The sequence below is a fragment of the Pseudomonas moorei genome, assembly GCF_042846945.1.
In the GTDB taxonomy this organism is placed as follows: Bacteria; Pseudomonadota; Gammaproteobacteria; order Pseudomonadales; family Pseudomonadaceae; genus Aquipseudomonas; species Aquipseudomonas moorei.
The window spans coordinates 4,323,775-4,379,559 of sequence record NZ_AP035776.1 but is presented as its reverse complement, the minus strand read 5'-3'; the positions used below and the strand labels follow the sequence as shown (position 1 = coordinate 4,379,559).

Annotated in this window: 57 protein-coding genes and 1 riboswitch (1 of these 58 only partly in view); of the genes, 35 read left to right on the top strand and 22 right to left on the bottom strand. The window is 59.9% G+C overall.

Going from position 1 to position 55,785, the window contains the following annotated elements:
- Positions 1–462, top strand: the 3' portion of a protein-coding gene (locus ACGJAX_RS20795; RefSeq protein WP_390959943.1) for a sigma-70 family RNA polymerase sigma factor. Its footprint begins 24 nt before the window's first position; only the last 462 of its 486 coding nucleotides appear in the window; its start codon lies beyond the left edge, outside the window; it ends in the stop codon at positions 460–462.
- Entirely contained in the window at positions 459–1,220 is a 762-nt protein-coding gene (locus ACGJAX_RS20790; protein WP_390955963.1) for an anti-sigma factor family protein, read from the top strand. The genes ACGJAX_RS20795 and ACGJAX_RS20790 overlap by 4 nt, the downstream gene beginning before the upstream one ends.
- Positions 1,221–1,416: 196 nt before the next feature.
- Here the strand turns inward: ACGJAX_RS20790 and ACGJAX_RS20785 are convergent, their stop codons facing one another.
- Both ACGJAX_RS20785 and ACGJAX_RS20780 read right to left on the bottom strand, forming a co-directional pair.
- A complete protein-coding gene (locus ACGJAX_RS20785; RefSeq protein WP_090322180.1) occupies positions 1,417–2,715 on the bottom strand; it encodes an ATP-binding protein in 1,299 nt (432 codons plus the stop codon).
- A gap of 4 nt (positions 2,716–2,719) precedes the next feature.
- Positions 2,720–3,421, bottom strand: coding sequence for a response regulator transcription factor (locus tag ACGJAX_RS20780; RefSeq protein WP_090322183.1), 702 nt, complete (start codon positions 3,419–3,421; stop codon positions 2,720–2,722).
- A gap of 294 nt (positions 3,422–3,715) precedes the next feature.
- On the opposite strand from ACGJAX_RS20780, the gene ACGJAX_RS20775 reads away from it, so the two are divergent.
- The 10 genes from ACGJAX_RS20775 (at position 3,716) to ACGJAX_RS20730 (ending at position 15,819) form a co-directional block, all read left to right on the top strand.
- Positions 3,716–4,873: an efflux RND transporter periplasmic adaptor subunit gene (locus ACGJAX_RS20775; protein WP_390955962.1), complete on the top strand. Its 1,158-nt coding sequence runs from the start codon at positions 3,716–3,718 to the stop codon at positions 4,871–4,873.
- 15 nt (positions 4,874–4,888) lie between these two features.
- Positions 4,889–7,987 carry a multidrug efflux RND transporter permease subunit gene (locus ACGJAX_RS20770; protein ID WP_390955961.1) on the top strand — a complete coding sequence of 1,033 codons (3,099 nt, stop codon included), beginning with the start codon at positions 4,889–4,891 and terminating at the stop codon, positions 7,985–7,987.
- 125 nt (positions 7,988–8,112) lie between these two features.
- A complete protein-coding gene (locus ACGJAX_RS20765; protein ID WP_247255698.1) occupies positions 8,113–8,754 on the top strand; it encodes a DUF1345 domain-containing protein in 642 nt (213 codons plus the stop codon).
- A gap of 76 nt (positions 8,755–8,830) precedes the next feature.
- A complete protein-coding gene (locus ACGJAX_RS20760; protein WP_390955960.1) occupies positions 8,831–9,670 on the top strand; it encodes an AraC family ligand binding domain-containing protein in 840 nt (279 codons plus the stop codon).
- A gap of 52 nt (positions 9,671–9,722) precedes the next feature.
- Positions 9,723–10,331, top strand: a complete 609-nt coding sequence (locus ACGJAX_RS20755; RefSeq protein ID WP_390955959.1) for a LysE family transporter — start codon at positions 9,723–9,725, stop codon at positions 10,329–10,331.
- A 139-nt stretch (positions 10,332–10,470) separates the two neighbouring features.
- On the top strand, positions 10,471–11,496 hold the full coding sequence (locus tag ACGJAX_RS20750) for a substrate-binding domain-containing protein (protein ID WP_390955958.1): 1,026 nt from the start codon (positions 10,471–10,473) through the stop codon (positions 11,494–11,496).
- A gap of 165 nt (positions 11,497–11,661) precedes the next feature.
- Entirely contained in the window at positions 11,662–12,444 is a 783-nt protein-coding gene (locus ACGJAX_RS20745) for a TIM barrel protein (protein ID WP_390955957.1), read from the top strand.
- Positions 12,437–13,423 carry a PfkB family carbohydrate kinase gene (locus tag ACGJAX_RS20740; protein ID WP_390955956.1) on the top strand — a complete coding sequence of 329 codons (987 nt, stop codon included), beginning with the start codon at positions 12,437–12,439 and terminating at the stop codon, positions 13,421–13,423. Before ACGJAX_RS20745 ends, ACGJAX_RS20740 begins: the two co-directional genes overlap by 8 nt.
- A gap of 101 nt (positions 13,424–13,524) precedes the next feature.
- A complete protein-coding gene (locus ACGJAX_RS20735) occupies positions 13,525–14,823 on the top strand; it encodes an MFS transporter (protein WP_247255703.1) in 1,299 nt (432 codons plus the stop codon).
- Between the two features lie 21 nt (positions 14,824–14,844).
- A complete protein-coding gene (locus ACGJAX_RS20730) occupies positions 14,845–15,819 on the top strand; it encodes an NAD(P)-dependent oxidoreductase (RefSeq protein ID WP_390955955.1) in 975 nt (324 codons plus the stop codon).
- Here the strand turns inward: ACGJAX_RS20730 and ACGJAX_RS20725 are convergent.
- The 5 genes from ACGJAX_RS20725 to ACGJAX_RS20705 form a co-directional block, all read right to left on the bottom strand.
- Complete coding sequence (locus ACGJAX_RS20725; RefSeq protein ID WP_390955954.1) at positions 15,816–18,008, bottom strand: fibronectin type III domain-containing protein; 2,193 nt, start codon at positions 18,006–18,008, stop codon at positions 15,816–15,818. The genes ACGJAX_RS20730 and ACGJAX_RS20725 overlap by 4 nt on opposite strands.
- Positions 18,009–18,157: 149 nt before the next feature.
- A complete protein-coding gene (locus ACGJAX_RS20720; protein ID WP_390955953.1) occupies positions 18,158–19,351 on the bottom strand; it encodes an aminotransferase class I/II-fold pyridoxal phosphate-dependent enzyme in 1,194 nt (397 codons plus the stop codon).
- Between the two features lie 367 nt (positions 19,352–19,718).
- Positions 19,719–20,915 (bottom strand): pertactin-like passenger domain-containing protein, encoded by a 1,197-nt coding sequence (locus ACGJAX_RS20715; protein ID WP_390955952.1) that lies wholly within the window; start codon positions 20,913–20,915, stop codon positions 19,719–19,721.
- 355 nt (positions 20,916–21,270) lie between these two features.
- Positions 21,271–23,235, bottom strand: coding sequence for a hypothetical protein (locus ACGJAX_RS20710; protein WP_390955951.1), 1,965 nt, complete (start codon positions 23,233–23,235; stop codon positions 21,271–21,273).
- Positions 23,236–23,458: 223 nt separating this feature from the next.
- Positions 23,459–24,601, bottom strand: a complete 1,143-nt coding sequence (locus tag ACGJAX_RS20705) for a glycerate kinase (protein ID WP_390955950.1) — start codon at positions 24,599–24,601, stop codon at positions 23,459–23,461.
- Positions 24,602–24,861: 260 nt separating this feature from the next.
- Between ACGJAX_RS20705 and ACGJAX_RS20700 the strand changes: the two genes are divergently transcribed.
- On the top strand, positions 24,862–25,875 hold the full coding sequence (locus tag ACGJAX_RS20700) for an aldo/keto reductase (protein ID WP_390955949.1): 1,014 nt from the start codon (positions 24,862–24,864) through the stop codon (positions 25,873–25,875).
- Positions 25,876–26,029: 154 nt separating this feature from the next.
- Positions 26,030–26,911: an EamA family transporter RarD gene (gene rarD / locus ACGJAX_RS20695; protein WP_390955948.1), complete on the top strand. Its 882-nt coding sequence runs from the start codon at positions 26,030–26,032 to the stop codon at positions 26,909–26,911.
- Positions 26,912–27,037: 126 nt separating this feature from the next.
- Here the strand turns inward: rarD and hppD are convergent, their stop codons facing one another.
- On the bottom strand, positions 27,038–28,114 hold the full coding sequence (hppD, locus tag ACGJAX_RS20690) for a 4-hydroxyphenylpyruvate dioxygenase (RefSeq protein WP_090322241.1): 1,077 nt from the start codon (positions 28,112–28,114) through the stop codon (positions 27,038–27,040).
- A 249-nt stretch (positions 28,115–28,363) separates the two neighbouring features.
- Positions 28,364–29,308 (bottom strand): EamA family transporter, encoded by a 945-nt coding sequence (locus tag ACGJAX_RS20685; RefSeq protein ID WP_390955947.1) that lies wholly within the window; start codon positions 29,306–29,308, stop codon positions 28,364–28,366.
- 76 nt (positions 29,309–29,384) lie between these two features.
- Here ACGJAX_RS20685 and ACGJAX_RS20680 point away from each other — a divergent pair, with 76 nt between their 5' ends.
- From ACGJAX_RS20680 to ACGJAX_RS20670, 3 genes are all read left to right on the top strand, one after another.
- Positions 29,385–30,254 (top strand): LysR substrate-binding domain-containing protein, encoded by an 870-nt coding sequence (locus ACGJAX_RS20680; RefSeq protein WP_390955946.1) that lies wholly within the window; start codon positions 29,385–29,387, stop codon positions 30,252–30,254.
- Positions 30,255–30,369: 115 nt separating this feature from the next.
- The gene (locus tag ACGJAX_RS20675; RefSeq protein WP_390955945.1) at positions 30,370–31,902 is read left to right on the top strand and encodes an EAL domain-containing protein; all 1,533 of its coding nucleotides are present in this window, start codon (positions 30,370–30,372) and stop codon (positions 31,900–31,902) included.
- A 231-nt stretch (positions 31,903–32,133) separates the two neighbouring features.
- Positions 32,134–32,499: a histone-like nucleoid-structuring protein, MvaT/MvaU family gene (locus ACGJAX_RS20670; protein ID WP_090322251.1), complete on the top strand. Its 366-nt coding sequence runs from the start codon at positions 32,134–32,136 to the stop codon at positions 32,497–32,499.
- Positions 32,500–32,677: 178 nt separating this feature from the next.
- On the opposite strand, the gene ACGJAX_RS20665 is transcribed toward ACGJAX_RS20670, so the two are convergent.
- The gene (locus ACGJAX_RS20665; RefSeq protein WP_248916286.1) at positions 32,678–33,202 is read right to left on the bottom strand and encodes a DUF4946 domain-containing protein; all 525 of its coding nucleotides are present in this window, start codon (positions 33,200–33,202) and stop codon (positions 32,678–32,680) included.
- A gap of 145 nt (positions 33,203–33,347) precedes the next feature.
- Here ACGJAX_RS20665 and gloA point away from each other — a divergent pair, with 145 nt between their 5' ends.
- Complete coding sequence (gloA, locus tag ACGJAX_RS20660; protein WP_390955944.1) at positions 33,348–33,869, top strand: lactoylglutathione lyase; 522 nt, start codon at positions 33,348–33,350, stop codon at positions 33,867–33,869.
- Between the two features lie 59 nt (positions 33,870–33,928).
- Here the strand turns inward: gloA and ahpF are convergent, their stop codons facing one another.
- The 3 genes from ahpF to ACGJAX_RS20645 all read right to left on the bottom strand — a co-directional run bounded on the left by ahpF (position 33,929) and on the right by ACGJAX_RS20645 (position 37,261).
- Positions 33,929–35,491, bottom strand: coding sequence for an alkyl hydroperoxide reductase subunit F (gene ahpF, locus ACGJAX_RS20655; RefSeq protein WP_390955943.1), 1,563 nt, complete (start codon positions 35,489–35,491; stop codon positions 33,929–33,931).
- Positions 35,492–35,620: 129 nt separating this feature from the next.
- Entirely contained in the window at positions 35,621–36,184 is a 564-nt protein-coding gene (ahpC, locus tag ACGJAX_RS20650; RefSeq protein WP_008155117.1) for an alkyl hydroperoxide reductase subunit C, read from the bottom strand.
- Between the two features lie 138 nt (positions 36,185–36,322).
- Entirely contained in the window at positions 36,323–37,261 is a 939-nt protein-coding gene (locus ACGJAX_RS20645; RefSeq protein ID WP_390955942.1) for a tyrosine-type recombinase/integrase, read from the bottom strand.
- A gap of 178 nt (positions 37,262–37,439) precedes the next feature.
- Here ACGJAX_RS20645 and ACGJAX_RS20640 point away from each other — a divergent pair, with 178 nt between their 5' ends.
- Complete coding sequence (locus ACGJAX_RS20640; protein WP_390955941.1) at positions 37,440–38,453, top strand: DNA-binding protein; 1,014 nt, start codon at positions 37,440–37,442, stop codon at positions 38,451–38,453.
- On the opposite strand, the gene gorA is transcribed toward ACGJAX_RS20640, so the two are convergent.
- Together gorA and galU are read right to left on the bottom strand one after the other, a co-directional pair.
- Positions 38,450–39,808: a glutathione-disulfide reductase gene (gene gorA / locus ACGJAX_RS20635; RefSeq protein ID WP_247255723.1), complete on the bottom strand. Its 1,359-nt coding sequence runs from the start codon at positions 39,806–39,808 to the stop codon at positions 38,450–38,452. The genes ACGJAX_RS20640 and gorA overlap by 4 nt on opposite strands.
- A 129-nt stretch (positions 39,809–39,937) precedes the next feature.
- Positions 39,938–40,777, bottom strand: a complete 840-nt coding sequence (gene galU / locus ACGJAX_RS20630) for a UTP--glucose-1-phosphate uridylyltransferase GalU (RefSeq protein ID WP_047529432.1) — start codon at positions 40,775–40,777, stop codon at positions 39,938–39,940.
- 291 nt (positions 40,778–41,068) lie between these two features.
- Here galU and ACGJAX_RS20625 point away from each other — a divergent pair, with 291 nt between their 5' ends.
- Together ACGJAX_RS20625 and ACGJAX_RS20620 are read left to right on the top strand one after the other, a co-directional pair.
- Positions 41,069–41,257, top strand: coding sequence for a hypothetical protein (locus tag ACGJAX_RS20625; protein WP_090322268.1), 189 nt, complete (start codon positions 41,069–41,071; stop codon positions 41,255–41,257).
- A 238-nt stretch (positions 41,258–41,495) separates the two neighbouring features.
- Positions 41,496–41,777, top strand: coding sequence for a hypothetical protein (locus ACGJAX_RS20620; RefSeq protein ID WP_090327335.1), 282 nt, complete (start codon positions 41,496–41,498; stop codon positions 41,775–41,777).
- Between the two features lie 11 nt (positions 41,778–41,788).
- Here the strand turns inward: ACGJAX_RS20620 and ACGJAX_RS20615 are convergent, their stop codons facing one another.
- Both ACGJAX_RS20615 and ACGJAX_RS20610 read right to left on the bottom strand, forming a co-directional pair.
- Positions 41,789–42,019, bottom strand: a complete 231-nt coding sequence (locus ACGJAX_RS20615) for a hypothetical protein (RefSeq protein ID WP_390955940.1) — start codon at positions 42,017–42,019, stop codon at positions 41,789–41,791.
- 72 nt (positions 42,020–42,091) lie between these two features.
- Complete coding sequence (locus tag ACGJAX_RS20610; protein WP_090322272.1) at positions 42,092–42,448, bottom strand: hypothetical protein; 357 nt, start codon at positions 42,446–42,448, stop codon at positions 42,092–42,094.
- Between the two features lie 212 nt (positions 42,449–42,660).
- On the opposite strand from ACGJAX_RS20610, the gene ACGJAX_RS20605 reads away from it, so the two are divergent.
- The 5 genes from ACGJAX_RS20605 (at position 42,661) to ada (ending at position 45,807) form a co-directional block, all read left to right on the top strand.
- Positions 42,661–42,963: a DUF1883 domain-containing protein gene (locus ACGJAX_RS20605; RefSeq protein WP_057400164.1), complete on the top strand. Its 303-nt coding sequence runs from the start codon at positions 42,661–42,663 to the stop codon at positions 42,961–42,963.
- Between the two features lie 33 nt (positions 42,964–42,996).
- Positions 42,997–43,167, top strand: coding sequence for a hypothetical protein (locus ACGJAX_RS20600; RefSeq protein WP_090327338.1), 171 nt, complete (start codon positions 42,997–42,999; stop codon positions 43,165–43,167).
- 127 nt (positions 43,168–43,294) lie between these two features.
- On the top strand, positions 43,295–43,981 hold the full coding sequence (locus tag ACGJAX_RS20595; RefSeq protein WP_390955939.1) for a 2OG-Fe(II) oxygenase: 687 nt from the start codon (positions 43,295–43,297) through the stop codon (positions 43,979–43,981).
- 5 nt (positions 43,982–43,986) lie between these two features.
- Positions 43,987–44,652 (top strand): DNA oxidative demethylase AlkB, encoded by a 666-nt coding sequence (gene alkB / locus ACGJAX_RS20590; RefSeq protein WP_390959941.1) that lies wholly within the window; start codon positions 43,987–43,989, stop codon positions 44,650–44,652.
- Between the two features lie 87 nt (positions 44,653–44,739).
- Positions 44,740–45,807: a bifunctional DNA-binding transcriptional regulator/O6-methylguanine-DNA methyltransferase Ada gene (ada, locus tag ACGJAX_RS20585; protein ID WP_390955938.1), complete on the top strand. Its 1,068-nt coding sequence runs from the start codon at positions 44,740–44,742 to the stop codon at positions 45,805–45,807.
- Here the strand turns inward: ada and ACGJAX_RS20580 are convergent.
- Together ACGJAX_RS20580 and ACGJAX_RS20575 are read right to left on the bottom strand one after the other, a co-directional pair.
- Positions 45,804–46,262, bottom strand: coding sequence for a GyrI-like domain-containing protein (locus ACGJAX_RS20580; protein ID WP_248916295.1), 459 nt, complete (start codon positions 46,260–46,262; stop codon positions 45,804–45,806). The genes ada and ACGJAX_RS20580 overlap by 4 nt on opposite strands.
- A 62-nt stretch (positions 46,263–46,324) precedes the next feature.
- Positions 46,325–47,308, bottom strand: a complete 984-nt coding sequence (locus ACGJAX_RS20575) for an MDR family oxidoreductase (RefSeq protein ID WP_090322281.1) — start codon at positions 47,306–47,308, stop codon at positions 46,325–46,327.
- A gap of 314 nt (positions 47,309–47,622) precedes the next feature.
- Here ACGJAX_RS20575 and ACGJAX_RS20570 point away from each other — a divergent pair, with 314 nt between their 5' ends.
- From ACGJAX_RS20570 to ACGJAX_RS20530, 9 genes are all read left to right on the top strand, one after another.
- The gene (locus ACGJAX_RS20570) at positions 47,623–48,687 is read left to right on the top strand and encodes a DUF561 domain-containing protein (RefSeq protein WP_390955937.1); all 1,065 of its coding nucleotides are present in this window, start codon (positions 47,623–47,625) and stop codon (positions 48,685–48,687) included.
- Positions 48,688–48,840: 153 nt separating this feature from the next.
- On the top strand, positions 48,841–49,608 hold the full coding sequence (gene modA / locus ACGJAX_RS20565) for a molybdate ABC transporter substrate-binding protein (protein WP_390955936.1): 768 nt from the start codon (positions 48,841–48,843) through the stop codon (positions 49,606–49,608).
- Positions 49,609–50,289 carry a molybdate ABC transporter permease subunit gene (modB, locus tag ACGJAX_RS20560; RefSeq protein ID WP_390955935.1) on the top strand — a complete coding sequence of 227 codons (681 nt, stop codon included), beginning with the start codon at positions 49,609–49,611 and terminating at the stop codon, positions 50,287–50,289. It begins immediately after the preceding gene.
- A 3-nt stretch (positions 50,290–50,292) separates the two neighbouring features.
- Positions 50,293–51,372: a molybdenum ABC transporter ATP-binding protein gene (gene modC / locus ACGJAX_RS20555; protein ID WP_390955934.1), complete on the top strand. Its 1,080-nt coding sequence runs from the start codon at positions 50,293–50,295 to the stop codon at positions 51,370–51,372.
- A gap of 76 nt (positions 51,373–51,448) precedes the next feature.
- Positions 51,449–52,468 carry a DNA topoisomerase IB gene (locus ACGJAX_RS20550; protein ID WP_390955933.1) on the top strand — a complete coding sequence of 340 codons (1,020 nt, stop codon included), beginning with the start codon at positions 51,449–51,451 and terminating at the stop codon, positions 52,466–52,468.
- 72 nt (positions 52,469–52,540) lie between these two features.
- Positions 52,541–52,762, top strand: coding sequence for a hypothetical protein (locus ACGJAX_RS20545; RefSeq protein ID WP_248916300.1), 222 nt, complete (start codon positions 52,541–52,543; stop codon positions 52,760–52,762).
- A 131-nt stretch (positions 52,763–52,893) separates the two neighbouring features.
- Positions 52,894–53,124, top strand: a complete 231-nt coding sequence (locus tag ACGJAX_RS20540; RefSeq protein WP_008055683.1) for a hypothetical protein — start codon at positions 52,894–52,896, stop codon at positions 53,122–53,124.
- A 208-nt stretch (positions 53,125–53,332) separates the two neighbouring features.
- Positions 53,333–53,617 carry a hypothetical protein gene (locus tag ACGJAX_RS20535; RefSeq protein ID WP_090322299.1) on the top strand — a complete coding sequence of 95 codons (285 nt, stop codon included), beginning with the start codon at positions 53,333–53,335 and terminating at the stop codon, positions 53,615–53,617.
- A gap of 236 nt (positions 53,618–53,853) precedes the next feature.
- Positions 53,854–54,060: a hypothetical protein gene (locus ACGJAX_RS20530; RefSeq protein ID WP_090322301.1), complete on the top strand. Its 207-nt coding sequence runs from the start codon at positions 53,854–53,856 to the stop codon at positions 54,058–54,060.
- Between the two features lie 139 nt (positions 54,061–54,199).
- Here the strand turns inward: ACGJAX_RS20530 and ACGJAX_RS20525 are convergent, their stop codons facing one another.
- The 3 genes from ACGJAX_RS20525 to crcB all read right to left on the bottom strand — a co-directional run bounded on the left by ACGJAX_RS20525 (position 54,200) and on the right by crcB (position 55,532).
- Positions 54,200–54,595, bottom strand: coding sequence for a hydrogenase (locus ACGJAX_RS20525; protein WP_390955932.1), 396 nt, complete (start codon positions 54,593–54,595; stop codon positions 54,200–54,202).
- A 195-nt stretch (positions 54,596–54,790) separates the two neighbouring features.
- Entirely contained in the window at positions 54,791–55,138 is a 348-nt protein-coding gene (locus tag ACGJAX_RS20520; protein WP_090322304.1) for a DUF190 domain-containing protein, read from the bottom strand.
- A gap of 10 nt (positions 55,139–55,148) precedes the next feature.
- A complete protein-coding gene (gene crcB, locus ACGJAX_RS20515; protein ID WP_090322306.1) occupies positions 55,149–55,532 on the bottom strand; it encodes a fluoride efflux transporter CrcB in 384 nt (127 codons plus the stop codon).
- A gap of 140 nt (positions 55,533–55,672) precedes the next feature.
- Positions 55,673–55,733: riboswitch (Fluoride riboswitch) on the bottom strand.
- Positions 55,734–55,785: the final 52 nt, after the last annotated feature.

Below are 55,785 nucleotides of genomic sequence, written 5' to 3'. Positions count from 1 at the left end.
CTGCTGTTGTCCCGACAAAGGCATGTCGCCGAAGACCTGGTGCAAGCCACTTGCGTGCGCGCACTGGAACGGGCCGGGCAATATGAACCGGGGACACGGATGGACCGCTGGCTGATGAGCATCCTGCATTCGATCTGGATCAACGAAGTGCGCGCGCGGCGGGTTCGTCAGGGACAGGGGACAGTCGATACCGACAATGCCTTGTCGTTTGACGGCGAGCACGTGGCGCAGACCCATGTACTGGCGTCGCAGGTCATTCGCCGTGTCGATGCGCTGCCCGAGGCCCAACGGGAAACGGTATTTCTGGCGTATGTCGAGGGCTTGTCCTATCGCGAAGTCGCCGAGGTCCTGCAAGTACCGATTGGCACCGTCATGAGTCGCCTCGCCGCGGCGCGGGTAAAACTGGCCGAGTACCCGCCATTGCAATCGGTGCCGAACCCTTCCAGCGGAGAACGTCGATGAACGCGAAACTCTCGGATGAGCAACTGGTGGCCTATCTGGATGACCAGCTCGATACCGAACAGCGGGCACGCATCGACGCGGCCATTGCCGAAGACCCGATGATCGGCCTGCGCCTGCAATGGCTGGATCGCAGCAGCCTGCCGTTCAAGGATGCGTTCAGTCAACTGAGTCGACAGGCCCCCGTGGATCGCCTGCAAGCCATGCTCGACACCCTGCCCTCACCGGCACGCCCACCGCTGAGCCGTCGCTGGTTCCTGGCGGCAGCCGCCGGGCTGGTGGCCGGTGGCGTGCTGGCGGACCGGCTGTTCCTGGGCTGGCAGGAAAGTCAGCAAACCAGCAACTGGCGCGGGCTGGTGGCTGACTATATGGCGCTCTACGTACCGCAGACTCTGGAGCACCTGCCCAGCGATGAAACCACTCAGCGTGCGCAGTTGCAGACGCTCGACGAGCATCTGAGCCTGAAACTCGCACCCGCGCAGTTGAGTTTGCCCCGGGTCGAATTCAAGCGTGCACAAATTCTTGAATACGATGACGTGCCGATCGCCCAGATCACTTACCTCGACCCGGTCCATGGCCCCCTGGCGCTGTGCATCACCCTTTCCAGCAGCGGCAGCCGACATGTCGCCCGGGAGCGTCGGCACGGCATGAACATTGTCTATTGGTCGGACATGCACCACGCCTGGATGCTGATCGGGCATAACCCGCCGACAGAACTGGAGGCGATGGCCACGACGCTGCGCAGTCGATTCAGCGCCTGATCTTCCGCTATGCACGAATCTCTGTGGCGAGGGAGCTTGCTCCCGCTCGGCGGCGCAGCCGTCGTAAATCCTGCTTACGCGGTCTATCTGAAAGAATGCCCGGGGCCGCTTCGCGCCCCAACGTCGGATCGCCGCCCGGAACCAACTCGCTCACCACAGGGCGGCGGCCTTCAGATCGTTTGCCAGGTATGCAGTGTCAGGCCGGCGTCGGCAACCACAACCGGAATCGCGCTCCACCCAGCGGCGATGCTTCGACGGTCAATGTACCGCCCTGCGCCTCCAGTGCACGACGACTGATCGCCAGCCCCAGGCCAAACCCGCCCGTGGCCCGATCACGACTTCGATCCAGCCGATAGAACGGCTCGAAAATCCGCTCACGCTGATCATCCGGAATGCCGATGCCGTCATCGTCCACCCAGATTTCGCAACCTTTGGGGCACACCTGCACGCCAATCTGAATGCGCTTTTCGCAGTAACGCATGGCGTTGCGCAGCAGGTTCTGCAGGGCGCGAGCGGTCAGGCGCGGGTCCAGGCTGAAGCGTTCGAGCTGACCATGGAGCAGCACGTCGATGACAATCTCCGGTGATTGTTCTTCATCCACACTGCCCAGAATGCTGTCGATGAATTCGTCCAGCGACACTTCGATCTGCTCCGGCACCCGCGCCGGGATCTGCAGGCGGCTGTAGGACAGCAGTTCTAGCACCAATTCATCGAGTTCACGGATGTGGTCGACCAGCCCTTGCAGGCGCTCGCGGCTGGTGGCCGGCAAGTCGTCGGACAGGGCCAGGGCCAGGCCGAAGTCCAGGCGCGTCAACGGCGTGCGCAGTTCATGAGACACCGCGTTGAGCAAATCACGCTGCTGATTCAGCAGGTTTTCGATATCGCCGGCCATGGTGTCGAAGACGTTCGCCAGGCTGCCGATGTTGGAACTGGGGGCAATCTGCGTGCGCTCGCTCAAGTGGCCCTTGCCGAAACGTTCAGCGGCACGTTTGAGCCGTTCCAGATCACGCCAGTGCGGACGCAGCCACAGTAACAGGCACGCGAGCATGGTCGCGCCGATCAGCACGTTGATGCTCCAGTACAGCAGGTTGACGTCCAGCGGGTCCGGCGGTACGACCATTTGCACCACGGTGCGCTCATTCAGCGGCGCCACCGCCAGGGTGCGCCAACCCCAGTCGCCGATGCGCACCACGTTTTCACCGCGTTGCAAACGTTGTTGTTCATCAACGGAAAAACTGGCGTCGTCATTACTGCTGAGCACAATGTGCAGCGGCCGGAAATCCTCGTCCATTTCGGCCGCCAGGGCTGGCCACTGCTCGACCGGAACCGCCTTGAACTGCTTGACCATGAGGGTTTGCAGCCCTCGGGAATAATCGAGGTTGTAGGTGACAAAACGCTCGTGGAAGACCTTGATCACCAGGTCCGGCACCAGGTAAATGGCGGCGCTGAACGAGACGATGGTCACCAGGTACAGGCGAAAGAGGATTCTGAACATCGGCTCAGCATTCCCACTCGGAACGGCTGAAGAGGTAGCCCTTGCCCCACACGGTCTTGATCTTGCGTGCTTCGCCGGCGTGATCGTCGAACTTGCGTCGCAGCTTGGAGATCGCCACGTCCACCGAACGGTCGGTGCCGTTGAACTCGATGCCGCGCAGGCGTTGCAGAATCTGGTCGCGGCTCAGCACTTCGCCGGCATGCCGGGCCAGCACCACGAGCAGGTTGTATTCACCGCTGGACAGTTCGACCAAGTGTCCGCGCCAGGTCACGGTCCGTTCGGACAGGTCGATGCACAGGTTGCCCATGAGGATGCGGTCGTTGGCGGTCTGCGGTTCACTGAGGCTGCTGCGTCGCAGCAAGGTGCGGACCCGGGCCAGCAATACGCGCGGTTCGCAAGGTTTGGTGACGTAATCGTCAGCACCCATTTCCAGGCCCAGCACCTGATCGTGGCTGTCGTCGCGGGCGGTGAGCATCAGGATCGGCAAGCTCGCCGAATCGGCGCGCAACAGGCGACACACTTGCAGGCCGTCCAGCCCCGGCAGCATCAGGTCGAGGATCACCAGGTCCGGCGGGTTGAGCCGCGCCCGCTCGCGCACATGATCACCACGGCTGATCACGCTGACGGAGTAGCCATTGCGTTCCAGGTAGCTGGCAATCAGCTCGGCGAGTGCGGTGTCGTCTTCGACCAGGAGGATGTTGGGCATGGGGGTGTTCCAGAAAGTGCTGTGGCGCCTGATAGACCGCTATCGCGAGCAGGCTCGCTCCCACAAGAGACCTCAAGTGGGCACAAGTTCTGTGAACACCACCGAACCACTGTGGGAGCGAGCCTGCTCGCGATAGCAGTCGACCAAGCGCAAATGAAATCAAGGCCTGCAGGATATACGCCCACACGCACACCTGAGTAAAACCCTTACACAATTTCACACAGCGCCTACAAAGCTTCACCGCTACCCTCGCCGGCGCCCAGTAGGATGCTGGGGTCATTATTGGGGTCATTCATGTCTAAAAATCCGCTTGCCAGGCTCAGTCTTGTAGCGCTGGCGTTGACGCTGAGCGCCTGCGACAAGTCCTCCAACGCCGAAGAACAGGCACCGTTGGCCACCGTTCGCATCGAAACCATCGAAGCCCGACCGCTGTCGATCAGCAGTGAACTGAGCGGACGGATCGTGGCGCCACGCATCGCTGAAGTGCGGGCCCGCGTGGCCGGCGTGGTGTTGCAGCGCACCTTCCGCGAAGGCAGCGACGTGAAGAAAGGCGATGTGCTGTTTCGCATCGACCCGGCCCCGTTCAAGGCCGACCTGGAAAGCGCCGAAGCGGCATTGCGCAAGGCCGAGGCCAATGCGTACCAAGCCAGACTGCAAGCGCAGCGCTACGCCCAGTTGATCAACGACAAGGCCATCAGCGGCCAGGACTACGACAACGCGCGCGCTGCCGTGCGACAAACGGCGGCCGACGTCGCCGCCAACAAGGCCGCGGTGGACCGGGCAACGCTCAACCTGGGGTACGCCACCGTTACCGCACCGATCTCCGGGCGCATCGGTCGCGCCCTGGTGACCGAAGGCGCGCTGGTGGGGCAGAACGAAACCACGCCGCTGGCGCTGATACAGCAACTGAACCCGATCCACGCCGACCTCACCCAGTCGACCCGCGAACTCAACGACCTGCGCCGGGCGTTCCGCTCCGGTCAGTTGAAAGCAGTCGGTCAAGGACAGGCCAGGGCCACGCTGATCCAGGACGACGGCAGCCTGTACCCGTTGCCGGGCAAGCTGCTGTTCACCGACATCACGGTCGATCCAGGCACCGGGCAGATCATCCTGCGCAGCGAATTCCCGAATCCGGACCTCGACCTGCTGCCGGGCAGTTTCGTGCGCGTGCGCCTGGAGCAGGCGGTCAATCAGCAAGGCATCAGCGTGCCGCAACGGGCCATCCAGCGTGACAGCGCCGGGGTGGCGCAGGTGCTGCTGCTCGATGACCAGCAGCGGGTCGGCCAGCAACCGGTTGAACTGGGCCCGGCGCAAAACGATCGCTGGGTCGTCACCGGTGGTCTCAAGCCCGGCGACCGCATTGTCGTCGAAGGCCTTCAACACGCCCGACCCGGTGAAAAAGTGCAGATCGACGACTCCCCTCTTCCACTCGCCCAGGTTTCTGACCAGTAAGCAGGACGCTTGTTTATGCCGCAGTTCTTTATCGACCGCCCGGTGTTTGCCTGGGTGGTGGCGTTGTTCATCCTGCTGGCCGGTGCCCTGGCCATACCGCAGTTGCCGGTGGCGCAGTACCCCGACGTCGCGCCGCCGCAGATCGAAATCTATGCCCTGTACCCCGGCGCCTCGGCGCAGACCGTGGACGAGAGCGTGGTCAGCCTGATCGAGGAAGAACTCAATGGCGCCGATCACCTGCTGTATTTCGAATCTCAAAGCAGTCTGGGCAGTGCCACGATCAAGGCGACCTTCCAGCCCGGCACCGATCCGGAAATGGCCCAGGTCGATGTGCAGAACCGCTTGAAGGTGGTGGAATCGCGCCTGCCGCAAGCGGTGACCCAGCAAGGCTTGCAGGTCGAGAAAGTCTCCGCCGGGTTCCTGCTGTTGATCACCCTGACCTCCAGCGACGGCAAGCTCGACGATGTGGCGCTCAGCGATTACCTGGCGCGCAACGTGATGAACGAGATCAAGCGTCTGGACGGCGTCGGCAAGGCACAGCTGTACGGCGCCGAACGGGCGATGCGCATCTGGATCGACCCGCAGAAATTGCTCGGTTTCAACCTGACGCCCGCCGATGTCAATGCCGCCATCGTGGCGCAAAACGCCCAGGTCTCGGCGGGCAGCATCGGCGACTTGCCGAGCCGCACCACCCAGGAAATCACCGCGACCATCCTGGTCAAGGGCCAGCTGTCGACGCCGGAGGAATTCGCCGACGTGGTGCTCAAGGCCAACCCCGATGGCTCCACCGTGCGCATCGGCGATGTCGCCAGGGTCGAGATCGGCAGCCAGGACTATCAGTTTTCCACGCGCCTTAACGGCAAGCCCTCGACCGCCGTCGGCGTGCAACTGTCGCCCGGCGCCAACGCCCTGAGCACCGCGACGCGGGTGCGGGCGAAGATGGATGAGCTGTCGCGCTACTTCCCGGCCGGGGTGCAATACAAGATCCCGTACGACACGTCGCCGTTTGTGAAAGTCTCAATCACCAAAGTGGTCTACACCCTAGGCGAAGCAATGCTGCTGGTGTTCGCGGTGATGTTTCTGTTCCTGCAGAACATCCGCTACACGCTGATCCCGACCCTGGTGGTGCCGGTGGCGCTGATGGGCACCTTTGCGACCATGCTCGCGCTGGGTTTCTCGATCAACGTACTGACCATGTTTGGCATGGTGCTGGCCATCGGCATTCTGGTGGACGACGCGATTGTAGTGGTGGAGAACGTCGAGCGAATCATGGCCACTGAAGGCCTGTCGCCCAAGGAAGCTACACGCAAGGCGATGAAGCAGATCACCGGCGCGATCATCGGCATCACCCTGGTGCTGGTGGCGGTGTTCATTCCGATGGCGTTCATGCAGGGCTCGGTCGGGGTGATTTACCGGCAGTTCTCGCTGTCGATGGCGACCTCGATCCTGTTCTCGGCGTTCCTTGCCCTGACCTTGACCCCGGCACTGTGCGCGACGCTGTTGCAGCCAATTGCCAAGGACGAGCATCACGAGAAAGGTGGATTCTTCGGCTGGTTCAACCGCCGTTTCGAACGACTCACCGAGTGTTATCAGGGTTGGGTCGCCTATGCACTCAAGCGTACCGGCCGCTATCTGTTGATCTACGGTGTGCTGCTGGTGGGTTTGGCTCTGTGCTTTGTGCGCCTGCCCTCCTCGTTTTTGCCGGTGGAAGACCAGGGCTATACCATCACCGACATTCAATTACCTCCGGGCGCGACCAAGAATCGTACGGTGCAAGTGGCTGAGCTGATCGAGGCGCACAATGCCGGCGAACCCGGTATCGGTGACAGTGTGGTGATTCTCGGTTTCAGCTTTTCCGGCAGTGGACAGAATGCTGCGCTGGCGTTCTCCACGCTCACGGACTGGTCGCAGCGAGGCAGCGACGACTCGGCGGGGTCGATTGCCGACCGCGCCAACATCGCCCTCAGCCAGATCAAGGACGCCATGGCCTTTGCGGTGCTGCCGCCACCGGTCGACGGCCTCGGCACCTCCAGCGGTTTCGAGTTCCGCCTGCAGGATCGCGGTGGCCTCGGTCACGCCACGCTGATGCGCGCCCGCACCGAGTTGCTGGCCGCCGCCGAGAAAAGCCCGATCCTGATGAACGTGCGCGAAAGCGCCCTGGCCGAAGCGCCACAAGTGCAACTGATCGTCGACCGCAAACAGGCGAATGCGCTGGGGGTGTCCTTTGCCGACATTGGTGGCGTGCTGTCCACCGCCGTTGGCTCGACCTACATCAACGACTTCCCCAATCAGGGGCGGATGCAGCGGGTGGTGGTGCAGGCCGAAGGCGATCAACGCAGTCAGGTCGAGGATGTGCTGAAGATTCACGTGCGCAACAACGCGGGCGACATGGTGCCACTGTCGGCGTTCGTCCAGGCCAGATGGACCCAGGGCCCGGCGCAATTGACCCGTTACAACGGTTACCCGGCGATCGCCATTTCCGGCGAACCGAAACCCGGTCACAGCACGGGCGAAGCCATGGCGGAGATCGAGCGACTGGTCGCGTTGGGCCCGGCGGGATTGGGCCAGGAATGGACCGGTTTGTCTTTGCAGGAACGCTTGTCCGGCAGCCAGGCACCTATCCTGCTCGGCTTGTCGCTGCTGATCGTTTTCCTGTGCCTGGCGGCGTTGTACGAGAGTTGGTCGATCCCGACCTCGGTGCTACTGGTGGTGCCATTGGGCGTGCTCGGCGCGGTACTGGCGGTGACCTTGCGCGGCATGCCCAACGATGTGTTCTTCAAGGTCGGGCTGATCACCATCATCGGTCTGTCGGCGAAGAACGCGATCCTGATCATCGAATTCGCCAAGAGCCTGTATGACGAAGGCCATGACCTGATCGATGCCACGTTGCAGGCCGCGCGCCTGCGGTTGCGGCCGATTGTCATGACTTCGTTGGCGTTCATCCTTGGCGTAGTGCCATTGGCGATTGCCACCGGCGCAAGCTCGGCAAGCCAGCAAGCCATCGGCACCGGGGTGATTGGCGGAATGATCACCGCGACCCTGGCGGTGGTGTTCGTGCCGGTGTTTTTTGTGGTGGTGATGAAGCTGGTGCGTAAACGCCACAAAAACATCTGATCAATACCACCGATGACTTGTGGGAGCCTGCTCGGTCCCACAAGGGCTTCATGGTGTGAGGATTGTGGTCACAACCGACCGCCCTGGGCTAAGGTGTTGGCACTACCCCGACCCATCGAGCGCTCATGCCCTTCCTCACCCACACCCACCCTCGCCTGTCCACCGCCCTGGCACTGGGCATCGCGGCGGGCATTCTGGTTCCGGCCGATTCGGTCATCAGCAAGATACTCATCGGCTGGAATGCCGGGGTCTGGACTTACCTGATCCTGATGTCCTGGCTAGTCGTGCGCTCCAAAGCGGCGGATGTCAAACGCATTGCCGACATCGAAGACGAAAACGCCGGGCTGGTGCTGTTCGTGGTGTGCATTGCGGCGATTGCCAGCCTGGCGACCATCACCTTCGAACTGGCCGGCAGCAAGGACCTGGAAACCACCCGCAAACTTCTGCATTACGGTTTCACCGCGTTGACGGTGATCGGTTCGTGGCTGTTGATCGGGGTGATTTTCAGCGTGCATTACGCGCGGCTGTATTACACCTGGCAAGGCAAGGAGCCGGCGCTGCGCTTTGCCGAGGGTTTGACCACCCCCAATTACTGGGACTTCCTGTACTTCTCCTTCACCATCGGCGTGGCGGTGCAGACGTCCGATGTGGGCGTGGCGACCCGTGAGATGCGCAAGATCGTGCTGGCGCAGTCGCTGATCGGGTTTTTGTTCAACACGGCCATTCTCGGGTTTTCGATCAACATCGCCGCCGGGCTGTTCAGCTGACAAGCTGCACAAACGTTCTAGGTTTCGAGGCTGGCGCGGGGTTAAATCGTTCGGCAATCCGCCCCACAGGTGCAGCATGACGTCTCACAACTGGATCGACCTGGCCCAGGATGCCGACACCGGCATCGAGACCCTGCGTGCGCATTTCGAAGGGCACGCCTACGACCCGCACTGGCATGACAGCTATCTGGTCGGCGTGACCGAGCAAGGTGTACAGCAATTCAACTGCCGGCGTACCAGGCACCAAAGCACACCGGGCAAGGTGTTCTTGATCGAGCCGGGAGACATTCACGACGGCGAAGCCCCGACCGATGACGGTTTCACCTACCGCATGCTGTACCTCGACCCACAGTGGTTGCAGCGCGAACTCGCCGCCGTGTTCGACAAGGCCCCCGACCACGGCCAATTGAGCTTCGCCAACACCCTGGCAACCGACGCACGCCTGGCTCAGGCCACCAGCCTGGCCTTCGAAACCCTGCATCGCGGCGAACTGAAAATCGTCCGGCAAACCGCCCTGGATGGTTTGCTCGAACGCCTGACCTGCCATTTGCACTGGCGCACCCGCTATGGCGAAGACCCACGCCTGCCCCGTGTGGCGCAGAAAGCCCGGGAATACCTGCACGCCAACGCCCAGTACGACATCGGCCTCGATCAACTGGCTGCGGCTACCGGCGTCGACCGTTTCCGCCTGACCCGTGCGTTCAAGGCCGCCTATGGCATCGCGCCCCACGCCTATCTCGTGCAATTGCGCCTGGCCAAGGCTCGGCGAATGCTGGCCCAGGGCGAACATCCGGCGGCGGTGGCCATGACGCTGGGCTTCGCCGACCAGAGTCATCTCGGCCGCTGGTTCGTCCGTGCCTACGGCCTGACACCGGCGCTGTACCGCAAGCGCTGCTCAAATCTTCCAGACAGGTAACGCCGGGATTGTGAAGATCGACTTCACAGATCTTCACCGGAGTTTGCCCGCGATGTTCGCCTCTTTTCCGACGTTACTGCCCTTCCTGCTGTTTGCCTTTGTCGCCGCGATCACGCCCGGCCCGACCAATATTCTGCTGCTGAGCAACAGTGCCCGGTTCGGCGTGGCGGCGGCCATTCCGATCATCCTCGGTGCCTGCGCCAGCGCTGCAGTCCTTGTGCTGCTGGTGGGTACCGGGGCCGGGTCTGCGTTGACGGCCTGGCCGTTCTTGCAAACCGTCATGCAATGGGTCGGTGCAGGGTGGCTGACCTATCTGGCCTGGCAGATTTTTAGCGCTCCGGCCCAAGCCATCAGCGCTCAAGCAACCGATGCACGCCTTGGACTGTGGGGCGCTGCCGGCCTGCAATGGATCAACCCGAAGACCTGGTTGATGGCGCTGGCGGTGGTCAGTGTGTTTGCCGGAGTAGACGAAAATCGACTGGTCCATGTGCTCTACCTTTCCCTGGCGTTCTTCGTGATTTCGGTGCCATGCCTGAGCGCGTGGGCGCTGCTCGGTGCCGTGTCCTCGCGCTGGTTGCGTTCGGCAACGGCCGTGCAACGCTTCAACCGTGGCATGGCCCTGTTGCTGCTGGGTTCGGCGTGGTGGAGCGTGCTGGGGTAAGCGCCTCTCGTCGCCGGCTGTCGGACAATTGTTCATCCGGGGCTTGACGGCGAATTGGCTTTTGGTGTCTTCTGAAACCGGTTTCAGAGGTGCAGTACACGCACCCGACCTGATAAATCCAATAAGAAGGTTTCAGACCGTGAACGATTTCTCCGCCGCCCAGCGCAGCCGCGTGACCATGCTCGACGTGGCCGAACACGCCAAGGTCTCCAAGGCCAGCGTTTCGCGGTTCATCGGCGACGACCGCGCCCTGCTCTCCGATGCCATCGCCCAGCGCATCGAACAAGCCATTGCCGAATTGGGTTATCGCCCGAACCAGATGGCCCGTGGTCTGAAACGCGGACGTACCCGCCTGATCGGCATGCTGGTGGCCGATATCCGCAACCCTTATTCAATTGCCGTGATGCACGGGGTGGAAACCGCCTGCCGTCAGCACGGCTACAGCCTGGTGGTGTGCAACACCGACCGCGACGACGAACAGGAACGCCAGCACCTGGCCCTGCTGCGCTCCTACAACATCGAAGGCCTGATCGTGAACACCCTCGGCCATCACCGTGACGAGTTGCTCGAACTGCACCGTGAAATGCCCCTGGTGCTGGTGGACCGCAAGGTCGAGCACCTGGAGAGCGATATGGTGGGCCTGGACAACCCCGCAGCGGTCGAGATGGCCCTCGCCCACCTTGAAGAACGCGGCTACCGCGATGTGTTGCTGGTGACCGAACCCTTTGACGGCACCAGTTCTCGCATCGAGCGGGTCGCCAGCTTCAAGGCGCACATCGAACAACGCCCGGCCCTGCGCGGCACGCTGGTCGAAACCGGCAGCGATCTGAGCGCACAACTCAAAGCCTTTCTCGACTCACCCGGACCGGGTCCCAAAGCGCTGTTCTGCGCCAACGGGATTGCGGCACTGGCCAGCACCCATGCGCTGCGTGAGCTCAAGTGCAACCTGTTTGAAGACGTGGGCCTGATCGCCCTGGATGATCTGGAGTGGTACCCGCTGGTGGGCAGCGGCATCACCGCCCTCGCCCAGCCGACCACGGAGATTGGCGCCAGTGCGTTCGAGTGTTTGCTCAAGCGGTTGCGCGGGGATGATGGGGCGGTGCGCACGCTGGATTTTCCGGCGCGGCTGATTGTCCGGGGTTCGACCCTTGGAGTTCTTCGGTGAATGTACCGGCCCTTTCGCGAGCAGGCTCGCTCCCACAAGGATTGGCGAACGCTGGCCCATTGTGGGAGCGAGCCTGCTCGCGATGAGGCCAGCAAGAACATTACAAAAATCAGCAGTGATATTTTTTTGAACAAAAATGAAACCGGTTTCAGAGGTAGAAAAACAATGAACAAACCCGCCGTTTCCATCAGCCTGTCCAGCTACGGTGCCGATCTGGTCCGTCAGCGCGGCCAGGGCAGTTTCATCGACGTCCTGGCCGCCGCTGGCGCCACGCACATTGAATGGCGCGAAGAATTGCTGACGGTCGAGGACCCGGTACAACTGGCCGAAGCGACGCGGACCCAAGGCCTCGAAAGCGTGTATTCCTCGCCCATGGAGCTGTGGTTGGCCGGGCAGTCCAAACCCAACCCGCAACTGATCATCGCCCTGCAGCGCGCCCACGCGTTCGGCGCCAAATGGCTGAAAGTCTCGCTCGGCTATTTCACCGATAACGGTGACCTGCAAGCCCTGACCCGGGTGCTCGGCGACAGCACCGTGCAGTTACTGGTGGAAAACGACCAGACCTTGCACGGGGGTCGAATCGAACCGTTCCAGCGCTTTTTCGCCCAAGTCGAGCAACACCGCCTTGCGATCAAAATGACCTTCGACATCGGCAACTGGCACTGGCAAGACCAGTCGGCCGCCAGCGCCGCACGGCTGCTCGGTCGCCACGTCGGTTACGTGCACTGCAAAGCGGTGACGCGTCGTGCCGACGGCAAGCAGGTGGCCATCCCCCCCACCGCCGTGGACTTGCAACAGTGGGAACACCTGCTGCGGCACATGGCCCAAGGGGTTATGCGAGCGGTTGAATACCCGCTGCAAGGCGACGACCTGGTGCAACTGACCCACGAACACGTCAGCGCCCTCGCCCGACTCGGCCAAGCGCAACTGGAGAACGCTCATGTCTGAGATCGATATTCTGTCGTTCGGCGAAACCATGGCGATGTTCGTCGCCGAGCAGGCCGGCGATCTGGCCAGCGTCAAAGCTTTCCACAAACGCATTGCCGGCGCCGACAGCAACGTCGCCATCGGTTTGTCGCGACTGGGCTTCAAGGTGGCCTGGCTGAGCCGGGTCGGCGCGGATTCACTGGGCCGATTCGTGATCGATACGCTGGAGAAAGAAGGCCTGGATTGCCGCCACGTCGATATCGACCCCGCGCACCCCACCGGTTTTCAGCTCAAGTCGCGCACTGACGATGGCAGCGACCCGGTGGTCGAATACTTCCGCCGTGGCTCGGCGGCCAGTCACTTGTCGGCGCATTCGATCGTGCCTGAACTGCTCAACGCCCGGCACCTGCACGCCACCGGCATTCCACCGGCGCTGTCGGAAACGGCGCGGCAGATGTCCTTCGAATTGATGACCCGCATGCGCGATGCCGGCCGTAGCGTGTCGTTCGACCCGAACCTGCGCCCCGGCCTGTGGGCCAGCGAGCGACTGATGATCAGCGAAATCAACCGCCTCGCTGCCCTCGCCCATTGGGTGCTGCCAGGGTTGAGCGAAGGACGCCTGCTCACCGGCTTCGAAGACCCGGCCGACATCGCAGCGTTCTACCTCGACCAGGGCGCCGAAGCGGTCGCCATCAAGCTCGGCCCTCACGGTGCTTATTACCGCACGCAACTGGATGCCGGATTTGTCGCCGGAGTGCCGGTGCAAACCGTGGTCGACACCGTGGGTGCCGGTGATGGTTTCGCCGTGGGCATGATCAGCGCACTCCTGGAAAACCACAGCTTTGCCGAGGCGGTAAAGCGTGCCAACTGGATTGGCAGCCGCGCGGTGCAGAGCCGCGGGGACATGGAGGGGTTGCCAAGCCGGGCCGAGATGGTCAGCGAATTTGAGGTCGCCATCGCGAGCAGGCTCGCTCCCACACTGGATCGTATTCCAACGTAGTTCCCTGTGGGAGCGAGCCTGCTCGCGATAAGGCCAGTACAGGCACTGAAGAACAATCCGTTACCTGCTGCGACAAAAACAACAAGCTCAGGAGCACCACCATGAAAACCGCAACGCTCGCCACCCGCCGCTGGTGGTACATCATGCCCATCGTGTTCATCACCTATAGCCTGGCGTACCTCGATCGCGCCAACTACGGGTTCGCCGCCGCCTCTGGCATGGCCGCGGACCTGATGATCACCCCGGGCCTGTCGTCGATGCTCGGCGCGCTGTTCTTCCTCGGTTACTTTTTCTTCCAGGTGCCGGGGGCGATCTACGCGCAGAAACACAGCGTGAAGAAACTGATTTTCGTCAGCCTGATCCTCTGGGGCGGCCTGGCGACCTTGACCGGGATTGTCTCCAATGCCTGGTGGCTGGTGGTCATCCGCTTCATGCTCGGCGTGGTCGAAGCCGCGGTGATGCCGGCGATGCTGATCTATCTATGCCATTGGTTCACCCGTGCCGAACGCTCGCGGGCCAACACCTTCCTGATCCTCGGCAACCCGGTGACCATGCTGTGGATGTCGGTGGTGTCGGGCTATCTGGTACAGCATTTCAGCTGGCGCTGGATGTTTATCATCGAAGGTTTGCCGGCGGTGCTCTGGGCCTTTATCTGGTGGCGTCTGGCCGATGATCGTCCCTCCCAGGCCAAGTGGCTCAACGACCAGGAAAAGCTCGATCTGGAAAGCGCCCTGGCGGCCGAGCAGGTCGGCATCAAAGCAGTGAAAAACTACGCTGAAGCGTTCCGCTCCGGCAAAGTCATCCTCCTGGCCCTGCAGTTTTTCTGCTGGAGCATCGGCGTATACGGCTTTGTGCTGTGGTTGCCGTCGATCCTCAAGGCCGGCGCGCAAATGGACATGATCGAAGCCGGCTGGCTCTCGGCCCTGCCTTACCTGGCGGCGGTGATCGGCATGCTGCTGGTGTCCTGGGGTTCGGACAAGCTGCAAAAACGCAAACGCTTCGTCTGGCCGCCGCTGCTGATTGCTTCCATCGCTTTCTACGGTTCCTACGCCCTGGGCGCCGAACATTTCTGGTGGTCGTACACCCTGCTGGTGATTGCCGGTGCCTGCATGTACGCGCCTTACGGCCCTTTCTTCGCGATCATTCCGGAAATCCTCCCGTCCAACGTCGCGGGCGGCGCCATGGCGCTGATCAACAGCATGGGCGCCTTGGGATCGTTCGGCGGCTCCTACCTGGTCGGCTACCTGAACAGTTCCACCGGCTCGCCCGGCGCATCTTATTTGCTGATGAGCGGCGCGCTGATGCTTTCGGTGGTGCTGACGATGTGCCTCAAGCCCGGCGCCAGCGACCGGGAGCGTCCCACGGTCGCGCTGACCCGTCGCACCGCCGCCCACCCATGATTTGATGTCGAGAGAACCCGGATGAAAAAGCAGGTCGTTCTATACAAGAAACTGTCGCCATCGCTGATGGCTCGCTTGCACGAGCAGGCTGAAGTGACACTGATCGAAAGCCTCGACGCCACAGGGCTGGCCAAGCTGCGCGACGCCCTGCCCCGTGCCCAGGGCTTGCTCGGCGCCAGCCTGAAGCTGGATGCCGAACTGCTCGACCTGGCGCCGAAACTTGAAGCCATCGCCAGCGTCTCGGTGGGCGTCGACAACTACGACATCGACTACCTGACCGAACGGCGCATCCTGCTCAGCAACACGCCGGATGTGCTGACCGAAACCACCGCCGACACCGGGTTCGCCCTGATCCTGGCCACCGCGCGGCGTGTGGTGGAACTGGCGAACATGGTTCGCGACGGCCAGTGGACCCGCAACATCGGCCCCGCGCATTTCGGCAGTGATGTGCACGGCAAGACCCTGGGCATCATCGGCATGGGGCGCATAGGCGAAGCCCTGGCCCAGCGCGGGCATTTCGGTTTCGGCATGCCGGTGATCTACCACAGCCACTCACCGAAACCAGCGGTCGAACAGCGGTTCAATGCCCGGTACCGCAGCCTCGACGAGCTCTTGCAGCAGGCCGACTTTGTCTGCCTGACCCTGCCGCTGACCGCTGAAACCGAAGGGCTGATCGGTGCGCGGCAGTTCGCGCTGATGCGTCCAGAGACCATCTTCATCAATATTTCACGGGGCAAAGTCGTGGATGAAGCGGCGCTGATCCAGGCCCTGAGCGAACGACAGATTCGCGCCGCCGGGCTGGACGTGTTCGAGCGCGAGCCGCTCAGTCACGACTCGCCTTTGCTGCAACTGGACAATGTGGTGGCCACGCCGCACATGGGCTCGGCCACCCATGAAACGCGGGAAGCCATGGCCCGGTGTGCGGTGGACAACCTGTTGGCGGCGCTGGCGGGTCAGCGGCCGGTTAATCTGGTCAATCCGCAGGCGTGGCGCTAGCCCTTGGGTATAACCGGCACATAGACCCACTCGGACAGCTCACCGTCGGCAAACCGGCAGCAGACAGCGATATTGAGCGGCAACAGGGGTATCAGGTTATACAGTGTGTGCACGGTCGCCGAGACGTCTGTCGAATTCGTCAGCACCTTGACTCGATAACCAATCGGAGCCTGCCCGGTGGGTGCCTCCCAAGCAATGGAAACCCTGCGGTTTCCATTGGCCGTCACCCGCAGATTGCGTGGCACATTCGATGCGTCACCGGTCGTGAAGGTAGCCGTCGCGGGTGAAGAAAGTCCGCCATTTACACTTCGAGTCCGGACCTCGACGTTGTAGGTCGATTCGGGCTGCAACGGCGTCAAGGCGTAATCCAGTCCGCGGCTCGTGCCGACCAACGTTCCATTGCAGGTAATCGAATAGTCAAACACGGTCGCGGTGCCGCCAGGCGCTGCCCACACCAGCGTTGCGCTGGTGCCGGTCACAGCGGTGACTTGTAGCGACACCGGTGTGCCCGGATGCGCACCGATCACGAACTCGGCTGGGTGCGAGATGTTGTTTGCGGGGCCACGTGCCCGTACCGAAAATCTGTATTCACGGTCGGCGTCGAGCCCGCGTATCTCGCACGGCGGTCGCGTCACATTGATGGAGGGGATGCCCGAAGCGGATATTTCATAGCCCACCGCATTAGGACACAGATTGCACATTGCATAGGGCTCGTCCCATGTGAGCACCGCTGTCGTGGCGGCGCGATGGCCGGTCAAATGGCCCGGCGAGCAAATGCGTTCTCCGCCATAAGCCGGTGTGGTGAACGGCTTCACGCTGTACGCCGAGAAGTAATCGCCCAGACCATAATTGCCGACGCCCTTGGCCCGTACCTTGAACTCGTATTGGGTGTTTTCATTCAGCCCGGTCGCCCGATAGCTTCGTTCGGCAATCGTCGTCAGACGCTCATTGTTCAGATAAACCTCGTATCGCGTATCGGCGGTGTAGTCAGCACCGGCGCGCCAACTCAAAAGCGCCGTATCGTCAGTGAGCTCATCAAGTGAAAGTTCCTGCGGCGCCTGAAATACTTTCGTTGAAGCGCTGGAGACAGAAGGCTCCGATTCGCCGCTGGCATTGATGGCCCGAACCTCAATGAAATATCGGGTGTCGGGACGAAGACGCTGGATGCGGTGATTCATGTATGGCGTCGGTTCGGTGACAAACACCTCACGCTGAGGGGTATCGATCCCCATACTGACATGATAATTGGCAGATTGCGGCGGCCCCCAGGTGACGGTAACAGCATCATGGGTGGTGATGACGTGCAGGCTGCCGGGTTTGGGAGGCAGCGCCGGGCCGTCGAGTGTCTTCTGGGTAATGCGCGCCGGAGATGACTCACCGTTACTATTGCGGGCACTGACCTCCACAAAATAAAGGGTATTTTGCATCAGGTTGGTCAGCGACTGTCGCGGTAGACCCGTCGTCAGCGTAGTCACCGCGCCACCAGGTTCGATGCCATGGCGAATGACATAATCGACGGCACCGGTGACCGCCGTCCATTCCACGTCCATCGCCGAGATCGCTGGCGTCGCCCTTAGCCCGGTCGGGGTTGCGGGCACTTGCAGCGTCTGTTTGACAATCCGCGCCGGCGACGAGTCGCCGACATTGTTCGATGAGCGAATGTCGAAGTAATAATTGGTGCCAGCGCTCAGGCCACTGAATGTATGGGCTCGTGTCGCAGAGGTCGCGGTGCCGATGACCGCTCCGCTGGGCGCAACCCCATAACTGAGTTTGTAGCTGGAGGCTTCGGCAGGCCCGGACCAGGTCAGTGCCATCGAGTCTTTACTTGGGGTCGCGGCAAGACTGGTCGGGGGTGCCGGCACGGCAGTACCCGGTTTGGTGGTGGCGTCCACGTCTTTGCTCGCAGGCGACACTTCGCTGCCCTTGAGCCCGAACGCCTGGATCTGATACCGGGTATCGGGACTCAGGCCATTGATCACATAGCGCAGGCCAATGATCGGCACGTCGAACTCGCCCACCGGCGTCCCTGCGGTGCTCCATTTCAAACGTGTGCCGGTATGCCCGCCACCCGCCATGTAGCCCCAGGTAACGGTGATGGATGACTCTGTTTGCGCGGTGGCGGAAATGGCGATCGGGGCCGCAACGTAAGTCGCTGGCGACATGCTTGATTCGTCTTGATGGATGCTCATTCAGAAGCCTGCGGCAATGGTTGTCATGCCTCCTATTAAAATGCCCTTCGCTTCAGTTGCACCACTGACAGAACTGATAGTGGCAGGCAGGCGGTTTCTATGCATGTGCCTGCCAGTGGGCGTAAACGTTGAGGGAATGGGCTTATCGTTTAGCCAAAAACCGCACGCGGTTGCATCAAGTCCGTCGCACACAGGGCAATTCGCCGGCATGCATCGGCCAGTTTCTGCTGGTCCACCACCAGGCCAAGGCGAATATGCCCCGCCGCACTCGGTCCGAACGCTTCGCCCGCCAGCACCGACACGCCATAACCTTCCAGCAATCGCTCGGCGAAGCGATGGGCACTCAACCCGGCCTGCCGCACATCAATCATCACGAACATTCCGCCATCGGGCCTGACCGCGCGAAGGCCCGGGCAATGGTTAAGGCTCGTGCATACCAGGTCACGACGCTGGCGATACTCCTCACGCATCAACGCCACCTCCGGCAGATCTTCATCAAGCGCCACCTGCGCAGCCTTCTGCACGAACTCCGGAATGCCAAACAGCATGCACAACGACAGATGCTCCAGATGGTCGTTCAGGGGTTTGGGCCCGATCACCCACCCCACCCGCCAACCGCTCATGGCATGGGATTTGGACAGGCTGTTGATGGTCACGGTGCGCTCTGCCATGCCCGGCAGACTCGCCGGACTGATGTGCTCGCCTTCGTAGAGCAACTCGCTGTAGACCTCATCGCTGATCAGCCATAAATCATGTCGGATGCACAGCAAAGCCAGTTCCTGCCAAACCATCAGCGGCAAACTGGCGCCCGAAGGATTGTTCGGACTGTTGAGCAAAATGGCACGGGTCCTTGTGGTGATCAGCGCCGCCACATCCGCCGGGTCGACCCGAAAGCCATTCTCCGGACGTACCGCCACCGGCACCACTTTGGCGCCACACGCCCCCATGACCCCTTCATAGGTGACGTACATCGGCTCGGCGACAATCACTTCATCGCCCGGATCGAGCAAGCATTGCGCCACTGAATACACCGCGCTCTGGGCACCGGGCAGTACCACCACATGCTCGGCGTCCACCACCTGGCCGCTGGTGCGCCGATGACGTCGGGCAATGCTGTCGCGCAATCCTCGACGGCCACGGACCTCAGAGTAATGGGTATCTCCGGCCAGCAGGCTGTCGATGGCCGCCTGCACCACAGGTCTGGGGGTATCGAAATCGGGATCGCCAACCGATAACAGCAGTACATCGGCACCCTGTTCGCGCAATTGCAGCGCTCGGTAATGAATCTGCCAGGCCGCCGCACCGTCACCGGCGATTCGATGGGTCAAGGCTGAATAGCGCATGTGGTTCTCCTGTCGCGCGGGTTCCAAGCCACAACCCTATCTCAAATCATGAGACACGCCAGTACCGCATTCCATTCGACGGACGGGCATTGCGCGACGAATCGAGAATCGGTCCGACCGCCGATGCCTTACGGTTCTGTTTTTTTGCCACTCGACAGTGACTCCCCGGATAAAAAACGCCTTTCCATTCAAGAATGTAGCGCTCGGTCTGTAGAACAAAAAAACACAACGACAACTCCTACAAACTCGAAGCACTTTCACTGACAGCCTTTTCCCCAATGCCTGATTAAAGTGCACCACCTGTAATTTGTGACAGGTTCCAAGCGATGGAAATCGCGCTATAAGAACCCCGTACCTCCAGCCCTTGTCAGGTGCCTGTGCTGAGTTCGCCATACCAGGCCGTCGGTGCCGCGTTGAACAGCGCAATCACCGATTGGGTACCGGGGCTGATGGTGCGCGTGAGGGTATTGAGGTACCAGTCGGTGGGGCTCTGTTGGACCAGGTCATAGGAGAAAGCCCCTAGGTCCACCGCGCCGCCGGCCAGCGCGAACGTCGCGTCACCGCCGCCGATGTGCACGACCGGAATGGCACCGGCACCCACGGGTTCCGAGCCACTGGAATCGATCGCCACGGTGTGATTGCCGGTGGCCGTACCGGTCACGGTCAGGGTATCGACCTGGCCGGTTGTGAAATCGGTGTGCATGAAGAACGTACCACCGGTGCCCGAAAGCGTGCCCACGTTCAACTTGAAGAACTCGCCGGGGTTGCCGAACTGGATGGCACCGCCATTCATGTTCAGGTTTTCGACCTGACCATCGCCGACCATGATCCAGCGCGCATCGCTGTTGACGCCCAGGTTCTGCACATTCTGCAGGCGACCGGTCAGGGTGGCGGCGTTTTCAAGCAGCACATTGGCGGTGCTGGTCTCGTCGGCAACGATATCGCCCACCAGATTGCTGCTACCGACCCGCAGATCCGCTGCGGAGCCTCTGCGCACATCCAGCAGGATGCCATTGCTGGCGGACAGGGTGGACCCGTTGAGGACCGCAATATTGGTCTGTGCAGGAACCCCTGTACTGGCGTCGACGACGATCGCCGAACCGTTGAGACCCACAACCTCGGTATGGTTCAGCGTTAGTTTGCTGGTGGCATTGAGACCGGGATCCGGGTTGATATCGATACCGTTTCGGCTGCCGGTGATCTGACTGTCAGTCGCCTCGACGGTACCACTGAACAGGCGCAGACCGGCAGCATTGGGACCGGTGCCGATGAGCTTCGATTGTGTCAGTGTCAGCAGGCTCAAGGCATTGACCGTGGCACCGTTGGTCACGCCAGTGATCGTGCTGTTGGCGCTGACCGTTGCCCTGGAACCCTGAGCACCCGCCGCATCGCGACTGACCACCAGACCGATCCGGTCGCTTGAAATGGTGGCACCTGCAATGTTGGCCGTACCGGCATTCAAATGCACGCCGTTGGCGCGTGTCCCGGTCACAGCGGTGCCATTGAGGTTCAGGGTCGAATTGTTGACCGCAATATCACGGGTCGCGCCGCCATTACTGTTCAAGGTCGAATTGCCATTCAACACGTAATTATCAACCGCGGTATTACCGTCAATGTCGAGAGTCTCTTCGGGGACCAAAACCCTTGCGTGCCCCATTTCACTGATCAACAAAAAAGGCGTGATGGAGAGCAGCTTTAATGCACAAGACAGCGGATGCAACCTGAACAATTGAACCGAGGACATGTAGGCACCTTTTTGTAGGAGAAAAGACAAAGTGGCGCAGGCTATAGAGCATCAGTCCGACTGTATGTAGGACTTATCCGAGAGAAATCCTACACAGCAAAAAATCCCACAGAAGAAAACGGCTGCCCGTGCGACATCCGTTTTCTTCCGTTCAAGCGACTCTCACGGGTGCACGTCAAGGCTTGTCGGGAATGTTGCAACTCCCTTCACCCTGGGACAGGACGACTCTCGTGTTGGTGGGAGTAGAGGCCGCAGGTTTACCTTTGATGGTGTAGGTCACTTCGCCTTTGCCCGTCTGCGCAGTACTGGACCAAATGGGCAACAAATGCGTGGCGTAAGGTTCGATGAGCCAGATAATTCCATCTCTGGCCTGCACCTCGGTGATATTGGTGAAGGTGTGTTTTTTCCCGGCGGCGGGTACCAATACGGGAGAGGCAAAGCTGGTATAGCCCTTCCACTCCACGTCGACGTCGTCGCCTGCCTTCAAGTGAGTGCTCGGCGGGATCAAGTACTCGATGCCATATGAAGTAGCCCCACTGTTCCAGCGCAGTGAATTGCAGGTCACGATGCCAGAAGGATTGACATGCTGCGCAACGGCTTCCGGCAACTCCAGGACCAGGAAGTCGATCTGCACCGCTGTACGAGGGTCAGGCTCTTGCGGGTTTGCATGGGCCGGGTTGGAGAGTTCGTACCAGACCGGCATCGCGGCACTGGGGCCTTCGCCACGGATCACGTCCCAATCGAGCGCGATCTTGATGATGTCTCCCGCTTTGTCATTGGCGACGTCGATGACATAGGGCACACCGATCGAAGTTCCGTTCCACTTGACCTCATAGGTGTCACCGTCTGCCAGCGGTGCGACGAGTTCTATTTCTGCACCAATGTCCTCGTCTTCATCGCTTTTGATGATGACGTTTTCGACGTTTGACTTGCCGAGAATCCTGACTTTCTTCAACGCAGGGTTGCCGGGGTTCGGATCGGGGTTGCCCGGCCCGGTGTTGGACAGGTTGCATATCAACGTTTCGATTTCCGAGACAAAAGGCTCTACACCGCGCAGGCACGTATAGCTCACGGGGATGTCAATCGGCCCTGTTGCGCTGCCATAGGCTGAACGAATCATGCTCCACGGCACAAAGATATCGATCCCGTTGGCGGGATTGCCACCGACCGGTGTCCCGGGTTTAAGCTCCTGGTCTTTCCACTTGATCACGAGGGTGTCGGTGGACTTGCCTTTGTCGACTTGCGGCACATTCACCAAAACACCGCCGTTAACGATGTCTTCGCGGCGCAGCTCGCCGCCAGTGGCATCCGCTACCGTGGGTTTTGGCAACGGCGCGGGTGGCAGCGGGTCGAGCGCCACCGACATCAACTCGTACAGAGACAGCGCACTGATGTTGCCGGCCTTGTCGATGAGGACATAGCCGCCACAGCACAGGCCGTCACCGGCCTCGATGAACTTGTCCTTGGGGATTCTCACCTTGCCGCCAGGAACGATGTCCTGCGGAGGGATGAGTGGAATGTCAGTAGGATCTTCGGGCAGTTCCCCTTTTAACCAGGCATAGGCGACTTTGACGTCAATTAACTCGCCACCCTCCCACAGGGGAATTGTGGCCTCCAGAAAATCATTCGCGCCAAAGGTTGGGTCCGTAATAGGCGGCTTGATGGTGAATATCATTTTCTGCGGTGGGGCCGCGCCATTGGGCGGAACCTTGTCAATCTGGATACGAACGCGATTCGACCAGTCCTTGATCCCGACGAAGTTCTCGTGCTCGTACCGCAGGTCGAAGGGCCCCTCGTGGGTCGGATCCAGTAAAAACGTGCTGCTGATGGTAAAGTCCAGCGGCACCCAGGTGTCCCCGCCCGTATAGGAATGCTCGTCAAGAATCGCCCACTCACTACTGCCCGCTCGGGCAATCTGCAGCCTGTAGTGTTCGGTATCGCCGGGATCGGGGAGTTGCGGCCATGTGGTAATCGTCGTGGTCAGGTCTGTATTGAGTTTTACCCGGGGAATAAGCCCAATTGGCGTTCCCGGCAATACAAAATGCGACACGTCAGGGTCCTGGACTATCAGCGGCTGTGCGCCGCCGGATACGGACTCCTTTGATCTCAGTTGCTGCTCTTTCTTGTCTGAACCAGCCATGTTGGCGCTCTCCGTATTCATAACCAAGCGCCATGAATCCCATGGCGCTTGAGCTCGAAAAGCAGACCGAATACTACCGGGCACTACCCAAACGCATCCCGTCGTTCTGCGCTTGGGCGAAGTAAGCACTTTTTTGCGCAACCGCGATACTGTCAAAGTTGACAGGTACCCCCCGAAACCCCCGTACTTCGGGGGTGGGCAATTTTCCTCGCAACAGGTTGCGTCAGCGCTGGCGGGCAGCGATCTTCCAGACCCGGGCAATGTCCGTCGCCAGCTCACGTAACAGGCGCGGTGCATTGTTACAGGCCTGTTCCAGCGTCATCGGTTCGCTCGACAGCGAGAACGCGGCATCGACGCCATGGTCATACAGCTGCTGGTAATCCTCGCCCAGGGTGCCAGCGATGACGATCACCGGCACGCCACGTTCGCGGGCAATGCGCGCCACCCCAAACGGGGCCTTGCCATGCAGGGTTTGCACGTCTATCCCCCCTTCTCCGGTGATCACCAGATCGGCACCCTCTACCAGTTCGGCCAGGCCCACCAGCTCCGCCACCACCTCTACTCCGACTTTGAACTGCGCGCCCAGAAACGCCTTGGCGGCAAACCCCAGCCCCCCCGCCGCACCGCTGCCGGGTTCGTCGCGCACGTCCTTGCCCAGGACTTTGGCGCAGTGATCGGCAAAGTGCCCAAGGGCGCGGTCCAGCTGTTCGACCTGTTCGGGCGTGGCGCCTTTTTGCGGACCGAACATCGCCGAGGCCCCTTGAGCGCCGCACAAGGGATTGTCCACATCCGCGGCGATCTCAAAGCTCACGTCCGCCAGTCGCGGATCGATGCCCGACAGATCGATGCTCGCCAGTTTTCCCAGCGCCAGGCCACCTGGAGGCAAAGGCCGCCCCCGGGCGTCGAGAAACTTCACACCCAGGGCTTGCAGGGCTCCGGCGCCACCGTCGTTGGTGGCGCTGCCGCCCATCGCCAGAATCACCCGCTTCGCCCCCTCATCCAGGGCGGCGCGGATCACCTCGCCGGTACCGAAGGTGCTGCTTTTGCAAGCATCGCGGTGATCCAGCGGAATCAATTGCAAACCGCTGGCTTCAGCCATTTCGATGATCGCGGTGTGGCTGTCAGACAACCAGCACCACCTCGAATCGACGGGCGAGCCGAATGGCCCGTGCGCCTCAGCCCAGCACAACTCGCTTTCACGTGCGGCGAGCACCGCTTTGACCGTGCCCTCCCCACCGTCGGTCATCGGGCATGTGATCAGTTCCGCGTCAGGCCACACTTCAGCCAGACCGAGGGCAATGGCATCGGCCACCCCTTGACCGCTGATGCAGTCCTTGAACGCGTCCGGGGCGATGACGATTTTCATGCGAATTCTCCTTATTCAATGCATCCATGCTGCCAGCCGGCCTTGGCGATGACGCCAGTCGGCTGCGCATGCGGCAAAAGCTGTTCGTTGTTCGTGACGACCGAACAACGTTACCGTTGTAGGAATCGGCTTGCCAGTGATAACCATTTCATGACCGCCGTCGACAGCACGCCAGGCACTCGCCGTTGGATATTCCGTTTGCTCAGAGTCAGGGTTCTGGTATTTGATTGAGCCTTTCCCATCGGTAAAAGGATTTCGTCATGAGCTACCGCACGCTGGGCCATTCAGGCCTGCAGGTGTCCACCCTGACCCTGGGCACCATGATGTTCGGCGAACAGACCAGCACCGAAGATTCCCTGCGAATCATCGACAAGGCCTGGGACCAGGGCATCAATTTCATCGACACCGCCGACGTCTATACCCAGGGTCACTCCGAAGAAATCGTCGGTGAAGCGATCGCCAGTCGACGCCAGGAATGGGTGCTGGCCACCAAGGTCGGTTTCGGCCCGGTGGATGGCGTACCGAACCGCAGCGGTCTGAGCCGCAAGCACATCTTCAATGGCATCGAGGCCAGCCTGACGCGCCTGGGCACCGACTACGTCGACCTCTATTACCTGCATCGCGAGGACCACAATACGCCGATGGAGGTCACGGTATCGGCCATCGGCGATTTGATCCGCCAGGGCAAGATCCGTTATTGGGGCCTTTCGAATTATCGTGGCTGGCGCATCGCCGAGGTGATTCGCGTCGCCGACCAACTCGGCGTCGACCGGCCGGTGATCAGCCAGCCGCTGTACAACATCGTCAACCGCCAGGCCGAGACCGAGCAGATCACCGCTGCACAAAACTACGGTTTGGGCGTGGTGCCTTACAGCCCGTTGGCGCGTGGCGTGCTCAGTGGCAAGTACGCGCCGGATGTCACGCCGGACGCCAACAGCCGCGCCGGGCGCCAGGACAAACGCATCCTGGAAACCGAATGGCGCGTCGAGTCCCTGCGCATTGCCCAACAGATCCAGCAATACACCCGGGAACGCGGCGTCGGCATGGTCGAGTTCGCCATCGCCTGGGTGCTGAACAACAGTGCCGTCACTTCGGCCATCGTCGGCCCGCGTACCGAAGCACAATGGGATGCCTACACTAAGGCTCAGGCGGTCAGGATTACGGCTGAAGATGAAGCGTTCATCGATTCGCTGGTGACGCCGGGGCATGCGTCGACGCCGGGTTTCAATGACGTGAGCCATTTCGTGTCGGGTCGTAAACCGCTGACTAACTGACGATACATTTCACTTGTGGGAGTTGGCTTGCCCGCTCCCACAGGGTTTCGGGTCTTGCCCAAAATGTTGTGAATATTGATCATACGGCCAATATTCCGCACAAAAACCACGTATCCTGCGCGCCTCGTTTCACCTTCAATCACGCGAGGACAGTTTGTCTAAAGGTATCGCTCTATCGGTTTCAGCCTCGGTGCTGTTTGCCGTCATGTATTACTACACGTCGCTGCTCACGCCCTTGAGTGGCGTGGAAATCTTCGGCTGGCGCATGTTGCTCACGGTGCCGTGCATGACCGTGTTCATGGTGATGTCCGGGGAGTGGAAACGCGTCGTCGACATTGTGCGGCGAGTCGCACGCCGACCGGTTCTGTTGCTTGCCCTGATCATCTCTTCGGCCCTGGTCAGCGTGCAGCTCTGGCTGTTCATGTGGGCGCCACTCAATGGCTATAGCCTGGATGTCTCGCTGGGCTATTTCCTGTTGCCGCTGACCATGGTCCTGACCGGCCGGCTGGCCTATGGTGAACGCCTCTCCTACCTGCAAAAAATCGCCGTGTCTTTCGCCTGCCTCGGCGTGATCAACGAGGTGTATCAGGTCGGCGGATTTTCCTGGGCGACCTTGCTGGTGTGCATCGGCTACCCGACTTATTTCGTCGTGCGCAAGCGACTGGCAACGGATAACCTCGGTGGCTTGTGGCTGGACATGACCCTGACCCTGCCGGTGGCATTCTGGTTCGTGCAGAGTGGTGAACAGGGCTTCAACGTGTTTGACCAGCATCCCTGGCTATCGCTGCTGATCCCGTTGCTCGGCGTGATCAGCGCGTCGGCGCTGGTGGTCTACATCATCGCCAGTCGCTTGCTGCCGTTCAGCCTGTTTGGACTGCTGAGTTACGTCGAGCCCGTGCTGTTGCTGGGCGTCGCGTTGCTGCTGGGGGAAAGCATCAAGGCCGGTGAATGGTTGACCTACCTTCCGATCTGGATGGCGGTGCTGGTGCTGGTGTTCGAAGGGTTCAAGCATCTAATGCGACAGCGCAGACCTTAACCTACTCCAGAAACAAATGTGGGAGCGAGCCTGCTCGCGAAGGCGGTATGTGAGTCAACATGGGTGTTGAATGCACAACCGCTATCGCGAGCAGGCCCGCTCCCACCCGTTCATCAGCGTTAGGGCTTAATCGGTGGACAGCACGCCACGACGCACCTGGTCGCGCTCGATGGATTCGAACAGCGCCTTGAAGTTGCCTTCGCCGAAACCATCGTCGCCTTTACGCTGAATGAACTCGAAGAACACCGGCCCCATCAGGGTTTCCGAGAAGATCTGCAACAGCAGGCGCTTGTCGCCCGACTCGGACGAACCGTCCAGCAAAATGCCCCGCGCTTGCAATTCGCCCACCGGCTCGCCGTGGTTCGGCAAACGGCCTTCGAGCATTTCGTAGTAGGTGTCCGGCGGCGCGGTCATGAAGCGCATGCCGATGCTTTTCAGGTGATCCCAGGTCTTGATCAGGTCATCACTGAGGAAGGCCACGTGCTGGATGCCCTCGCCGTTGAACTGCATCAGGAACTCTTCGATCTGCCCGGCGCCCTTGGAGGACTCTTCGTTCAACGGGATGCGGATCATGCCGTCCGGCGCGGTCATGGCCTTGGAGGTCAGGCCGGTGTATTCGCCCTTGATATCGAAGTAACGGATTTCACGGAAGTTAAACAGCTTCTCGTAGAAATTGGCCCAGTAGGCCATGCGCCCGCGATACACGTTGTGGGTCAAGTGATCGATGATCTTCAGGCCGGCGCCAACCGGGTGACGGTCAACACCTTCAATGAACACGAAGTCGATGTCGTAGATCGAGCTGCCTTCGCCGAAGCGGTCGATCAGGTACAGCGGCGCGCCGCCAATGCCTTTGATCGCCGGCAGGTTCAGCTCCATCGGACCGGTTTCGATGTGGATCGGCTGGGCACCGAGCTCCAGGGCACGCTTGTAGGCTTTCTGCGAATCCTTGACCCGGAACGCCATGCCGCACACCGACGGACCATGTTCGGCCGCAAAGTACGAGGCCACGCTGTGCGGTTCGTTATTGAGGATCAGGTTGATCGCGCCCTGGCGATACAGGTGCACGTCTTTGGAGCGGTGGGTCGCGACCTTGGTGAAGCCCATGATCTCGAAGATCGGCTCCAGGGTATTCGGGGTTGGCGATGCGAATTCGATGAACTCAAAGCCCATCAGGCCCATTGGGTTTTCGTATAAATCTGCCATTTTGGCGCCTCATCATGCTTTTGGAATTAACAAACGTTAGTTGCTAGCGATGCTGAGACCGGAGGGTGGCGCGCAGGAGATGCCCCGCACGCTGCGGGCGAGAAAGTCACCGTAGATCAATTGGAACCCGAATATCTTCATTGTCGACCCAAGGCTTTTGCGGGCGAGGCTTCTGCTGCCAGAAGTCGTTTATTCTTGTATGCGTAACCTGATTCTACACAGCGTAAATCAGTTTGTCCGCCTTCTGTATCAAATCCCCTTTTTCCCCGGGTGTGCAAGGGGTTTATTGCACAGGAAAATCCCCGCCAGGATCAGCCCTCCTCCCAGGCACATCGCAGGCGTCAGCGGCTCGCCCAACAGCAGCGCACCGAGGATCACCGCCGTCAGTGGATTCAAGGCAATGAACACCCCGGAGCGGGTCGCGCCGATTTTGCGGATGCCGTCGTAATAACCGATGTAGGCCAATGCCGAGCCCAGCACGCCCAGGTACATCAGGCTCATCCACTGTCGAGGACCGAGATGGATCAGCGCCGCCATGCTCAGTTTCCCGCCGACGGCGCAGGTCAGCCACAGCATCGCCGTGCCGAGCAAAATCGACCAGGTCACCGTTTGCACCGGGCCCAGGCTTTGATTCAGCTCTCTGGAGCACAGCGAATAAATGCCCCAGCCGAGCACGCAACCGAAAATCAGCAGATCGCCGATCCAGGCATCGTCGTTGCTGACCGATATTGGCGGATGGCGGCTGACGATCACCAGGCTCGCCCCGGCGATGCAGACCGCGATACCCAGCACCTTTGCCCGGCTCAGGCGATCCTTAAATAGCAGCCATGAGGCCAGTCCGATCACGGCCGGGTTCAGCGCCACGATGAGCGATGCCCGCGAGGCGTTGATGTAGTGCAGGCCGTAGAAAAAGCACAGGTTGTAAAAAAAGATCCCGAAAAAGCCCAGTAGCGCCACCTGCAACCATTGCCTGGGACTGGGTCGCGCCAGTGGTATGCGCGCCACGAATAAAAACACCCGCAACGCCACGCTGGCGAGCAGGAATCGCATGCTGGCGGCAAACAACGGACTGAGGCTGTCGGCCACAAACCGCCCCGCCACAAAGGTGCCGCCCCAGATCATCGTGACGGCCGCCAGTTTCAGGTAAACCGGCGCATCGGAGGGGCTGGACAGGCTTTTCTCAAAAATCGTCATACGGACCCAACGGAGGATGGATTGCGGGGCGTATCATTCAACTAATACTTGATCATCGTAAAATGAGTAAATACTCATGACCCTCACCCAACTGGAGATCTTCTCCCTCGTCGCCGAACTGCAGGGTTTTACGGCGGCGGCCAATCGCCTGGGGATTTCCCAATCCGCGGTTTCACATGCCCTCAAATCCCTGGAACAGGAACTGGGGGTCGAGCTGTTGCGCCGCCATCAGTCCCCCATCGAGTTGAGCGATATCGGCCAGCAATTGCTGATGCGTGCCCGCGCCATGCTGGGCCTGGCCGACACCTTGCGCCAGGAAGCGGCCGACGCTCGCGGGATGAAGCGCGGGACTTTGCGCATCGGCTCATTCGGCCCTACATCCTCGATCAAATTGTTGCCAACAATCCTGCAGCACTACCGCGCCACGCACCCTGGTATCGAAGTGCACATTGATGAAGGCCCGGACCGGCAGGTGATTCAGTGGCTCGAACAACGACGCATCGATATCGGCTTCGTGGTGCTGCCCGAAGAGCGTTTCGACACGGTTGCCCTGATCCAGGACCAGATGGTCGCGTTGCTGCCGGTAGATCATCCGCTGGCGACCCGCGACAACTTGAGCCTGGCCGAGCTGTGCCACGCCCCCTTTGTGCTGACCGAGGCCGGCTCATCGGAACTGGTTTCACGGCTGTTCAGCGCCGCGCGCTTGACCCCAAACATCCGCTATCGCTGCTCGCAACTGCTGAGCACGCTGGATACGGTGGCGCGCGGTGATGGGGTGACCGTCGTTGCAGAAAGCTCGCTGCCGAAACACAGCGACCGGCGCTATGTAAAGAAACCGCTGTCGCCCGCTGTGATACGGGAGGTCGGCCTGGCAGTGCTGGATCGGCGCCAGGCCTCACCGGCGACGCGGGCCTTTATCGAACTCGCCGTGCGAATGCGTTTCTAATGAGCGGCATAAGTGCCGTGGGCCAACTATCATGGCTCGGACCCGAACTCTTAATGGGAGGCGCCTCGCCCTGCCAGCATTTGAGAGCCTAACTTGATCGCTACAGGTTTCACGAATGCCGCTCAAAGCCAAATCGCGCAGACGCAGTATCAGGATTGCCGTGACTCTGTTGAGCGGGTTGCTGCCGGTTTTATTGGGCTCTGTCATCCTTTATATGCAGGCTGAACGAGCACTCAGGCAAAGTGCTCAACAGACCGCCGAAGAAGCCATCCGCCAGTTCGAACTGATGCTCGACAATACCGCCCAGGCGGCCCGTGAGTTATTGCCGCTGGCCGGGCAAAGTTGCAGCGATGTCAATCTGGCCCTGCGTGAACAGGTCACGCGGCGCCCCTTTGTGCGTTCGACCAATCTGGTATGGGACGACACCATTTATTGCAGTTCCCTGTTCGGCGATTATCACGAGAAGATTGCGTCCGGGGATTTCAGCCAAGGCCAGTTGGAACTGATGAAGGGCAATCCGGTCACTCCAGATACGGCTCTGTTGGTGTATCGCCTCGGCATGGGCAAACAGGGCGCCATGAGTACTCTGGACGGATATCACCTGAGTAACGTGCTACGGCTGATTGGGCGCCAGACGTTGTTGTTTCTGCAATTCGGGCCCAATTGGTTGACCGTCGACGGCAAGTTTCACGTCGACATGCTGCCCGACGTCCCGGTGGCGCCAACCAGTCTCGCCTCTACTCGTTATGGGTTCAGCGTGACCGCCGGTTTTCCCAAGGGTGAAACCTGGCTTTACATGACCAGTCAGTATCCGCCGCTGTTCAGTTTGCCGATCTTTTTCGGCGTGATTTCCGGGTCGATCGGATACTTTCTACAAAAGCGGACATCGTCACCGACCCATGAAATGCGTCGTGCGCTGGAGGCGGCGGAGTTCGTTCCGTATTTCCAGGCGGTGGTGCATGGCGCAACTAAAAAGATCACCGGCATCGAAGTGCTGATGCGCTGGAATCACCCGAAAGAAGGTCTGGTGCGCCCCGACCTGTTTATTCCATTTGCCGAACATTCCGGGCTGATCGTGCCCATGACCCGGTCCTTGATGCAACAGACTGCCAGACTGCTCGCGCCCCTGTCGGCATCGTTCCCCGAACCCTTTCATATCGGCATTAACATTACCGCCAGTCACTGTCAGGACCTGGAGCTGGTCAAGGATTGCCGCGAATTTCTCGAGGCTTTTGCCCCCGGCTCCGTTCACCTGGTACTGGAATTGACCGAGCGCGAACTGATCGAACCTACCGCCCTCACCCACAGGCTGTTCGAACAAATTCGTGACCTTGGCGTGAAAATCGCCATCGACGACTTCGGGACCGGCCATTCCAGTCTCGGCTACCTGCGTCAATTCAATGTGGATTTTCTGAAGATCGACCAGAGCTTCGTCGCCATGATCGGCGTCGACACACTGTCTGGCCATCTTCTGGACAGCATCATGGAACTGGCGGACAAGCTAGACCTGGCAATGGTTGCAGAAGGTGTGGAAACTCAGGAACAAAGTGATTACCTGACCGCGCATAACGTTAACTATCTGCAAGGCTATCTATTTGGCAGACCGATGCCTGGCGCGGAGTTCATTAGTGCATTAAGCGATCATTAACTAGCCGCCTTAGCGATAGGCCGCGTTTTTGCGCACCAATTTGAATCAAAAAACTAATCTTGTTACATGACCATAAAGACATGATTTACTCTTGGTCAATTAACTACTACAATTTTTCCTGCCTGCGGAAATTTGGCAGGTGAGCCATTATCACCGAGTCGCTTCAAGGCTCTTGGCTTATAGCTTTGTTTGCGGTTGGTATCAGCCAAACACACTATTGGAGTAAAGATATTGTCCAGACTCGCTGAATTTCGTGCCGCTGAAAAAGCGCTTCAAGAACAGCTCAAGCAGCTTGAATCCCTGAAGAACGATGCCGGGCTCAAGAAAGAAATCGAGTTCGAAGAAAAGCTCCAGGGGCTGATGAAAACCTACGGCAAGAGCCTGCGCGACATCATCGCCATTCTCGATCCGAACCCGGGCAAATCCGGCCTGCAGCAAGTCGCAGCACCTAAAACCCGCCGCGCGCGCGTGGTCAAGGTTTATCAGAACCCGCACACCGGTGAACTGATTGAAACCAAGGGTGGCAACCATCGCGGCTTGAAAGCCTGGAAGGAACAATACGGTGCTGCCACCGTTGAGTCCTGGCTGCGTGGCTAAACGCTCGCTGCTGAAAATCAAAGCCCTGCCAATGCAGGGCTTTTTCATGAACACCATCCAATTGCAACGATCTGGGCCGATCAACTTGCTACTTGCCGGCCAACTTTGTGCTTAATCCCTTTGGATATCTAAACATTTCAACGCCCGCGAAAAAAAACACAGCCACTGAAGCGCTCAACTAAAGTTTCAAGCCGTTACGCGCCACCGCTATTTCATCCTGACTCGCTTTATAAGCGTCAGCCTGCCCTGCATAGGAAAGAACATAGGCTTTATCGGCATCCACCGCCGCGACCAAAGTTTGCGAAAGCACGTGACGTCCGTTTTGCGTGATGGTGCAGGTAGTTTCCAGCGCCGATAAACGGCTCAAGGTTGCCGGGTGAATCCGGTTACAGACGCTTTGATAGCCGCTCTGGAAAAAGTCCTTCTGCACTGACTTGCGCATTTCCAGCAACACGCCCTGCAGATTGACCTGATGACCGCCTTCCACCCGGGTCGTGGTCAACTCCATCACCATGACCGGCACGCCTCCCTGGTCGTTTTTCACGGCACGCTGGCGGCTGACCCCGGAAGTCGAATCCCCTTGCGGAACCTCTTCGACTTGCCAGCCGGCGGGCCAGGTCATGACCGGCGCATCGGCGTGCGCACTGACCACCGCTGATAGCACGCCGATCAAGACGAATAGGGTTTTACAGAATCGAATCATTACAATGCACACTCACTGGGGGAACCCTGAAGTCTGAGCTTCGACCGGCCGTCAGGCAATAGCCGACGGTTTTGGTTTGGTGATGTCACAGCCCTTGCGTATCATTGTTGCCATTCTTCAGCCCCACTTGTTTTCCGGAGGGCCCATGAGCCTGCAAGAACTGAACACCTTCCCCGGCGTGACCGCGCAACCCGATACCGCGACCCAGAAGTTTGTCTTCAACCACACCATGCTGCGGGTCAAGGACATCACCAAATCCCTGGACTTCTACACCCGGATCCTGGGTTTCTCGCTGGTGGAAAAACGCGACTTCCCGGAAGTCGAATTCAGCCTGTACTTCCTCGCCCTGGTCGATAAAAACCAGATCCCGGCCGATGCTGCAGCGCGCACCGAATGGATGAAATCGATTCCCGGCATTCTCGAACTGACCCACAACCATGGCACCGAGAACGACCCGGATTTTGCCTATCACAATGGCAATACCGACCCACGTGGCTTTGGTCACATCTGCATTTCGGTGCCGGACATCGTTGCCGCGTGCGAGCGCTTCGAAGCGCTGGGCTGTGACTTCCAGAAGCGCCTGAATGACGGACGGATGAAGAGCCTGGCCTTCATCAAGGACCCGGATGCCTATTGGGTAGAGATCATTCAGCCAGCACCGCTGTAACTGACTGCATAAAAAACCCCATGATCACTCATGGGGTTTTGTGTTTTCAGCGCCGCGGTTTATGCCGGGGCGGACGTGCGGATCAGGTGATCGAATGCACTCAGGGAAGCCTTGGCGCCCTCACCCACGGCAATCACGATCTGCTTGTACGGCACGGTCGTCACGTCGCCAGCGGCGAATATGCCCGGTGCCGAGGTCTCGCCACGGGCATCGACGATGATCTCGCCACGCGGCGACAACTCGATGGTGCCCTTGAGCCAATCGGTGTTGGGCAGCAGACCGATCTGCACGAAGATCCCCTCCAGGTCCACCGTCCGCAGCTCATCAGTCTGACGATCCTTGTAGCGCAGGCCGTTGACTTTCTGCCCGTCGCCGGTGACTTCAGTGGTTTGCGCGCTGGTAATCACGGTGACGTTGGGCAGGCTGTGCAACTTGCGCTGCAAGACTGCGTCCGCGCGCAGCTGCACGTCGAACTCCAGCAGCGTCACGTGAGAGACGATACCCGCCAGGTCGATAGCCGCTTCAACACCGGAGTTACCGCCACCAATCACCGCCACACGCTTGCCTTTGAACAGCGGGCCATCGCAATGCGGGCAGTACGCCACGCCTTTGTTGCGATACTGCTGCTCACCCGGCACGTTCATTTCCCGCCAGCGCGCGCCGGTCGCCAGAATCACGGTCTTGGCTCTGAGCTTCGCACCGCTGGCGAAGTGCACCTCGTGCAGCTCACCGTCCTTGCCCGTTACCAACTTGTCGGCACGCTGCAGGTTCATGATGTCCACGTCGTACTGCTTGACGTGTTCTTCCAGCGCCACCGCCAGTTTCGGCCCTTCGGTTTCCTGCACCGAGATGAAGTTTTCGATGGCCATGGTGTCCAGCACCTGCCCGCCAAAACGCTCCGCCGCCACACCGGTACGAATGCCTTTGCGGGCTGCGTAGATCGCCGCCGAAGCACCGGCCGGACCACCGCCAACCACCAGCACGTCAAAGGCTTGCTTGGCGCTGATTTTTTCGGCCTGCCGCTCAATGCCACTGGTGTCGATCTTCGCGAGGATTTCTTCCAGGCCCATGCGGCCCTGGCCGAAGTTCACGCCGTTTAGGTAAATGCTGGGCACCGCCATGATCTGGCGCTCATCGACTTCAGCCTGGAACAGCGCGCCGTCGATGGCGACATGGCGGATGTTCGGGTTCAACACCGCCATCAGGTTCAGCGCCTGGACCACGTCCGGGCAGTTCTGGCAGGACAGCGAGAAATAAGTCTCGAAATTGAACTCGCCTTTGAGCGAGCGGATCTGTTCGATCACTTCGACACTGGCCTTCGACGGGTGACCGCCGACTTGCAGCAAGGCCAATACCAGCGAAGTGAATTCATGGCCCATGGGGATGCCGGCGAAACGCAGGCTGATATCGGCGCCCGGGCGATTGATCGAGAACGATGGCTTGCGTGCATCGTCACCGTTGTCGAGCAAGGTAATCTGGGTGGAAAGACTGGCAACGTCTTTCAGCAGTTCAAGCATTTCCCGGGATTTCGCACCGTCGTCGAGGGAGGCAACGATCTCGATCGGCTGGGTGACCCGTTCCAGGTACGATTTCAACTGGGCTTTAAGATTGGCGTCCAACATACGGGCGATTTCCTTTGTATTTACAGACATAAAAAAACGCCCGAGCGAATCTCGCCCGGGCGTTTTTATTGGGCGGTGCAGCTTGCTTAGAAGGTGCGGAAGTCCGCCCTGATGAAGCGCATCACAGACTTAGATCTTGCCGACCAGGTCCAGGGACGGAGCCAGAGTAGCCTCGCCTTCTTTCCACTTGGCCGGGCAAACCTGGCCTGGGTGAGCTGCGACGTACTGGGCAGCCTTGATCTTGCGCAGCAGCTCGGAAGCGTCACGGCCTACACCACCGTCGTTCAGCTCGACGATCTTGATCTGGCCTTCAGGGTTGATCACGAAGGTGCCACGGTCAGCCAGACCGGCTTCTTCGATCAGTACGTCGAAGTTGCGGGAGATGGCGTGGGTCGGGTCGCCGATCATGGTGTACTGGATTTTGCCGATGGCTGGCGAGGTGTTGTGCCAGGCCGCGTGGGCAAAATGAGTGTCGGTGGAAACGCTGTAGATCTCGACGCCCAGCTTCTGGAAGGCGTCGTAGTTGTCGGCCAGGTCTTCCAGTTCGGTTGGGCAAACGAAGGTGAAGTCAGCCGGGTAGAAGAAAACGACAGACCACTTGCCTTTCAGGTCAGCGTCCGAGACTTGTACGAAATCGCCGTTTTTGTAAGCGGTCGCTTTGAACGGTTTAACTTGGCTGTTGATGATAGGCATCGTTGACTCTCCGTCAGGGGTTAAGAAGTTGATGGAGAGAACTTTACTCACTCGACGGACGGTTGGCTCATTGGCAAACCTCATGCCGCTGATTGGCTTTCGCTATTAGCCAGCGTTATTAATAGAAGAAAACCGAATTTACGGCTCCAGCGGCTTTTCCGAGAGGCGGGCCATGCCCAGGAACGGACTGGCTTCGATGTAGCGCATGGCGGATTTCATGTCCTTCCACCCCACATAACTCATCAACGACTTCAAATCCCAGCCACTCTGATGCGCCCACGAAGCAAAACCACGGCGTAATGAATGACTGGTATAGAGCTCGGCCGCAATGCCCGCACGCCCCAACGCCTGACGCAGCAGCGGAATGACGCTGTTGGCGTGCAAGCCCTCCTCGCTCAGATGCCCCCAGCGATCGATGCCGCGAAAAACCGGACCTCGGACCAGTGCCGCTTCAGTGATCCAGTCGATGTAGGCCTGCACCGGGCATAACCGCTGCAATGCCGGTGTCTGGTAGGTCCGGCCGAGGTTTTCCCGGTCACTCTTGCTGCGCGGCAGGTACAGGCTGATACCTGAACCGGCACTGGCCTGCACGTGCTCGACCTGGAGGCGACACAGCTCATCACTACGGAAGCCACGCCAGAAGCCGAGCAGAATCAGCGCGGTATCGCGCCTGGCACGCAGCAGCCCCGGACGATCGCCATTAGCCCTGGCCGCTTGCGCCTCTTGCTCCAGCCAGCCGATCACTTGCTCAAGATGCTGCAGTTGCAGTGGCTCGGCCTGTTTTTCCTGGGCCGGATGCAGTGCGCGAATCCCCTTGAACACCTTGCGCACCACAGGCGCCTTGGTCGGGTCGGCAAACCCCTGACTGTTGTGCCACTGCGCCAGTGCCGACAACCGCAACTTCAAGGTATTGATCGACAACACGCCGGCATGGGCCACCAGATAGCGCGCCACGCTGTCGGCCGTCGCCGGCAGGAACCCGCCCCAAGTGACTTCGAAGTGTTCGATGGCGGCGCGATAGCTGCGACGGGTGTTGTCGCGTGTCGCCGCTTGCAGGTAACGGTCCAGCTCACTCATGGCTCCAACTCTCGAATGCGTACTGCTTTTGCAGGTGAAAAAGCGGATTTCTGCTTATCACACGGGGTAATACCAGTATATCCCGTGTCAGTTAGTTGCTGTTTTTATCTTTTTCTATTCGATGGTACACTGAGTATTATGGCATTACGTACCACACACAAAAATCGCAGGAGAAATCATGGCCCGTGGCGGCGTTAACAAAGCAGTGGTCCAAGCCGCGCGTCTGGCGATCCTCGCCCGTGGCGAAAACCCGAGCATCGATGCAGTACGAATCGAGATGGGCAACACCGGCTCGAAAACCACGATCCATCGCTACCTGAAAGAATTGGGTGAAGGCACTCAACCTGAGGAGACAGACGCACCGGCGCCTATCGACGATGAGTTGCTGGCCCTGGTGTCGCGGCTGGCGCAGCGCCTGAAGGAACAGGCACAGGAACCTATCGACCAGGCCCGCGAGCAGTTCGAACAGCAACGCAAGGACCTGGAAACACGCTTGCAACAGGCCGAACAGGCCAATACGCAATTGCAGCAGCACTACGAACTGCAGAGCCTGGCGCTGGCCCAGGAATCCGAGGCCCTGCACAGCACCCAATCCATGCTGCAGACCGAACAAACCCGCAATGCCGGACTGAACCAGGCGCTGGCAGATTTCGAATTGCGCTTGCAAGACAAGGACGAGCAGATCCGCTCGCTCGAAGAGAAACACCTGCATGCCCGCGACGCACTCGAGCACTACCGCAGTGCCGTCAAGGAGCAGCGCGAACAGGAACACAGCCGCCATGAAAGCCAGGTGCAGCAGTTGCAGATGGAGTTGCGCCAGGCCCAGCAAAGCGCTCTGGTACGCCAGGATGAAATCACCCAGTTGCACCGCGACAACGAGCGCCTGTTGACCGAGAACCGGGGAACCCTGCGTGAACTGAGCTTGCTGCAAGAACAGCTCAAGCAGAGCAACAGTCGTCAGGATCAGTTACTGGAACAGGCCAATCGGGTTGACGGTGAACGCACCCTCCTCCAGGAACGCTTGCGCGTCGCCCTGCTGGAAAGTCAGTCGCTGAAACAGAACGTCGATGAACAGCTGCAGATCAACAAGTCGCTGGAAATCGAATTGATCAAGGCGCAGGCAGAACGGGAAGAAAGCGAGCGTCTGGCGGCTGCCGTTGTGACAGCGCCAGACACCGCCGGGGACGATTAACCGGCGACCGGTGTACGCATGGTGACGAACTCTTCGGCGGCCGTCGGGTGCACCCCGATGGTTTCGTCGAAGTGGCGCTTGGTGGCGCCAGCCTTCAATGCAATTGCCAACCCCTGGACGATCTCACCCGCCTCCGGACCGACCATGTGACAGCCCAGCACCTTATCGGTCGCGGCATCCACCACCAGCTTCATCAACGTGCGCTCCTGGCATTCGGTCAGGGTCAGCTTCATCGGCCGGAAGCGGCTTTCGAAGATCACCACATCGTGCCCAGCGTCGCGCGCTTCTTCTTCGCTCAAACCGACGGTGCCAATGTTCGGCAAGCTGAACACCGCCGTCGGAATCATTTTGTAATCCACCGGACGATACTGCTCAGGCTTGAACAGGCGACGGGCCACCGCCATGCCTTCGGCCAGCGCCACCGGCGTCAGCTGCACCCGGCCAATCACATCCCCGAGCGCCAGAATCGACGGTTCAGCCGTCTGATACTGCTCGTCTACCTCAACGAAGCCTTTCCCGTCGAGTTTCACCCCGGTGTTTTCAAGCCCCAGGTTGTCCAGCATCGGTCGACGACCGGTGGCGTAGAACACACAGTCGGCTTCCAGTTGTCGGCCATCCTTGAGCGTCACCTTCAGAGTGCCGTCGGCTTGTTTGTCGATGCGCTCGATGTCGGCATTGAATTGCAGGTCCATGCCGCGCTTGGTCAGCTCTTCCTGCAAATGCTTGCGCACCGAACCGTCGAAGCCACGCAGGAACAGGTCACCGCGATACAGCAGCGTGGTTTTCGCACCCAGGCCGTGGAAGATCCCGGCGAACTCGACGGCGATGTAGCCACCGCCAACCACCAGCACTCGCTTGGGCAGTTCCTTGAGGAAAAACGCCTGATTGGAGCTGATCGCGTGCTCATGCCCCGGAATCTGTGGAATCTGCGGCCAGCCGCCGGTGGCGATCAGGATGTGTTTGGCACTGTGGCGCTCGCCATTGATCTCGACCGTGTGCGGATCGATGATCGTGGCGTGACCTTCATGCAGGGTCACGCCACTGTTGACCAGCAAATTGCGGTAAATACCGTTCAGGCGATTGATCTCGCGATCCTTGTTGGCGATCAGCGTCTCCCAATCGAACTGCGCCTCGTCGAGAGTCCAGCCAAAGCCCGAAGCCTGCTCGAAGTCTTCGGCGAAGTGCGCGCCGTAGACCAGCAATTTTTTCGGCACGCAGCCGACGTTGACACACGTGCCGCCCAGATAGCGACTCTCGGCCACGGCCACTTTCGCGCCGAAACCGGCTGAAAATCGAGCCGCCCGCACACCACCAGAACCGGCACCAATCACATAAAGGTCAAAATCGTAGGCCATTTTCTATCTCCTCGGCAGGCCATCAGCATACCCGCCACCATGGGTTGGGCAAGCACTGCTATCGATATAGGGCCAGAAAATGAAAAGCCACCCGAAGGTGGCTTTTCAGTACAAGCAGCAAAGGCGCTATCAGTAAGCCTTGCCAGTCTTGTAGAAGTTCTCGAAGCAGAAGTTGGTGGCGTCGATGTAACCTTCGGCGCCGCCGCAGTCGAAACGCTTGCCCTTGAACTTGTAGGCAATCACGCAACCATCCTGCGCCTGCTTCATCAGGGCGTCAGTGATCTGGATCTCGCCACCTTTGCCTGGATCGGTCTGTTCGATCAGGCTGAAGATGTCCGGCGTCATGATGTAACGACCGATGATCGCCAGGTTCGACGGAGCATCTTCCGGTTTTGGCTTCTCGACCATGTTACGCACGCGGTACAGGTCGTCACCGATCAGGTCGCCTGCAATCACGCCGTACTTGCTGGTTTCTTGCGGGTCTACTTCCATGATCGCGACGATGGTGCAGCGATACTGCTTGTACAGCTTGACCATCTGCTTGAGTACGCCGTCACCTTCGAGGTTGACGCACAGGTCATCCGCCAATACCACGGCGAACGGCTCGTCGCCGATCAGCGGACGACCGGTCAGGATGGCGTGACCCAGACCTTTCATTTCCGTCTGGCGCGTGTAGGAGAACGAGCACTCATCCAACAGGCGGCGGATACCGACCAGGTATTTCTCCTTGTCGGTGCCCTTGATCTGGTTTTCCAGCTCGTAGCTGATGTCGAAGTGGTCTTCCAGGGCGCGCTTGCCGCGACCGGTGACGATGGAAATTTCGGTCAAACCAGCGTCCAGAGCTTCTTCGACGCCGTACTGGATCAGTGGCTTGTTTACCACCGGCAGCATTTCTTTGGGCATGGCTTTAGTCGCTGGCAGGAAGCGAGTACCGTAACCGGCTGCTGGGAACAAGCATTTCTTGATCATAAAAGTCCTTGAAAGGGCTGTGTGTACGAGTTTCGGCGCAGTCTAATCAGGCGGCGAGCACCTTACAATGCCCCGCACTGGCTAACCGATGCCATCATAGAGAAATTTTCTTGCGGATAGTTCCGCAGACAGCTGCGCCGATCGCCCGGCGGCCTGTTATTGATAGCAGACGCCGTAAGACTTGCACGTTTGTCAACCGAACGGCAATCACACCACCATACGCCCATCGACACCCGCCGCATGCATTTGGCGCTATCATGGCGCAATTGAACCAGCCAACGAGGCAGATAGATGTCGGCAGCAAAGAGCGTCAACGGTTTCCTGATCAACAAGGCGAAGGACGGACAATGGTGGGTAGGCAGCGTGGCCGGTGAAAATATCGCCGGGCCCTTTGCGACCGAAGCCCTGGCGATTGAAGTGGCATCGGTGCTGGAGCTGGAGCACCCGGAACCCAAGCGACGCGGCAAGGACAAGAGCTGATCGACACCCGAAACGCCCCACAAGCCCTGCCATTGTGCGGGGCTTTTTTAGGGGCATTGCAGCGTGGGCACCATTCTTTGTAGGAGCTCGCTCCTACAGGGTATTACGTTAGCTTCGTTTCACGGGATTGCGTGAAGAACCCTTTTTATGAATTTCGGCAAGAAGTGGCCTATCGCTATAACCTTTTGCCGCCGGCGCTGTCACAGCTTTTGCCCACCTCCTTGACGATGACAACGACATGACTAAATTCTTGCCACTGATTGCGATACTGGCCCTGAGTGGCTGCGCAACATCCCAAACCACGTACCTCAATGACGGCGAACAAGGTCTGGCCATCGATTGTTCCGGGGAAGCCAACTCCTGGGCCACCTGCTACGAAAAGGCTGACGCCTCCTGCGCCGGCACCGGTTACCGGATCGTGGGCACCGATGGCACGCCAGCGACCAAGGAAAGCGACAAAACCCTGGGTGTCGACGTCGGTAACTACAAGAACCGCAGCGTCGTGGTGGTCTGCAAGTAAGGTATTTGGCCTTACATGTGGATTTCGGCGAACTTGATGCCGAGGCCGCGCACGGTCTCGATCAGATCGTCGAGGCGACTGAAGGATTCGACTTCATCGTTGTCATCCACCAGAAAAAAGCTGCGGCCGCCGCTTTTCTTGAAAAACACGATCCACTCCCCCCGATCCGCCGGGTTCTGAATCACATGGGTGCCAGAGATTTGCCCCTGTGCATGGCGCTCCCGTACCTGCTCTCGCTTCATGCTCGACTCCAGAAATGACAATGCCGCCAAAGCCTTGCTTTGACGGCATCGATGCTGACTGTCGGCATTGTATCAGCCGGAAATGCACACGGTGGCGGCATCGCGCACATCCCGTGGGCGCAGGGGCACATTGGACATACGTTCATGCAGCTTGATGCTGCTGCCGCCGGAGCGATGTTCGATATCAAATACCGCGGCCGGCCCCGACGAGAACTTCTGCGGCACGATCACCCGCACGTCATCCTTATGCGTTTCGATCTGCAAGGCACCACGGCTGCTGGCGAGCTTTTCGCTCAAGCATTGCGCGTACTCATGGGGCTTCTTGCCTGAAATGACGTTCATGGTGGGCAAGGTCTCGCTGATTTCCGCGACACTTGCACAACCACTGATTGCCAGAAACAACGGCAGGACCCACGCACCCCACTTCATAGAAAACCTCCGATAAAGACTCTCCGACAGCAAAGACGCTGTTTTTCTCCAAGGCATACTGTATTTAACGCCCAAGGAATGCCCGATATCAGTTTTTTATTGCCAAATCGGGCGTCAACGACCGGATAATAACGCCTGCGGGCTGATAAACTGCGCCAATCGCCCATTGCTATCGTTTTGATTTTGTAGAAAAAGCCCTTCTGGAGGCGCCCATGAAATTTATCCACCAGCGCGAGCACCTCAATGAAGACGACATCGTCGTCATCCAATGCTCCCAAATGTGCAATATCCGCTTGATGAACGACGCCAACTTCCGCAGCTTCAAGAATGGCGGCCGTCACACCTACCACGGTGGCGCGTTCGACACCTTCCCGGCCCGCATCACCGCGCCGAGCACCGGTTTCTGGAACATCACCATCGACACGGTCAACCGCCGGGCGATCAGCGTGACCCGCAAACCGACCCTGACTCACTCGATCAAGATCATCCGCCGCTCCAGCTCGAAATTGAGCTGAGTGCCCCCAGTCCGCACACAGACAGGTATGACCGTGGCCCAAACGACCAAATACGTCATCAAATACAAGCTCAACGGCGAGCGTCGCTTCGAATTTGCCCAGCTTGAACACGGCACCCCGGAAGAGGCCAAGGCCGCGCTGGACGCCATTCACGGCCAGAGCGAAGACGTCATCAGCGATATCAGCGTCAGCAAAGCGCTGTAATGCCTTGGGGGGCGGCAATTCGGTTGTCTGCTCCCGGCGTTGAAAATTCGACCGCAAGTGTCGGAGTGTTCGCGCCATCACCGCCCCTTAGACTGGCCGTCTCACCTTTATTCAAGGAGTCGGAACCATGTCCATCGACTGGGCGCGAGTGGAACGGCAACTCGATGAGGACGGTTGCGCAGTCCTGCGGTCGCTGTTGAACCCTGATGCCTGTGACTCGATCAGCGCTCTCTACCCTCGATCCGAGCCCTTTCGCTCGCAAGTGATCATGGCTCGTCACGGATTTGGCCGTGGTGAGTACAAATACTTCCGATACCCGTTGCCGGATCTCGTCGCCCGATTGCGCAAGGCGTTCTATCCACGTCTGGTCCCGATTGCCAATCGCTGGCAGGAACGGATGGGGTTGCCGAACCGTTTTCCCCAAGACCATGAAGATTTTCTCGCCCTTTGCCACGCAGCCGGCCAGCAACGCCCGACGCCATTGCTCCTGCAGTATGGGCCCCAGGACTACAACTGCTTGCATCAGGACCTGTACGGCGAATGCGTGTTCCCGCTGCAAGTGGCGATTTTGCTGTCAGAGCCGGGGGAAGATTTCACCGGCGGCGAATTCGTGCTGACCGAACAGCGCCCACGCATGCAGTCACGCCCACAGGTTATCGATCTGAGGAAAGGTGATGGCGTGATCTTTGCGGTCAGTCAACGGCCGGTCAAAGGTAGCCGAGGCGACTACCGGGTGACGATGCGACACGGCGTGAGTCGCCTGCACAGCGGAAAACGGCATACCCTAGGCATTATTTTCCACGACGCATTATGAACACCATGAAGCCGACCACCCTTGATCTGTTCGCCGACGCGGAGCCCGTGCAGCAACCCCGACGCGAGCAGATCGGCGAACAGTCATATGTCTTGAGGGGCTATGCCCTGCCCTGGCTGGAGCGTTTACTGCCGGCACTGGCGGCTGTGCTGACAGCGGCACCGTTTCGGCAGATGGTCACGCCTGGCGGTTTTACCATGTCGGTCGCCTTGAGCAGTTGCGGCCATTTGGGCTGGACCACCGACCGCAGCGGTTATCGCTACACGCGCCACGACCCGCAGACCGGCCAGCCCTGGCCGGAAATGCCGGAAGTGTTTTTGCAATTGGCACAAGCCGCGGCGCGGGAGGCCGGATTCAGCGATTTTGTCCCCGATTCATGCCTGATCAACCGATACGTCCCGGGGGCGAAAATGTCATTGCATCAGGACAAAAACGAAAACACCTACGCCGCGCCGATCGTCTCGGTATCGCTCGGATTGCCAGCCATGTTCCTCTTCGGAGGTTTTGAACGCAGTGAAAAAAGCCAGCGTATACCGCTGCTGCACGGCGACATCGTGGTCTGGGGCGGTGTCGATCGCTTGCGATATCACGGCGTCCTGCCGATCAAGGAAGGCCAACATTCACTGCTGGGTGAACAACGGATCAACTTCACCTTCCGCACGGCGGGATGAATCTTTCGGATTTGACCGCAAGCAGCGGAGTGTGACGACACTCCAACGTGGTTAATCTGCCGCAAACAGGTCAACGGACGTACCGCCATGACAAGCCAATCGCCAAACATCAGCACCGAACAAGATCCTCGCTGGGCCGCCGTCGTCGCTCGTGACCCGCAGGCAGACGGACAGTTTGTTTATGCGGTGAAAACCACCGGAATCTACTGCAACCCCAGCAGCCTGGCGCGTTTACCAAAGCCGCAGAATGTCGAATTCTTCGATACCGCCGAACAGGCGCAAGCGGCGGGTTATCGTCCGAGCAAACGCGCGGCGAAGGATCAAAGCGCCGTGGCCGCGCAGCATGCCGCCACCGTGGCCGCCGCTTGCCGGCAGATCGAAAACGCGGACGTGCTCCCTGCGCTGAATGAACTGGCTGCGTCTGCGGGCCTGAGCAGCTTTCACTTCCATCGTGTGTTCAAGGCGGTCACCGGCCTGACGCCCAGGGGCTACGCTGCAGCGCATCGTTCACGCAGGGTTCGGGAGCGCTTGACCGATGGCGGTTCGGTAACCGACGCGTTGTACGACGCCGGTTTCAACGCCAACAGCCGCTTTTATGAAAAGGCGGATCAACTGCTGGGCATGAAACCCACGGATTACCGCGCCGCCGGCCAGAACAATGACATCCGTTTTGCCGTCGGCCAATGCTCCCTCGGCGCGATTCTGGTGGCGCAAAGCGCACGCGGGGTGTGCGCGATTCTGTTGGGCGACGACCCGCAGCAACTGGTCTGCGATCTGCAGGACAAGTTCCGCCGGGCCAATCTGATTGGCGCCGATCAAGACTTCGAGCAACTGATCGCCAGGGTCGTAGGGTTCATCGAGGCCCCGGCGCTCGGCCTGGACTTGCCTTTGGATGTGCGTGGCACGGCGTTTCAAGAGCGGGTCTGGCAAGCCCTGCGGGACATTCCCGTGGGCAGCACGGCCAGCTACGCCGATATCGCCCGGCAAATCGGCGCGCCGAAAGCCGTTCGCGCGGTGGCTCAGGCCTGTGGCGCGAACAGCCTGGCGGTCGCGATCCCCTGCCACCGCGTGGTGCGCAGCGATGGCAATCTGTCGGGGTATCGCTGGGGTGTGGAGCGCAAGCGGCAACTGCTGGAACGGGAAGCGCAGCCCTAGCGGATGCCGATGTACACCGCCACGGCCTGCTCGGCGCTGTAGCGTTCGAAGTCAGTGGCGTAGCGCCGCTGGATCTGCGGGTTCTCCTGGAAATAGCCCCAGATGCGTTGCCAGGCCTCGATAACCGCCTCAGGCATCGGTCCCTTGCCTTCGAACACCAGGTACTGGCCCGCTTCGATGCTGATCGTCTCATAACCTTGGGCCGGGGTCGTGACGGCGATCCCGGCGGTCACATCGAATGCCCCGCCGGCATCCGACTCGTACCCGGAATACACGCCGTAGACCGCTGATTCGGGTTGTTCCGGGGCAATGCGCTCAAACAATCGTTCGCTGTAGAAACGGCCCCACATCGGACCGATCTTCGCCGTATCGGCCGATTGTTCCGCACTGTTGAAGGTCCGTACCTGCAGCCCCGAAATGCTCAGCGGATCCACGTAGACCTGTTTGATTTCCATTGAGGCGCCACTCCCTGTCGTGAGGTATGCGGCCCCCACGAGCCGCAATGGCGCCCACCTTGTCAGCGATTGACGTCGACGACAACCCTGCCCCGCAGTTGGCCGGCGAGCAAGCGTGGTGCCGCTTCAATCGCTTCGCTCAACCCGATTTCATGGCTGATCAGCGGCAACAGGGCAAAATCCAGATCCCTGGCCAGACGGTCCCACGCCTGCACCCGCTTGGCCTTGGGTTGCGTCACGCTGTTGATGCCCGCCAGGGTCACGCCACGCAAGATGAAGGGGGCGACAGAGGCCGGGAAGTCCATGCCCTGCGCCAGACCACAGGCCGCGACCGTCCCGTTGGCCTTGGTGCTGGCGCAGGCATTGGCCAGGGTGTGACTGCCGACCGAATCGATGACCGCGGCCCAGCGTTCCTTGGCCAGGGGCTTGCCCGGCTCGGACAACGTGGCGCGGTCGATGATTTCGCTCGCCCCCAGTTGCTTGAGGTAGTCGTGTTCCGAAACACGGCCGGTGGACGCCACCACCCGATAACCCAGTTTGCTCAGCAGTGCGATGGCGAAACTGCCTACGCCGCCGTTGGCGCCCGTCACCAGGATTTCGCCTTGCTCGGGGGTTACGCCGTTATGCTCCAGCGCGAGAATACACAGCATGGCCGTATAACCCGCGGTGCCGATGGCCATTGCCTGGGCAGCGGTAAACGCCTTGGGTAGCGGAATCAGCCAGTCGCCATTCAGACGCGCCTTCTGCGCCAGGCCACCCCAGTGCCCCTCGCCAACTCCCCAGCCATTAAGCAGGACTTTGTCACCCACCTTGTAATCCGGATGCTCGCTGACTTCGACGGTACCCGCCAAATCGATCCCCGGCACCATCGGGAATTTTCGCACCACCGGGCTGCTACCGGTGATCGCCAGGCCGTCCTTGAAGTTCAAGGTGCTGTAGTCGACACGCACGGTCACATTGCCTTCAGGCAACTGATTGTCGTCGATCTGCTGCAGCGCGGCGCGGTAACCGCTGTCGTCTTTCTCGATCAAAATACCTTGGAACATGACTGCCTCCTGGTGAGATCACTCGTTGTGGTGCGATTTAAATACCACATCGTAAAAAAATGCCGCATTCGACTTTAAGCCAATCCATAATACCGCCGGTTTTTTCCATGACCTGCGGCCATGCTTTTTTTGGCGTTCAGGCTGGCTCGTCCGGTAACTCGCGAATCGATGCCTGACCCATCACCTTTTTGGCGCCGGTGGCGGGCTGCGTCGCCGCTGATTCAGCTGCAAACTTGACTGGCCTTGGGTCAGCCTTTGCTGCTACAAAACCGCTTAAACCCTCCTGCCCGGTTTCAACGTCGGAGACCTTCCAAATGAACCCATGGCCAGACACGCGTATTCTTGATCTGTTCGGGATTGAACTGCCCGTTATTCAAGCCCCCATGGCCGGTGCCACCCAGTCGTCCATGGTGATTGCGGCAAGCAATGCCGGTGGCCTGGGCTCCATGCCCGCCGCCATGCTCAGCATCGAGCAATTGCGCGCGGAGCTGACGACCATTCGTCAACACAGCTCGCGCCCGTTCAACGTCAACTTCTTCTGCCACCAGCCGCCGGCTGCCGATGAGCAACGCGCACGAGACTGGAAAAACCTGCTGGAGCCCTACTACCGGGAGCTGGGCGTCGACTTTGATGCGCCGACGCCAGTGTCCAACCGCGCGCCTTTCGATCACGCGGCCTGTGAGGTGGTCGAAGAATTTCGCCCCGAAGTCGTAAGTTTCCACTTCGGTCTGCCGGAACAATCCCTGCTGGATCGGGTGAAAGCCACCGGCGCAAAGGTCGTGTCCTCAGCCACCACCGTCGAAGAAGCCATCTGGCTTGAGCAGCATGGCTGCGATGCGATCATCGCCATGGGCTATGAAGCAGGAGGACATCGCGGGATGTTTCTCAGTGATGACCTGAGCAGCCAGGTCGGGGTCTTTGCCCTGGTGCCACAAGTCGCCGATGCGGTACGGGTGCCGGTGATCGCTGCTGGCGGCATTGCCGACGCACGAGGCGTCGCGGCAGCCTTCATGTTGGGTGCGTCGGCGGTGCAAGTGGGCACGGCCTATCTGTTCACCTCGGAAGCCAAGGTCAGTGCGTCTCATCACCGGGCGTTGCGCACCGCCCGGGAAAGCGAGACCGCCGTCACCAACATTTTCACCGGACGCCCGGCGCGCGGAATCCTCAATCGGGTCATGCGCGAGCTGGGGCCGATGAGTGACAAGGCGCCGGCCTTTCCGCTGGCCGGCGGCGCGTTGATGCCTTTGCGAGCGAAGGGCGAAGCGGATTTCAGCAACCTCTGGGCCGGACAGGCGTTCCCGCTGGGGATGGAAATGACAACGGCAGAGTTGACCCGACGGCTTGCCGAAGAAGGGTTGGCCAAGTTGCTTGGGCGCTGACGATCCCTCAAGCCAACACCAATCTATGGTGAAGTGGGCAAGCTCCCTCACCACAGTCCAGTGCAACTCATTCCGTTGGCAGGCATTTCGCTATATATTCTCGTATATAGCGTTACCACCCCCTCTCTGTAATGCCTGTCACGGAGCCGTTTCATGTCCCTTAGCGCCTCACGTTTTGCCCCCACTTGTCTGGCCAGCCTTCTCGCTGTATTCACCTTTGGCTCTGCCCACGCGGACGAAGTCCAGGTGGCGGTTGCAGCCAACTTCACCGCGCCGATCCAGGCAATCGCGGCAGACTTCGAAAAGGACACCGGTCACAAGCTGGTGACCGCCTTCGGCGCGACGGGTCAGTTCTACACCCAGATCAAGAACGGCGCGCCGTTCGAAGTGTTCCTTTCGGCGGACGACACCACCCCGAAAAAACTCGAAGACGAAGGCGACACGGTCAAGGGCTCGCGCTTTACCTACGCGGTCGGCACCCTGGCGTTGTGGTCGGCCAAGGAAGGCTATGTCGATGCCCTGGGCAAAGTCCTGAGCGACAACCAGTACCACCACCTGTCCATTGCCAATCCGAAAGCCGCGCCGTATGGCCTGGCGGCCACCCAGGTACTGGCCAGGGAAGGTCTGACCGACAAGGTCAAGGACAAGATCGTTGAAGGCCAGAACATCACCCAGGCCTATCAGTTTGTCTCCACCGGCAATGCGGAATTGGGCTTTGTCGCGCTGTCGCAGATTTACAAGGACGGTAAAATCACCAGCGGTTCGGCCTGGATCGTGCCGGCCAACCTGCACGACCCGATCAAACAAGACGCGGTGATCCTAAACAAAGGCAAGGACAATCCGGCTGCCAAGGCACTGGTTGACTACCTTAAAGGGCCAAAAGCCGCCGCCATCATCAAGTCCTACGGTTACCAACTCTAAATGACGCTATCGAGTGCCGATTTTTCCGCCATCTGGCTGACCCTGAAACTGGCGTCCCTGACGACCGTCATCCTGTTGGTGATCGGCACTCCGCTTGCGTTGTGGCTCTCGCGCACCCAATCCTGGCTGCGCGGCCCGGTCGGGGCGATCGTCGCCCTGCCCCTGGTGCTGCCGCCCACGGTGATCGGCTTTTATCTGTTGCTGGCACTGGGCCCGAACGGCTTTGTCGGCCAGCTCACCCAATCACTGGGGCTGGGTACCCTGACCTTCAGTTTTGCGGGGTTGGTCATCGGTTCGGTGCTGTACTCGATGCCGTTTGTGGTCCAGCCTCTGCAAAACGCTTTTTCCGCCATCGGCACGCGCCCGCTGGAAGTGGCCGCGACCCTGCGCGCCAATCCCTGGGACAGCTTCTTCAGCGTGACTCTGCCCCTGGCCCGCCCCGGCTTCATCACCGCCGCCATTCTCGGCTTCGCCCACACGGTCGGCGAATTCGGCGTCGTGCTGATGATCGGCGGCAACATTCCCGATAAAACCCGGGTGGTCTCGGTGCAGATCTACGATCACGTCGAAGCCATGGAATACGCTCAGGCCCATTGGCTGGCCGGGGCCATGCTGGTGTTCTCCTTCGCGGTGTTGCTGGCGCTGTACTCCAGCCGTAAAACCAGAGCAGGCTGGAGCTGAGTGATGATTCAAACGCGCCTGAAATTGACTTACCCGGGGTTCCACCTCGATGTCGACCTGCAACTACCCGGCCGTGGTGTCACGGCGCTCTATGGGCATTCCGGCTCGGGCAAGACCACCTGCCTGCGCTGCATCGCCGGTCTGGAAAAGGCCGATCAAGGCTTTATCCAGGTCAACGATGAAGTCTGGCAGGACAGCGACAGGAAGATTTTCGTGGCGCCGCACAAGCGGGCCCTGGGTTACGTGTTTCAGGAGGCCAGCCTGTTTGCGCATCTGTCGGTGCTGGGCAATCTGGAGTTCGGTCTCAAGCGTATCCCGAAACCGCAGCGCCGGGTCCACATGGCCCACGCAACCGAACTGTTAGGCATCGGCCACCTGCTGGATCGCCATCCACAACACCTGTCGGGAGGGGAACGCCAACGAGTCGGTATCGCCCGCGCCCTGCTCACCAGCCCGAAACTGTTGCTGATGGATGAACCGCTGGCCGCGCTGGATGCCCAGCGCAAAAGCGAAATCCTCCCCTACCTGCAACGGCTGCACGACGAACTGGACATCCCGGTGTTGTATGTCAGCCACTCCCAGGATGAAGTGGCGCGCCTGGCTGACCACCTCGTCCTGCTCAGCAACGGCAAGGCGCTGGCCAGCGGCCCGATCGGCCAAACCCTGGCGCGCCTGGACTTGCCTCTGGCGCTGGGCGACGACGCCGGCGTGGTGATCGAAGGCAGCGTGAGTGCCTACGACAGTGACTATCAATTGCTCACCCTGCAACTGCCCGACACGGACTTGAACATTCGCGTGGCGCACACGCCGATGGCCACGGGCCAGGCGTTGCGTTGCAAGGTTCAGGCGCGGGATGTCAGCCTGAGCCTGCACAGTGCCGAGCACAGCAGCATCCTCAATCGCCTGCCGGTCACCGTGGTCAGCGAGTTGGGCGCCGACAATGCCGCCCATGTGCTGATCCGTCTCGATGCGGCGGGGACCCCGCTCCTGGCGCGTATCACCCGCTTCTCCCGCGACCAGTTGAACGTCCACCCCGGCCAGCAACTCTGGGCACAGATCAAAGCCGTGGCGGTGCTCGCGTAACGGCATTGGCACGACTGAGCCGGCGTGGGGTCAATGCCTTTAACGGCCCCCTGACGCCTTGCCAAGGACTATCGCCATGCCCGATGCGCTGCCTTCCGACTTGCACTATGTCGATGACACCCAACCGGGAATCAGCCGCAGGAAACTGCGCGGCAAGTTCTGCTATTTCGATCCGACGGGACAACGCATCACCGAGCCGGACGAGATCCAGCGCCTCAACGCCCTCGCGGTGCCACCGGCCTACACCGACGTCTGGATCTGCGCCGATCCGCGCGGGCACCTGCAGGCCACCGGCCGCGACGCCCGGGGTCGCAAGCAGTACCGCTATCATCCGCGCTGGCGTGAGGTTCGCGATCTGGACAAATATTCGCGCCTGCGGGATTTCGGCCTGGCCTTGCCGAAACTGCGCAAACGGCTGGAAGCCTTGTTGGCCGCTCCGGGCTTCAGCCGCGACAAGGTCATGGCCACGGTCATCACCTTGCTCGACGCCACGCTGATCCGCGTCGGCAACACTCAATATGCCCGGGACAACCGCTCCTACGGCCTGACCACGCTGCGCAACCGGCATGTCGAGATCAACGGCAGCGCAATCCTGTTCCAGTTCCGCGGCAAAAGTGGCGTCGAACATCAGATCACCGTGAAAGACCGGCGACTGGCACGCATTATCAAGCGCTGCCAGGAGATCCCCGGACAAAACCTGTTTCAGTACCTCGATGAAAACGGCGAGCGACACACCGTCACGTCCTCCGACGTCAATGCCTACCTGCAAACCCTGACCGGTGCCGACTTCACCGCCAAGGACTACCGCACCTGGGCCGGCAGCGCGCTCGCCCTGGCGGTGTTGCGAGAGTTGCAATGGCAACCGGAATCGGAGGCGAAACGGCATGTGGTGGAGATGGTGAAAAACGTCGCACGACAGTTAGGCAATACGCCGGCGGTGTGCCGCAAGTGCTATATCCATCCAGCCGTGCTCGAAGGATTTCTACTGGGTGCGTTGGCTGAGTTGCCCAAGCCACGAATGCGTAAAGGCCTGCGCGCCGAGGAAGTCGGATTGGCCATGTTGCTGGAGAAATGGGTGTCTGAACCGACGAATTGACTTGTCTATTTTTTGCACGATTGCAAATGGCTTCTATAGTTGATCTGTACACGAATCAGCTGCGGTGACGCCATGGAAGACATTTTCGTCGTGAAGCGATGCAACAAGATCATCATTCACGGCCGCCGGGCCGGAGAAACCGCTCACCTACCCCCTGACGCCGCCGTCTGGTATCGCATCGCCGATACCCGAACCCACGGCTTCATCGGTGACGGTTACGATCTCGAGGAAGACGCCCGGCACGTTTGCCGACAGCTCAATGCCAGGTCACACGTCATGGCCCGTCAAGGCTGACGCGCTCTAGCGTGCCCCATACGGGTCTATACTCAAAGGAGCTGAAGGATCAGCGCCCCGTCGGTAGAAAGCTCGCCTCCCGCGGGCTTTTTACTGCTAACTACCAGGTTTCTTAAGCGGAGGTGTTTCCCATGTCCGAAAAAGAGTCCATCACCACCCTGCTCACCTTGCTTGATTCGCGCCAGGTTCGCCTGGCTGCGGCGTGCAAGGAAATCGCCGACTGGGTCGATCATCAAGGCGGACATCCGACAGCCCTCAGAATTCGTGATCGTCTGAACGACATCGAAAAGGATACGCCGCTGATTCGTAACACCCTGTCGTCGCTCAAACCTGTCGACCCGCCGCTACCCCGGTTCAGATGATTCGATCCGGACGCTCGATGCGAAGACACGGCCCGACGCGGCACGCATGATCGGCGACGCCATCGTCACCGGTCGCGTGCCTGCCTGATCGCCTTCCACCTTTTCCTCGCCCCAGCCACGCGCCGGGATTTTCTTGTGCTCCGGCAAATGCCGAACGTCCCTGGTTGTGAGTGGTCCAACGCTTACACGTCACCAAGGAGACGTTCTAATGGTCACTCACTTCAAAGTCAGCGGGCATTTGGCCTGCGGTCACAAGGGCAGCAATCTCACCTCCACGCGTGAACTCAACCGGGTGAAATGCAGAAGCTGCCGCAACACCGACGTTTTCAAGGAAGCACGCCGGAACGAGCGTAACGCGGCACGTCGCGCCGCACGCAAGGCCAAAGTCGCGCATATCGTCACTGACTGGCGCCAGGCCTGGACCGAACGGTTGGCGGCCATGGCCGGACGGCAAAGACTGCCCCGGGGATTTGGCAGTCAGGCTTTCGTCTAGACGCACACATCGGGCCCATAAAATCGGCCCGATTTTCATCGGCCCGGACGACACCCGCACCTTCACGGTCGCCTCCCGCAAACGGCCAGATCAGAAAAGCACTCTCAACGTTGTTTAGACCTCTGGAGCTGATGTCCGACGCGCTGCATTGGCGATAATCGGCTTCCTCGACTAGGGTCTCAGACGTATCGAACTGCGACACCTTTTTTGACAGGAGCCTGATCAAGGAGGAACCGATGTCACCCACTCGTAGTGCCGAACAAACCTATCGTCAATGGTCCAGCCCCATCCTGCTGGAACTCAAAGCACGAGAGCACCAGTTGACCCCGTCAGACCGCGAAGCGTTGCAAAATATTCTGCTGGAAAGAAGGTTGATAAACAGCGGCAATCCCGCAGGCCCGGATCGGCGCATGTCAGCGCCGCCCGGTGACGCAAAGAGTTAAAACTGCTTGTATTGGAGAGCCCGGCCCCGATGTCGGGCTTTTTCATTTTTGCCGCTTGTCAGGCTCCCGGCACCTTCCCCGCCGATGCGGATAACTGAACGTCGCCGGCCAGGGCATGCATTCCACGGAAGGAGTGGATTCATTTATTGACGGGTGGTAGCTGGCGTAACCCCCAGAGCAGCAACAGCGCCGCCATGATGATTGCGATCCCCACACTCGCAAAACCGGCGGTCACCAGCCCCTCCTGCCATGCCCTTGCAGCCTGCCTTGCCCCGGTGAACGGCGACATGGCGGTCGTGCCGAAAATGGCCGCCAGTGTCGTAACCGCCCAGTTCGCATAGGCCCCGTAAAGCAGCGTCCAGTAAGCAATCGCCTTGTTGCGCGAAGAAAGATTCACCTCCATCCAGACCGCGCCGACTGCCAAGAGCAGGATTCCGTTCATCACCCCCTCTAGGTGCGCCGTAAGCCCCATGCGCGGATTGCTGAATTGCTGTTCGACGAGGCCGGTACACAGGCCCAGGAAGAACAGAAACATGCCATGCCACATCAATCTGCGTCGGGTGTGAACCATGAGCTTGTGCCTCTCGAGACTGACCGGAAGCTGATCCTCCAATCCATCTGAGATCAACTCTAGAGGGTTCTGCGACAGAGCGTGGGCCTGAGGCGGGCTGCACGTGGCTTGCGGATCGCCCTCACCGGTCGAGTTTGAACGACGTCAAGCAATGAGCATTCAGGGTGCCTGGAAACTCTGGAGCGATTCAGCCTTTCTTCCTGCGAACCCCATTTCGATCGGCGTTTTCAAGAAGAACACGGAAATGTCCTCAACCTCCAACCTCCTGAACAACCTTTCAGATTCATCCTCGGTGATGGCCATGCGAATCTCCGTAGGTTGATCCGCAAGCTCAAAAAAGTGCGAGGAATGCATTCGACCTGTGTGTCCAAAACCTTCAATGCCCGTGGACAACGTTGCGCCACGCAGCCCCATTTCTTTCGCCAGATCAACGATCCAGTCGCCGAGCATTTTCCCCTGATACCGGCGGTTCTGTTGAGTAAAGAAAATCACCAGGAACCCGTTCATTTTCATCTCCTCACCGCATGCCAATCATTTGATAGGTCAAGAGCCCGGCAGCGGTCATCACCAATGAGCCCACGACGTGCAATGAAACCGAGCCGAGTGCCCACAGGAGCCTGCCTTCCTGAATCAGGGCAACTGTTTCGGCTGAAAACGTGGAAAAGGTAGTCAGTCCCCCACAGAAACCCGTGATAACCAGCAGACGCCACTCGGGGCTCAGGGAGGGGGATGCGGCCAGGAACGCGATAGCGAAGCCGATGATGTAGCCCCCGACCATGTTGGCCGCCACAGTGCCGGGAGGAATCGTCGGGAACAGCGCATTGAGCTTTATACCCAGCAGCCAGCGAAGCCAGGCGCCAAGTGATGCGCCGACAGCAATAACCAGGAGTGATTTCAGCATGGTTGCAGGTCTCCTCCTGGCTGATCTGGCCGAGGGGATGCGAATAACCGCCTGGCACAAGAGCAAGCTGGCTGAAGAATGGGTGTCATGATCCTGTCCTGAGTTGAAGGACAGGTGCACGCCTACGCTCCCTGTCCAGGGTTGACGCAGGCATCATCAGCACAAGGCGGTTAAAGGAGGAATGCCATCTCCTGTATTGAACCTATAGTACGCCGCCGCGCGGGCTCAAGCGTCACTAAACAGAGCCAGGCCG

Bases quoted from the DNA above. Each gene is read 5' to 3' on its own strand.
- ACGJAX_RS20615 (WP_390955940.1), bottom strand. From the start codon at position 42,019: ATGAAGCGAGAGCAGGTACGGGAGCGCCATGCACAGGGGCAAATCTCT.
- ada (WP_390955938.1), top strand. From the start codon at position 44,740: ATGACAAGCCAATCGCCAAACATCAGCACCGAACAAGATCCTCGCTGG.
- ACGJAX_RS20685 (WP_390955947.1), bottom strand. From the start codon at position 29,308: ATGACGATTTTTGAGAAAAGCCTGTCCAGCCCCTCCGATGCGCCGGTT.
- ACGJAX_RS20785 (WP_090322180.1), bottom strand. From the start codon at position 2,715: ATGTTCAGAATCCTCTTTCGCCTGTACCTGGTGACCATCGTCTCGTTC.
- modB (WP_390955935.1), top strand. From the start codon at position 49,609: ATGACGCTATCGAGTGCCGATTTTTCCGCCATCTGGCTGACCCTGAAA.
- ACGJAX_RS20595 (WP_390955939.1), top strand. From the start codon at position 43,295: ATGTCCATCGACTGGGCGCGAGTGGAACGGCAACTCGATGAGGACGGT.
- ACGJAX_RS20610 (WP_090322272.1), bottom strand. From the start codon at position 42,448: ATGAAGTGGGGTGCGTGGGTCCTGCCGTTGTTTCTGGCAATCAGTGGT.
- ACGJAX_RS20770 (WP_390955961.1), top strand. From the start codon at position 4,889: ATGCCGCAGTTCTTTATCGACCGCCCGGTGTTTGCCTGGGTGGTGGCG.
- ACGJAX_RS20790 (WP_390955963.1), top strand. From the start codon at position 459: ATGAACGCGAAACTCTCGGATGAGCAACTGGTGGCCTATCTGGATGAC.
- ACGJAX_RS20680 (WP_390955946.1), top strand. From the start codon at position 29,385: ATGACCCTCACCCAACTGGAGATCTTCTCCCTCGTCGCCGAACTGCAG.
- ahpF (WP_390955943.1), bottom strand. From the start codon at position 35,491: ATGTTGGACGCCAATCTTAAAGCCCAGTTGAAATCGTACCTGGAACGG.
- ACGJAX_RS20730 (WP_390955955.1), top strand. From the start codon at position 14,845: ATGAAAAAGCAGGTCGTTCTATACAAGAAACTGTCGCCATCGCTGATG.
- ACGJAX_RS20735 (WP_247255703.1), top strand. From the start codon at position 13,525: ATGAAAACCGCAACGCTCGCCACCCGCCGCTGGTGGTACATCATGCCC.
- ACGJAX_RS20580 (WP_248916295.1), bottom strand. From the start codon at position 46,262: ATGGAAATCAAACAGGTCTACGTGGATCCGCTGAGCATTTCGGGGCTG.
- ACGJAX_RS20525 (WP_390955932.1), bottom strand. From the start codon at position 54,595: ATGTTTCTGTTCTTCCTGGGCCTGTGTACCGGCCTCGTCGAACAGCAA.
- ACGJAX_RS20765 (WP_247255698.1), top strand. From the start codon at position 8,113: ATGCCCTTCCTCACCCACACCCACCCTCGCCTGTCCACCGCCCTGGCA.
- ACGJAX_RS20550 (WP_390955933.1), top strand. From the start codon at position 51,449: ATGCCCGATGCGCTGCCTTCCGACTTGCACTATGTCGATGACACCCAA.
- gorA (WP_247255723.1), bottom strand. From the start codon at position 39,808: ATGGCCTACGATTTTGACCTTTATGTGATTGGTGCCGGTTCTGGTGGT.
- ACGJAX_RS20540 (WP_008055683.1), top strand. From the start codon at position 52,894: ATGTCCGAAAAAGAGTCCATCACCACCCTGCTCACCTTGCTTGATTCG.
- ACGJAX_RS20710 (WP_390955951.1), bottom strand. From the start codon at position 23,235: ATGGCTGGTTCAGACAAGAAAGAGCAGCAACTGAGATCAAAGGAGTCC.
- ACGJAX_RS20760 (WP_390955960.1), top strand. From the start codon at position 8,831: ATGACGTCTCACAACTGGATCGACCTGGCCCAGGATGCCGACACCGGC.
- ACGJAX_RS20675 (WP_390955945.1), top strand. From the start codon at position 30,370: ATGCCGCTCAAAGCCAAATCGCGCAGACGCAGTATCAGGATTGCCGTG.
- ACGJAX_RS20755 (WP_390955959.1), top strand. From the start codon at position 9,723: ATGTTCGCCTCTTTTCCGACGTTACTGCCCTTCCTGCTGTTTGCCTTT.
- ACGJAX_RS20700 (WP_390955949.1), top strand. From the start codon at position 24,862: ATGAGCTACCGCACGCTGGGCCATTCAGGCCTGCAGGTGTCCACCCTG.
- ACGJAX_RS20530 (WP_090322301.1), top strand. From the start codon at position 53,854: ATGTCACCCACTCGTAGTGCCGAACAAACCTATCGTCAATGGTCCAGC.
- ACGJAX_RS20665 (WP_248916286.1), bottom strand. From the start codon at position 33,202: ATGATTCGATTCTGTAAAACCCTATTCGTCTTGATCGGCGTGCTATCA.
- ACGJAX_RS20570 (WP_390955937.1), top strand. From the start codon at position 47,623: ATGAACCCATGGCCAGACACGCGTATTCTTGATCTGTTCGGGATTGAA.
- ACGJAX_RS20745 (WP_390955957.1), top strand. From the start codon at position 11,662: ATGAACAAACCCGCCGTTTCCATCAGCCTGTCCAGCTACGGTGCCGAT.
- ACGJAX_RS20725 (WP_390955954.1), bottom strand. From the start codon at position 18,008: ATGAGCATCCATCAAGACGAATCAAGCATGTCGCCAGCGACTTACGTT.
- ACGJAX_RS20535 (WP_090322299.1), top strand. From the start codon at position 53,333: ATGGTCACTCACTTCAAAGTCAGCGGGCATTTGGCCTGCGGTCACAAG.
- ACGJAX_RS20520 (WP_090322304.1), bottom strand. From the start codon at position 55,138: ATGAACGGGTTCCTGGTGATTTTCTTTACTCAACAGAACCGCCGGTAT.
- ACGJAX_RS20780 (WP_090322183.1), bottom strand. From the start codon at position 3,421: ATGCCCAACATCCTCCTGGTCGAAGACGACACCGCACTCGCCGAGCTG.
- ACGJAX_RS20625 (WP_090322268.1), top strand. From the start codon at position 41,069: ATGTCGGCAGCAAAGAGCGTCAACGGTTTCCTGATCAACAAGGCGAAG.
- ACGJAX_RS20740 (WP_390955956.1), top strand. From the start codon at position 12,437: ATGTCTGAGATCGATATTCTGTCGTTCGGCGAAACCATGGCGATGTTC.
- ACGJAX_RS20775 (WP_390955962.1), top strand. From the start codon at position 3,716: ATGTCTAAAAATCCGCTTGCCAGGCTCAGTCTTGTAGCGCTGGCGTTG.
- ACGJAX_RS20545 (WP_248916300.1), top strand. From the start codon at position 52,541: ATGGAAGACATTTTCGTCGTGAAGCGATGCAACAAGATCATCATTCAC.
- ahpC (WP_008155117.1), bottom strand. From the start codon at position 36,184: ATGCCTATCATCAACAGCCAAGTTAAACCGTTCAAAGCGACCGCTTAC.
- ACGJAX_RS20575 (WP_090322281.1), bottom strand. From the start codon at position 47,308: ATGTTCCAAGGTATTTTGATCGAGAAAGACGACAGCGGTTACCGCGCC.
- ACGJAX_RS20620 (WP_090327335.1), top strand. From the start codon at position 41,496: ATGACTAAATTCTTGCCACTGATTGCGATACTGGCCCTGAGTGGCTGC.
- hppD (WP_090322241.1), bottom strand. From the start codon at position 28,114: ATGGCAGATTTATACGAAAACCCAATGGGCCTGATGGGCTTTGAGTTC.
- alkB (WP_390959941.1), top strand. From the start codon at position 43,987: ATGAAGCCGACCACCCTTGATCTGTTCGCCGACGCGGAGCCCGTGCAG.
- ACGJAX_RS20640 (WP_390955941.1), top strand. From the start codon at position 37,440: ATGGCCCGTGGCGGCGTTAACAAAGCAGTGGTCCAAGCCGCGCGTCTG.
- ACGJAX_RS20705 (WP_390955950.1), bottom strand. From the start codon at position 24,601: ATGAAAATCGTCATCGCCCCGGACGCGTTCAAGGACTGCATCAGCGGT.
- modC (WP_390955934.1), top strand. From the start codon at position 50,293: ATGATTCAAACGCGCCTGAAATTGACTTACCCGGGGTTCCACCTCGAT.
- ACGJAX_RS20645 (WP_390955942.1), bottom strand. From the start codon at position 37,261: ATGAGTGAGCTGGACCGTTACCTGCAAGCGGCGACACGCGACAACACC.
- galU (WP_047529432.1), bottom strand. From the start codon at position 40,777: ATGATCAAGAAATGCTTGTTCCCAGCAGCCGGTTACGGTACTCGCTTC.
- modA (WP_390955936.1), top strand. From the start codon at position 48,841: ATGTCCCTTAGCGCCTCACGTTTTGCCCCCACTTGTCTGGCCAGCCTT.
- ACGJAX_RS20720 (WP_390955953.1), bottom strand. From the start codon at position 19,351: ATGCGCTATTCAGCCTTGACCCATCGAATCGCCGGTGACGGTGCGGCG.
- gloA (WP_390955944.1), top strand. From the start codon at position 33,348: ATGAGCCTGCAAGAACTGAACACCTTCCCCGGCGTGACCGCGCAACCC.
- crcB (WP_090322306.1), bottom strand. From the start codon at position 55,532: ATGCTGAAATCACTCCTGGTTATTGCTGTCGGCGCATCACTTGGCGCC.
- ACGJAX_RS20605 (WP_057400164.1), top strand. From the start codon at position 42,661: ATGAAATTTATCCACCAGCGCGAGCACCTCAATGAAGACGACATCGTC.